This is a genomic window from Vibrio sp. A1-1, from assembly GCF_021728175.1.
Taxonomy (GTDB): domain Bacteria; phylum Pseudomonadota; class Gammaproteobacteria; order Enterobacterales; family Vibrionaceae; genus Vibrio; species Vibrio diabolicus.
Window position 1 is genome coordinate 172,094 of sequence record NZ_JAKKCL010000007.1, and the last position, 53,400, is coordinate 225,493.

44 protein-coding genes and 2 pseudogenes (1 of these 46 running past the window's edge) are annotated in these 53,400 nt (G+C 45.6%); 22 read left to right on the plus strand and 24 right to left on the minus strand.

Going from position 1 to position 53,400, the window contains the following annotated elements; genetic code table 11:
* The 10 genes from L3V30_RS12555 to L3V30_RS12600 all read left to right on the plus strand — a co-directional run.
* Positions 1-608: the end of an O-antigen ligase family protein gene (locus L3V30_RS12555; protein WP_237309034.1), read on the plus strand. Its footprint begins 646 nt before the window's first position; 608 of the gene's 1,254 nt are visible here — the last part of the coding sequence; its start codon lies beyond the left edge, outside the window; its stop codon occupies positions 606-608.
* A gap of 15 nt (positions 609-623) precedes the next feature.
* Positions 624-1,457 (plus strand): putative capsular polysaccharide synthesis family protein, encoded by an 834-nt coding sequence (locus L3V30_RS12560; protein WP_225461266.1) that lies wholly within the window; start codon positions 624-626, stop codon positions 1,455-1,457.
* On the plus strand, positions 1,454-2,485 hold the full coding sequence (locus L3V30_RS12565) for a glycosyltransferase family 4 protein (RefSeq protein WP_225461267.1): 1,032 nt from the start codon (positions 1,454-1,456) through the stop codon (positions 2,483-2,485). Before L3V30_RS12560 ends, L3V30_RS12565 begins: the two co-directional genes overlap by 4 nt.
* An 8-nt stretch (positions 2,486-2,493) precedes the next feature.
* Complete coding sequence (locus tag L3V30_RS12570; protein ID WP_225461268.1) at positions 2,494-3,801, plus strand: oligosaccharide flippase family protein; 1,308 nt, start codon at positions 2,494-2,496, stop codon at positions 3,799-3,801.
* A 2-nt stretch (positions 3,802-3,803) separates the two neighbouring features.
* A complete protein-coding gene (locus L3V30_RS12575; RefSeq protein WP_225461269.1) occupies positions 3,804-4,202 on the plus strand; it encodes a VanZ family protein in 399 nt (132 codons plus the stop codon).
* A 64-nt stretch (positions 4,203-4,266) separates the two neighbouring features.
* Positions 4,267-4,587 carry a N(4)-acetylcytidine aminohydrolase gene (gene yqfB / locus L3V30_RS12580; protein ID WP_047008452.1) on the plus strand — a complete coding sequence of 107 codons (321 nt, stop codon included), beginning with the start codon at positions 4,267-4,269 and terminating at the stop codon, positions 4,585-4,587.
* Between the two features lie 50 nt (positions 4,588-4,637).
* Positions 4,638-5,237 (plus strand): TetR/AcrR family transcriptional regulator, encoded by a 600-nt coding sequence (locus L3V30_RS12585; RefSeq protein WP_193447367.1) that lies wholly within the window; start codon positions 4,638-4,640, stop codon positions 5,235-5,237.
* Between the two features lie 149 nt (positions 5,238-5,386).
* Positions 5,387-6,421 carry an NADP-dependent oxidoreductase gene (locus tag L3V30_RS12590; RefSeq protein ID WP_065645713.1) on the plus strand — a complete coding sequence of 345 codons (1,035 nt, stop codon included), beginning with the start codon at positions 5,387-5,389 and terminating at the stop codon, positions 6,419-6,421.
* A 15-nt stretch (positions 6,422-6,436) separates the two neighbouring features.
* Entirely contained in the window at positions 6,437-7,054 is a 618-nt protein-coding gene (locus L3V30_RS12595; RefSeq protein ID WP_237309035.1) for a glutathione S-transferase, read from the plus strand.
* 289 nt (positions 7,055-7,343) lie between these two features.
* Positions 7,344-8,783, plus strand: coding sequence for a catalase (locus L3V30_RS12600; protein WP_237309036.1), 1,440 nt, complete (start codon positions 7,344-7,346; stop codon positions 8,781-8,783).
* A 166-nt stretch (positions 8,784-8,949) separates the two neighbouring features.
* Here L3V30_RS12600 and L3V30_RS12605 read toward each other — a convergent pair whose 3' ends face one another.
* Together L3V30_RS12605 and L3V30_RS12610 are read right to left on the minus strand one after the other, a co-directional pair.
* A complete protein-coding gene (locus L3V30_RS12605; RefSeq protein WP_237309037.1) occupies positions 8,950-9,828 on the minus strand; it encodes an NAD(P)-dependent oxidoreductase in 879 nt (292 codons plus the stop codon).
* Positions 9,829-10,008: 180 nt separating this feature from the next.
* On the minus strand, positions 10,009-11,880 hold the full coding sequence (locus L3V30_RS12610) for a fructose-specific PTS transporter subunit EIIC (RefSeq protein ID WP_237309038.1): 1,872 nt from the start codon (positions 11,878-11,880) through the stop codon (positions 10,009-10,011).
* Between the two features lie 267 nt (positions 11,881-12,147).
* Here L3V30_RS12610 and L3V30_RS12615 point away from each other — a divergent pair, with 267 nt between their 5' ends.
* Both L3V30_RS12615 and L3V30_RS12620 read left to right on the plus strand, forming a co-directional pair.
* A complete protein-coding gene (locus L3V30_RS12615; RefSeq protein WP_005463048.1) occupies positions 12,148-12,450 on the plus strand; it encodes a PTS fructose transporter subunit IIB in 303 nt (100 codons plus the stop codon).
* An 8-nt stretch (positions 12,451-12,458) separates the two neighbouring features.
* The gene (locus tag L3V30_RS12620) at positions 12,459-13,235 is read left to right on the plus strand and encodes a PTS sugar transporter subunit IIA (protein ID WP_170892002.1); all 777 of its coding nucleotides are present in this window, start codon (positions 12,459-12,461) and stop codon (positions 13,233-13,235) included.
* Between the two features lie 34 nt (positions 13,236-13,269).
* On the opposite strand, the gene L3V30_RS12625 is transcribed toward L3V30_RS12620, so the two are convergent.
* A complete protein-coding gene (locus L3V30_RS12625) occupies positions 13,270-14,112 on the minus strand; it encodes an AraC family transcriptional regulator (RefSeq protein WP_170892003.1) in 843 nt (280 codons plus the stop codon).
* A 385-nt stretch (positions 14,113-14,497) separates the two neighbouring features.
* Between L3V30_RS12625 and L3V30_RS12630 the strand changes: the two genes are divergently transcribed.
* Both L3V30_RS12630 and manA read left to right on the plus strand, forming a co-directional pair.
* Entirely contained in the window at positions 14,498-16,405 is a 1,908-nt protein-coding gene (locus L3V30_RS12630) for a fructose-specific PTS transporter subunit EIIC (protein ID WP_237309039.1), read from the plus strand.
* A gap of 78 nt (positions 16,406-16,483) precedes the next feature.
* Entirely contained in the window at positions 16,484-17,716 is a 1,233-nt protein-coding gene (gene manA / locus L3V30_RS12635) for a mannose-6-phosphate isomerase, class I (protein WP_237309040.1), read from the plus strand.
* A gap of 129 nt (positions 17,717-17,845) precedes the next feature.
* Here manA and L3V30_RS12640 read toward each other — a convergent pair whose 3' ends face one another.
* Genes L3V30_RS12640 through norV form a run of 3 tightly spaced genes read right to left on the minus strand, consistent with a single transcriptional unit; the run spans position 17,846 to position 20,889 of the window.
* Positions 17,846-18,184, minus strand: a complete 339-nt coding sequence (locus L3V30_RS12640; protein ID WP_005392460.1) for a DUF1971 domain-containing protein — start codon at positions 18,182-18,184, stop codon at positions 17,846-17,848.
* 44 nt (positions 18,185-18,228) lie between these two features.
* Positions 18,229-19,377 (minus strand): NADH:flavorubredoxin reductase NorW, encoded by a 1,149-nt coding sequence (gene norW, locus L3V30_RS12645; protein WP_237309041.1) that lies wholly within the window; start codon positions 19,375-19,377, stop codon positions 18,229-18,231.
* Between the two features lie 9 nt (positions 19,378-19,386).
* Complete coding sequence (gene norV / locus L3V30_RS12650; protein WP_237309042.1) at positions 19,387-20,889, minus strand: anaerobic nitric oxide reductase flavorubredoxin; 1,503 nt, start codon at positions 20,887-20,889, stop codon at positions 19,387-19,389.
* A gap of 190 nt (positions 20,890-21,079) precedes the next feature.
* On the opposite strand from norV, the gene norR reads away from it, so the two are divergent.
* The 3 genes from norR to azu all read left to right on the plus strand — a co-directional run bounded on the left by norR (position 21,080) and on the right by azu (position 24,166).
* Positions 21,080-22,612, plus strand: coding sequence for a nitric oxide reductase transcriptional regulator NorR (gene norR / locus L3V30_RS12655; protein ID WP_237309043.1), 1,533 nt, complete (start codon positions 21,080-21,082; stop codon positions 22,610-22,612).
* Positions 22,613-22,700: 88 nt separating this feature from the next.
* A complete protein-coding gene (locus tag L3V30_RS12660) occupies positions 22,701-23,351 on the plus strand; it encodes an HAD family phosphatase (RefSeq protein WP_005392456.1) in 651 nt (216 codons plus the stop codon).
* 362 nt (positions 23,352-23,713) lie between these two features.
* A complete protein-coding gene (gene azu / locus L3V30_RS12665; RefSeq protein WP_005392455.1) occupies positions 23,714-24,166 on the plus strand; it encodes an azurin in 453 nt (150 codons plus the stop codon).
* Positions 24,167-24,233: 67 nt separating this feature from the next.
* Here the strand turns inward: azu and L3V30_RS12670 are convergent, their stop codons facing one another.
* The 7 genes and pseudogenes from L3V30_RS12670 to L3V30_RS12700 all read right to left on the minus strand — a co-directional run bounded on the left by L3V30_RS12670 (position 24,234) and on the right by L3V30_RS12700 (position 32,559).
* The gene (locus L3V30_RS12670; RefSeq protein ID WP_047008465.1) at positions 24,234-26,279 is read right to left on the minus strand and encodes an EAL domain-containing protein; all 2,046 of its coding nucleotides are present in this window, start codon (positions 26,277-26,279) and stop codon (positions 24,234-24,236) included.
* Positions 26,280-26,681: 402 nt separating this feature from the next.
* Positions 26,682-27,032, minus strand: coding sequence for an ethanolamine utilization protein (locus L3V30_RS12675; protein WP_005392453.1), 351 nt, complete (start codon positions 27,030-27,032; stop codon positions 26,682-26,684).
* Positions 27,029-28,345, minus strand: coding sequence for an FAD-binding oxidoreductase (locus L3V30_RS12680; RefSeq protein WP_237309044.1), 1,317 nt, complete (start codon positions 28,343-28,345; stop codon positions 27,029-27,031). The genes L3V30_RS12675 and L3V30_RS12680 overlap by 4 nt, the downstream gene beginning before the upstream one ends.
* A gap of 12 nt (positions 28,346-28,357) precedes the next feature.
* Positions 28,358-29,641 (minus strand): FAD-dependent oxidoreductase, encoded by a 1,284-nt coding sequence (locus tag L3V30_RS12685; RefSeq protein ID WP_237309053.1) that lies wholly within the window; start codon positions 29,639-29,641, stop codon positions 28,358-28,360.
* Positions 29,630-29,791 (minus strand): annotated as a pseudogene (locus tag L3V30_RS12690) (rubredoxin); the annotation flags it as partial. The pseudogene L3V30_RS12690 and the gene L3V30_RS12685, both read right to left, overlap by 12 nt.
* Positions 29,792-29,933: 142 nt before the next feature.
* Positions 29,934-31,370: an aldehyde dehydrogenase family protein gene (locus tag L3V30_RS12695; protein WP_237309045.1), complete on the minus strand. Its 1,437-nt coding sequence runs from the start codon at positions 31,368-31,370 to the stop codon at positions 29,934-29,936.
* A gap of 1 nt (position 31,371) precedes the next feature.
* Entirely contained in the window at positions 31,372-32,559 is a 1,188-nt protein-coding gene (locus L3V30_RS12700) for an aromatic ring-hydroxylating dioxygenase subunit alpha (protein WP_005392447.1), read from the minus strand.
* Positions 32,560-32,878: 319 nt separating this feature from the next.
* On the opposite strand from L3V30_RS12700, the gene L3V30_RS12705 reads away from it, so the two are divergent.
* Positions 32,879-34,615, plus strand: coding sequence for a BCCT family transporter (locus L3V30_RS12705; protein ID WP_048625350.1), 1,737 nt, complete (start codon positions 32,879-32,881; stop codon positions 34,613-34,615).
* 95 nt (positions 34,616-34,710) lie between these two features.
* Here the strand turns inward: L3V30_RS12705 and L3V30_RS12710 are convergent, their stop codons facing one another.
* From L3V30_RS12710 to L3V30_RS12735, 6 genes are all read right to left on the minus strand, one after another.
* Positions 34,711-35,637 (minus strand): LysR substrate-binding domain-containing protein, encoded by a 927-nt coding sequence (locus tag L3V30_RS12710; RefSeq protein ID WP_005392445.1) that lies wholly within the window; start codon positions 35,635-35,637, stop codon positions 34,711-34,713.
* A 247-nt stretch (positions 35,638-35,884) separates the two neighbouring features.
* Positions 35,885-37,249, minus strand: a complete 1,365-nt coding sequence (locus L3V30_RS12715; protein ID WP_237309046.1) for a TrkH family potassium uptake protein — start codon at positions 37,247-37,249, stop codon at positions 35,885-35,887.
* Between the two features lies 1 nt (position 37,250).
* On the minus strand, positions 37,251-37,904 hold the full coding sequence (locus tag L3V30_RS12720) for a TrkA family potassium uptake protein (RefSeq protein ID WP_005375180.1): 654 nt from the start codon (positions 37,902-37,904) through the stop codon (positions 37,251-37,253).
* A 151-nt stretch (positions 37,905-38,055) separates the two neighbouring features.
* Positions 38,056-38,754 (minus strand): response regulator transcription factor, encoded by a 699-nt coding sequence (locus tag L3V30_RS12725; RefSeq protein WP_065645694.1) that lies wholly within the window; start codon positions 38,752-38,754, stop codon positions 38,056-38,058.
* On the minus strand, positions 38,751-39,794 hold the full coding sequence (locus tag L3V30_RS12730) for an ATP-binding protein (protein WP_237309054.1): 1,044 nt from the start codon (positions 39,792-39,794) through the stop codon (positions 38,751-38,753). Before L3V30_RS12730 ends, L3V30_RS12725 begins: the two co-directional genes overlap by 4 nt.
* Positions 39,795-40,021: 227 nt before the next feature.
* Entirely contained in the window at positions 40,022-41,875 is a 1,854-nt protein-coding gene (locus L3V30_RS12735) for an ABC transporter ATP-binding protein (protein WP_237309047.1), read from the minus strand.
* 145 nt (positions 41,876-42,020) lie between these two features.
* On the opposite strand from L3V30_RS12735, the gene L3V30_RS12740 reads away from it, so the two are divergent.
* The 4 genes from L3V30_RS12740 to fhuB are packed head-to-tail and all read left to right on the plus strand — an operon-like array spanning position 42,021 to position 47,848.
* Entirely contained in the window at positions 42,021-44,126 is a 2,106-nt protein-coding gene (locus tag L3V30_RS12740; protein WP_237309048.1) for a TonB-dependent siderophore receptor, read from the plus strand.
* A gap of 52 nt (positions 44,127-44,178) precedes the next feature.
* The gene (locus L3V30_RS12745) at positions 44,179-44,964 is read left to right on the plus strand and encodes an ABC transporter ATP-binding protein (RefSeq protein WP_237309049.1); all 786 of its coding nucleotides are present in this window, start codon (positions 44,179-44,181) and stop codon (positions 44,962-44,964) included.
* Positions 44,955-45,884: an iron-siderophore ABC transporter substrate-binding protein gene (locus L3V30_RS12750; RefSeq protein ID WP_114322809.1), complete on the plus strand. Its 930-nt coding sequence runs from the start codon at positions 44,955-44,957 to the stop codon at positions 45,882-45,884. Before L3V30_RS12745 ends, L3V30_RS12750 begins: the two co-directional genes overlap by 10 nt.
* The gene (fhuB, locus tag L3V30_RS12755; protein ID WP_237309050.1) at positions 45,881-47,848 is read left to right on the plus strand and encodes a Fe(3+)-hydroxamate ABC transporter permease FhuB; all 1,968 of its coding nucleotides are present in this window, start codon (positions 45,881-45,883) and stop codon (positions 47,846-47,848) included. The genes L3V30_RS12750 and fhuB overlap by 4 nt, the downstream gene beginning before the upstream one ends.
* 99 nt (positions 47,849-47,947) lie before the next feature.
* On the opposite strand, the gene L3V30_RS12760 is transcribed toward fhuB, so the two are convergent.
* From L3V30_RS12760 to L3V30_RS12780, 5 genes and pseudogenes are all read right to left on the minus strand, one after another.
* Positions 47,948-48,796 carry a mechanosensitive ion channel family protein gene (locus L3V30_RS12760; protein ID WP_005392418.1) on the minus strand — a complete coding sequence of 283 codons (849 nt, stop codon included), beginning with the start codon at positions 48,794-48,796 and terminating at the stop codon, positions 47,948-47,950.
* Between the two features lie 96 nt (positions 48,797-48,892).
* Complete coding sequence (locus L3V30_RS12765) at positions 48,893-50,233, minus strand: HlyD family type I secretion periplasmic adaptor subunit (protein ID WP_005392416.1); 1,341 nt, start codon at positions 50,231-50,233, stop codon at positions 48,893-48,895.
* Positions 50,208-51,926, minus strand: coding sequence for a type I secretion system permease/ATPase (locus L3V30_RS12770; RefSeq protein WP_237309051.1), 1,719 nt, complete (start codon positions 51,924-51,926; stop codon positions 50,208-50,210). The genes L3V30_RS12765 and L3V30_RS12770 overlap by 26 nt, the downstream gene beginning before the upstream one ends.
* Positions 51,927-52,078: 152 nt before the next feature.
* Complete coding sequence (locus L3V30_RS12775) at positions 52,079-52,669, minus strand: calcium-binding protein (RefSeq protein WP_005392412.1); 591 nt, start codon at positions 52,667-52,669, stop codon at positions 52,079-52,081.
* Positions 52,670-52,876: 207 nt separating this feature from the next.
* Positions 52,877-53,272 (minus strand): annotated as a pseudogene (locus tag L3V30_RS12780) (LuxR C-terminal-related transcriptional regulator); the annotation flags it as partial.
* Positions 53,273-53,400 lie beyond the last annotated feature (128 nt).

The window sequence follows — 53,400 nt, forward strand, 5'->3', positions numbered from 1 at the left end:
TAAAAAACCTGATGAGAAAATCACTTAATGAAACGTATACGTGGACCATTTTATTGGCCTTAAGCTTTATGGTGTTCACTGCCGTCGCAACTACACTCTATGTTGGGTTTGAAACGTTAGCAGACACATTGGAAATAACCCAAGAAGACGTCTTATTTGCCAACCAAAGTGAAGCTCGCTGGGTGTCGAACCTTCATAGAAAACTCTTACTTGCCAATGGGCTAGATATTTTACTTCAACACCCGGTGTTAGGTGTCGGCGCGAAAATGTTACCCAACTTTATGATCAGTTACTTTAACTATGATGAGCTGGCGATCTACACCCACAACTTTGTGTTAGATACCGCAATTGAATACGGGTTGCTCGGTATCGCCCTATTATTTGGTGGTTATTTTCTTTTTATTCGCTTTTGCTTCCGTAGTCTCAATGACAACAGGAAAAGCCTCTTACTCGCGATATACGCCCTCATCATGGTGTTCTTCGTTGCGGTAAATACCACCATCATTTTAATACTCTTATTACCCGTCATGATAAGCATGAGCCGCGAGTCAAAGGTCAACACCATTGCTCATACTTTTCCGGTAAACCATCACCACGAATTTGAATAATCAAGGATAGGATAGATGAAGTATTCAATCTCTCGACAATTTGAAAAGAACCGAGAACTCCAAGCTGACAATTTTGTTTTAGTTTACCAAATGGGCAAAGTTGGCTCATCGTCAATTGAGCACACGCTGGGAGAAAGAAATATCCCAAGCTATCACATCCACACCTTTGATGATCACGAAGAATTTCACATGTATCACAATAAAAAAGACGTGAGTAAATTTTTCGATTTCAAAAACCGTGCGCTCTATCGCTTAGTGCTCAAGCAACGAAAACGTATCTTACAAAAACGCGAACAGATCAAAATCGTCACACTGGTCCGTGATCCAATCGCAACTGTCTTTTCTCGTTTCTTTCAAGACCTCCATTTGCAATTTATCGAAGGCAAAAAGAATGATGCAATTCACCGAGATATGGCAGTCACGTATCAGCACCTCGAACATTGTTTCGATAACTATATCAATCTCAACTATTTTGCGAACTGGTTCGACAACGAGTTAAAACGTAACTTCAATATCGATGTGATGCGTCAAGAACTGGACAACACTCAACCTTTCTTCACATTCAAGAACGAGCAAGCCAACGTCATGCTAATCAAATGCGAAAAGCTCAGCTCTCTCGATAAAGAAATTGGTGAGTTTCTCGGGCTGCAAGACTTCGTGCTGAAAAACAGCAACGAAGCGAAAAACAAGTGGTACTCCAATATCCACCAGCACTTTAAGCATCACTACGACTTTTCAAAGCTGTTCTATATGTACGATCTTCCCTTATATCGCCACGTTTATTCAGAACAAGAACGTGATGCTTTCAAGCATAAATGGATGCAGACATTAGGAACAAAATCATCATGAAAAAAGTGCTCCATATTACAGAAGCCTTCGGAGGTGGCGTTCAAACCGCCCTCTATAGTTATGCTCACTCCTCTCGAGACGAACCCTATCAACATTTCTTGCTAGCCAGAGCTCGAGAAAACGACTTAACCAATGAGAACAACCATCATATTTTCACACAGACCAAATGGGTGGAAGGCGGCTTACTTCAATTTGTTCGCGATGCAAACCACATGATTGCATCACTTGCGCCTGACGTTGTGCATTTGCACTCGAGTAAAGCGGGATTTCTCGGGCGATTTCTAAAACTTGGCAAGGCACGCTTGGTTTACACTCCGCACTGTTATGCTTTCGAACGTGAAGATATCTCAGAGCTTGCACGCCAGATCTATAGAGCGCTAGAGAAAGTAAAACTGAGCAAAATTGATGTGGTGGCAGGCTGTAGCCAACGAGAATGTGACCTAGCGATTAGCATTGGTGCGAAACGTGCCGAGCTGCTCAACAACTACGTCTCTTATCAAAGTGAAGAGCGTTTATTACGAAACAGACAAGAAGCGCTGCGACTTGTTGTGCTTGGTCGTGTCGCGCCCCAAAAGGATCCGCAATTTCTCATCGACACATTGCAACACCTTAATCGACATGCGCTTAACCGCCCATTAGATATCACATGGATAGGTGGCGGTGACCACACACTTGAACAAAAATTGCGTACAGAAAATGTGGATGTGACTGGCATGTTACCTCGTGATGAGGTGGTTAAAAAGCTCAAGGGTTCAGACCTTTACTTACATACTGCAGCATGGGAAGGGATGCCGTTAACTATTCTAGAAGCAGCCAAATTACATCTTCCTATGGTGATTCGAACTATCGGCGCGACCAAAGATCTCAACTACCCATTTTTAGCGCTAACACCTGAAGAAATGGCCAAGCAGATAGCACACTGTGTCAATTATTATGATGAAATTGATTTTTGCCAATATACAACAGCGTTAAACGACGCCTTCAGTGAAGAAAAACAGCGCCTCGCACTCAATAATATTTACGGTTAAATGCCTCTATGTTTCACACTATTCAACAAAAATTACTGTTGATGCCCAGCGGTAAAAAAAGCTTGCTATCTACTGGATTGAAAACCGCAATCACGCGTGTGTTGAGTGCGCTATTTGCTTTTTTACTGACACTGATTGTATCAAAGACCAGTGACGCTTCGACTTCCGGTCAATTTTTCTTTTTATTCAACCTAGTCTCACTACTCGCGATCGTTTCTCAGCTAGGTTTTGATGTCTCATTAGTTCGCTACAATGCGATCGCCTTTAACAACAAAGAGACACTTCAACAAAGCCACAACTATAAAACGGCACTTTATCGAAGTATGGCGTTTTGCTTGCTAGCCATGGCCGTTTTGTTGGTAGGATTTAATCTGTTTCCTGAACAGCTAAACCAGACCCAATCGCCAATGCATGCGATTACTTTAGGCTTGTTCTGCATACCGTTTTTGGTGCTTGCACAGACCAACAGTCGTGTGCTTCAAGCATGTAGAAAGGTCGTGTCATCACTGTTTGCTTTACAGCTTGGCGTGAGTATGTTGATGGTCTTTTTTGTCTTTGGCTTGGACTATATCGGTCAGCAAAATATCAACAATCTGATGACCGCACTGCTTCTGGCGAGTGTGGGCGTCGCGGTAATATCCAGTGTTAATTGGCTAGGTTCAGGTCAGTATCAGACATCAGCTTTCGTACCAAACAAAAAAATGGTCGCTTCTGCCAAGCAAGTCTGGATTGGCAGTATCTTCACGAACGTCCTTCAATGGGGAAGCCTTGTCATTGCGGGCTTTTTTATCTCAACAGCGGAACTCGGTTTATTAGCCGCAGCTCAACGTACATCACTGCTGATTGGCTTTGTGCTGATTACCATTAACTTTGTGGTCGCTCCTATGTTTGCCTCTCTCTACAAAGAACGTCAAATGATCAAACTGCAAAGCCTTAGCCGTTTAGCTTGCCGAGCCAACGTTGGTTTGGCCATTGTGCCCGTGATTATTTGCACTCTATTCCCAGAGTTTGTGATGCAGTTTTTTGGTGAAGAGTTTCTTGCTGCTGCGCCACTGTTAGTCGTCCTGTCTTTAGGGCAGTTAGTCAATGTTGCGACTGGCTCTGTAGGATTTTTATTACTCATGAGCGGTCACGAAAGAACCATGAAATACATTACAATTTCCTCCGGCACAATTTCTATCTGCTTGCTCATTGCGCTTTGCCAAACGTTCGGTGTTATTGGTGCAGCATGGGCGATGGCAATTGGCATGGCAATTCAGAATCTAGCAGCGTTGTACTTTGTAAAACGTTACTTAGGCTTCTTTCCAATAGGTTAATTATGGTTTCAATACTGACACGGATAAGTTTTGTTTTCGTTCTGACGCTTACGGCTTCACTCTCTTTGTGGAAAAGCTCTGACTTACACCATGCCACTTACCTGAAAATGGAAACCTACTTAGGTGGATCGAGTACGCTTCACTTTACTTTCAGTTTATTGATCGGCTTTTTATCGGTCTTCACCTTCCCCTCTTTGGTAAGCTCAAGTAAAGCCGACGTCTTTGGCATCCGCCTTTTGCTACTGCTGTTGGCTATCGTTTCAATGGAAGAAATAAGTCAACTTTTTATTCCAAGTCGCTCGTTTAGTTTTGATGATCTCAGCACCAACTGGATAGGCATTATCTCGGGTTACTTTAGTGCCAAGTTGATTCGCGTCCTACGCACTCGCTCGTTCTCTTGAAATAAGCACCTCAAGGTTATTTGGGTATATAATTACGCCAAACAATCAGACTAACGAGTACATCATGTCATCCCACCCAACCAAGATTACCTTTTTTGAATTCTTAACCCCGTTGATCACATCAGGCAAAAAAACGATTACGATTCGAGATGAATCAGAAAGCCACTACGTTCCAAATACAGAAGTCGAAGTTTTTACCTTAGAAACGGATCGTAAAGTCTGCGATATCAAAATACGCTCTGTAGAACCACTCAACTTTGAAGATATCAATGAGTTCCACGCCGAACAAGAAGCGATCGAACTGCCAAAACTCAAGCAGTTAATTCGAGAAATCTACCCAAACACCGACACGCTATTTGTGATTGAGTACGAGCTAATCAAATAACCCACAACAAAAACTAGACGACTGGTCTAATTCATTCTATAGTACGCTTCATGAACGCAAAGACGAACGACACACGCCAACATATTCTCGACGTCGGATACGAGTTAATCGTAAACCGAGGGTTTACGATTGTTGGCCTTTCAGAGCTTTTAAAAAAGGCCGCGGTGCCGAAAGGCTCGTTTTATCATTACTTCAAATCCAAAGAACAATTTGGTGAAGCGATGATTCAAGACTACTTTACTAAGTATTTTGAGCGTTTAAACGCACGCTTTACCAACACCGATCTGAATGGCTACCAACGCCTAATGAGCTACTTTGAAGAAATGGTCAAAGTAGAAGACGACGTATGTAATGCGAACAAATGTTTGTTGGTCAAGTTAAGTGCAGAAGTCTCCGATCTCTCAGAGTCCATGCGCCTAGCGTTACGCCAAGGTGCTGACAAAACCATTCAAGCAATGGCGGATTGCATTGACGTAGGCATTCAAGATGGCTCTATCCCAAATGGTGACAGTGCTTTATTGGCAAGGCAGATATACTACCTTTGGAACGGCGCAAGCTTGCTGAACAAACTGTATCAAGATCAGGCAGCATTAACGCAAAGTCTGACCTATACTCAACATCTACTGCAAAACACGCGAACTTGCCCATAGTAGGTAGCGTAAAAGTAAGATGAACACCCTACATGTGTTTCACAGTTGGTAATAACTCCTGTGATAGCACAATACACCTTCCCGCTCTATGAGCGGGATATTTTGAAATCAAAACTAGACGACCGGTCTAATCAATAAGTGAGATAAATATGACTAACGCAACAAATCGCAGAATCGTACTCGCGTCACGTCCCCACGGTGCACCAACAAAAGAAAACTTTCGTCTAGAAGAAGTGGCGAAACCGACTCCTCAAGATGGTGAGATGCTACTGAGAACCGTTTATTTATCTCTCGACCCATACATGCGCGGTCGCATGAGCGATGCCGAGTCATACGCCGATCCCGTTGCGGTTGATGACGTAATGATCGCTGGCACAGTTTGTCAGGTAGAAGCATCGAACCACCCAGATTATGAAGCGGGTGAATGGGTTCTTGCATACACTGTTGGCTGGCAAGACTACGCGCTCTCAACTGGTGAGATGGTGATTAAACTTGGCAAAGAACCACAAAACCCATCATACGCTCTAGGTGTTGCTGGCATGCCAGGTTTTACCGCGTATATGGGCTTGCTCGATATCGGTCAGCCAAAACCAGGTGAAACCATTGTGGTAGCGGCCGCGACGGGCCCTGTGGGCGCGACTGTTGGTCAAATTGGCAAAATCAAAGGTTGCCGAGTTGTTGGTATTGCAGGCGGAGAAGAAAAGTGTCGTTACGCCAAAGAAGTCCTTGGCTTCGATGAATGTATTGATCACAAAGCTGACGACTTTGCAGAACAGTTGAAAAACGCCTGTGATCAAGGTATCGATGTTTACTTCGAAAACGTAGGTGGCAAAGTATTCGAAGCTGTAATGCCACTTCTGAATACCAGCGCACGTATCCCACTTTGTGGTTTGATTTCTCAGTACAACGCAACAGAACTGCCTGAAGGTACCGACCATCTTCCATTATTAATGGGTAAGCTGCTGACTAAACGAATCAAGGTGCAAGGCTTCATCATTTTTGATGACTACGGACATCGTTACGGTGAATTTGCGCAAGATATTAATCAATGGTTGGCAGAAGGAAAGATCCAATACCGTGAACATCTAGTACAAGGACTGGAGAATGCACCAGAAGCATTTATCGGTCTGTTGGAAGGTAAGAACTTCGGCAAGCTTGTAGTACAGATTAACGACCCATTATAAGGAAGGGATAAATAAATGATTAAACTTCACCATCTCAATCAGTCTCGCTCAAAGCGCATCATTTGGTTACTTGAAGAGCTAAATGTGGATTACGAAATCGTGCCTTATGTTCGTGACAAAGTGACTTTCATGGCACCGCCTGAGCTAAAGAGCGTTCACCCTCTCGGTAAATCTCCCCTGCTTGAAGATGATGGCGAGTTCATCATTGAATCTGGCGCGATGACCGAATATTTGATTGAGAAGTATAGTGATGGTGCGTTTGCTCCTGAGCGTGGGACGAAGGCGCACACTGAGTACCTACAATGGATGCATTTTGCTGAAAGTTCAGCAATCTTACCAATGTTGTTAAAAATCTTTATTAGCAAAGAGCCAAACGAAACTCAATTTCTATCAGGCTATGCTGACAACGAAGCGATGAACGTTCTGGGTTACTTCGAGCAATCGCTAGAAGGCAAAACTTACCTAGTAGAAGAACGTTTAACTGGCGCAGACATCATGATGTCATTTATTGTCGAGCTCGTGCATAAGTTCGGTTTGGCTGGTCACTTCCCGAATATTGAACGTTATGGAAAACAACTTGCAACGCATCCAGCGTTTGAAAAAGCTGAGCAAATTGAAGTGAAGTACTCCTAATCACTCCGCCCCTTTGATGATCAATAAAGCGATATCAAAGGGGCGATTTCCGACATTAACCTTGTCAACAAAGCGCAATTTATGCAAATACCAACGTGCTCTTTTTACCCTTTTCGCCAATACGTTAATAAACCAATCATAAAAATCAGCTAAGAATCTGATTCTAAGTTACTTTTCATCATCGTTCCCACCTATTGAATTGATAAGCAGTATCAGTTTTTGCTTCCAGCTTTTCCGTAATAATCTTCTCTTCAGTTGCTAAGGTATTGATCCCTGGAGGAGAAGAAAAATGACAAATAAGAAATTAACCACCGCCGCAGGCTGTCCTGTCGCCCATAATCAAAATGTGATGACTGCAGGTCCTCGTGGTCCCCAACTACTGCAAGACGTTTGGTTCCTTGAAAAACTGGCACACTTTGATCGTGAAGTGATTCCTGAGCGTCGTATGCACGCCAAAGGCTCAGGCGCTTACGGCACTTTTACTGTGACTCACGACATCACCAAATACACGCGCGCGAAGATCTTCTCGGAGATTGGTAAAGAGACCGAGCTATTTGCTCGCTTTACCACCGTTGCGGGTGAGCGCGGTGCCGCCGATGCAGAGCGCGACATCCGTGGTTTTGCGCTAAAGTTTTACACCGAAGAAGGCAACTGGGACTTGGTTGGTAACAACACGCCAGTGTTCTTCCTCCGTGACCCACTAAAATTCCCAGACCTAAACCACGCAGTAAAACGCGATCCACGCACAAACATGCGCAGCTCGACAAACAACTGGGATTTTTGGACATCACTACCAGAAGCATTCCACCAAGTTACGATCGTTATGAGTGATCGCGGTATTCCTGCGTCTTACCGTCATATGCACGGCTTCGGTAGCCACACATTCAGCTTTATCAACGCAGAAAACGAGCGTTACTGGGTGAAATTCCACTTTAAAACTCAGCAAGGCATCAAAAACCTGACTGACCAAGAAGCAGAAGCGATCGTAGGTAAAGACCGCGAAAGCCATCACCGTGACCTTTACGAAGCGATTGAGCGTCAAGACTTCCCTAAATGGAAGATGTACGTACAGATCATGCCTGAGCTAGAAGCGGATGAAGTGAACTTTAACCCGTTCGATCTAACAAAAGTATGGTCACAAAAAGATTATCCATTGATCGCAGTAGGCGAGTTTGAACTGAACCGTAACCCAGAAAACTTCTATGCGGAAGTTGAGCAATCCGCGTTTAACCCGGCAGCTATCGTTCCTGGAATTGGCTTCTCGCCAGACAAAATGCTGCAAGGCCGTCTGTTTGCATACGGAGACGCGCAGCGTTACCGCCTAGGTGTAAACCATCACCAAATTCCAGTTAACGCGCCTAGTTGTCCGGTACACAGCTACCACCGCGATGGCGCAATGCGCGTTGATGGCAACTTTGGTTCAACACTAGGTTACGAGCCAAACTACAAACAAGAATGGGCAGAGCAACCAGATTACTCTGAGCCACCTCTACGCATCAACGGCAATGCTGATCATTACGATCACCGTGTAGACGAAGACTACTTCAGCCAAGCGGGTGACCTATTCCGTCTGATGAGCGAAGAACAGCGTCAAACTCTATTCGACAACACCGCTCGTGCAATGGATGGTGTACCAGACTTCATCAAAGAACGTCACGTTAACCACGCCTACCAAGCGGACGAAGCTTACGGCAAAGGCCTTGAGATTGCGCTAGGCTTAAACAAGTAAACGGACACTGCACCAGCAAATGCTGTGATAAGAAGACATAAAAAAGGAGGTGCCCCAAAGCACCTCCTCATTCAAGTTCGTTAGTCACACACTAATGTTCAAGGGGAACGATCATGATCAACTTAAATTTCTTCAAGCTCTTTGATACCAAAGAACTGTTTATCTACTACTGATTCTTAGCGACGGCTTTAATCAGAACAGACGTATCCATGCGGCCTAAACCATCACGCTGAAGGTCAGCGTATTGCTCATCCACTTTTTTAGTTAGTGGTAGGTTGAGCCCAACCCGCTCTGCTTCTTGCAAACAAAAGCCTAAGTCTTTGCGCATCCAATCAATCGCGAAGCCAAAATCAAACTTATCTTCCGCCATCGTCTTGGCGCGGTTTTCCATTTGCCATGACCCTGCTGCACCGTGCTTGAGTGTTTCAACTACTTGTTCAATATCCAAACCTGATTTCTGCGCGAGTAACAACGCTTCGCTCAAGCCTTGAAGCACACCACCAATACAGATTTGGTTTACCATTTTACAACGTTGACCTTGGCCATTTTCACCCAGAAGCGTCATTTGCTTCGCATATACGTCCATCACTGGAGCAACACGATCAAAAATGTCCTGCCCGCCACCACACATGATGGTTAGTACGCCATTTTCTGCGCCGGCTTGACCACCAGATACCGGAGCATCAATAAAGTGGTTACCATATTTGGTACAAGCGTCGGCCAACTCAACGGCTAAATCAGCGGAAGTCGTGGTGTGATCAACCAGTACCGCGCCTGCTTTTAGACCGACTAGAATGCCTTCTTCACCGTATACAACGCTGCGCACGTCATCGTCATTACCGACACAAGTAAATACGATATCGCAACCTTCTGCCGCTTCTCGCGGTGTCTCACACGCAATGCCGTTGTATTCTTCAGCCCATTTATCAGCTTTGGCTTTAGTGCGGTTGTATACTTTGGTTTCATACCCCGCTTTGCTCAAATAGCCCGCCATTGGGTAACCCATAACACCCAAACCAATAAATGCTACTCGTTGTTTTTCCATTGCACGCTTCCCTTAGTTCACCTGACTGAAATGTTTTGTAACATGCTACTAAAGAATTGAAAACATTACTCGTAATTTATCCTTCACTCGCGGCACAAATAAAAGTGAACCGCGATGTTGGAGTAAATACCAAAAGCATTCATCAGGGTCATCGAGGAGACATTTCTCAGAAGTTAAATGTTAAGACACTCTACGAGCTTGCAACAAAGCCGTGGCGTTCAACATGGCATCCTTGGTACTGACATCCAAGACTTGGATTTTTCGAAAGCGTTCCGGTTCTTTAATCGCCACATCGTGAGCAAAAATCACAAACTTGGCTTTCTCGATGTCTTTCTCGGTAATTCGATTGATGACGCCATTCGCGCCTTGGGTTTCGACTTTAATCTTAATGCCGAGTGCACACGCTGCTTTTTCCAATGACTTCGCCGCTAAGAACGTATGTGCCACACCTGATGGACAAGATGTGACCGCCAAAACATCCGCCTCACCTTCGCCTTGAACGGAGCCATATACTTGAGAATGACCAGTGTAGCTTTCATCTTCGGTGACGGTTTTCTTTAGTGCAATCACGATCAACGCCGTGGTAACAGAGCCCGCAATCGTGCCGATGATGTAACCAATTTTTCCATCCACAACAGGGAGAACAATCCAACCGCCCCACGGTGCATGGTTCATTACGTGGAACATAAAGCCAATCACGTTACCAACGATGCCACCCGCCACAATAGCTGGTAACACTCGCGCAGGGTCGCCAGCGGCAAAAGGAATCGCACCTTCGCTAATACCGATCATCCCCATAATACCTGCGGCTTTCCCCGCTTCGCGTTCATCTCGCTTGAATTTACTCGGCGCCAAAAACGTGGCTAGTGCCATACCCAATGGCGGCGTACAAATCGCAATACCGACCCCGCCCATCAACCATGGTTGCGTGTTCACTTGGGTTTGAGCAAACAACGTCGCCACTTTGTTAATTGGGCCACCCATATCAAACGCGGTCATTGCCCCAAGCACGGTACCGAGCATCACTTTGCCTGAGCCCGCCATGCCCGTCAGCACCTCGTTCATGGTGGTCATTGCGCTGGCTATCGGAGCACCTATCACCCACATCACCGCGCCGCAAGTAACAAACGTACCGACTAGCGGATAAATAAAAATCGAGCCAAGCGAACTCATGCTGTCTGGTAGCTGAATTTTCTTTAATAGCCAAACGACAAAGCCAGCAAAAAAGCCGACCACAATCGCACCTAAAAAACCCGTATTGTAATGACTGACAGCAATCCAAGATCCAATCATACCCGGCGCAAGGCCCGGCTTGTCGGCAATAGAATAAGCAATGTAACCACCAAGAACGGCAGTAAACAATGTCAGGCCAGCAATCCCCATTTGAGCAATATCGGCCAAAATGCCCTCTTGTGGTACACCACCGTGACCAGAGATCATCACCGACAACGACAACAACACACCGCCCGCAACGATAAACGGGATCATGTGGGATGTGCCAAACAGCAGGTGCTCTTTAATGCGACCAAGTTTTTGCGCCCAAGGGCTCAGGGGTTCTGATGTAAATTCTAAAGAAGTTGGGAGAAATTCATTGGATTGGGTTTGAATATCAGTCAGCATCTCAAGCGCTTCTTCTCGCGATTGAGCCTGTTTGAGCTTTTCAACAAAGCCGTCTTCGATAATTTTGGTGGAAATTTGTGCCAATACTTCAATGTGATGGTGATCATCACCATCTGGAGACGCCAGCATGAAAAACACATCGGACAGCTCGCCATCTTCGGCGCCATAATCAATCCCATTACGGCTGATCCCGACCGCGACAGCCGGTTTCGCTACAGCATCACTTTTGGCATGAGGGATCGCAATACCATCATCAAATCCTGTGTTACCGATCTCTTCTCGTTTCCAGATATCTGCCAAGAACTGGCTTTGACTATTGAGCTTGCCGGCGGCCTCTAGCATCTCGACCAGCTCTTTGAGCGCTTCATCTTTGGTTTGAGCTTTTAGATCTAAACATATCGTTTCCAGCTCAATTAGGTTTGTGATGTCCATTGTTTTACCTTCCAATATTCACGCTCGAATATATACCCAAGTGAGTTTGAGATACAGGATCCCCTGGCTCGTATGCGTTCCTACTCATTTTATTTGGGCATAGATTAACCAGTGCCTACCCTTTGATATATAGGACTAAAAGTGCATTAACTGGATTAATGTAACATGAGATTCAAACTGTGATAGAGCTCTTGCGTTAATCCAGCTCAAATCAATTCAATCTGCGGTGGCTGTGCTAATATCCACAAAAAATAAAATGGATAGAACATGAAAATCGTAGCGGTGACAGCATGCCCTACAGGCATCGCTCATACTTATATGGCGGCAGATGCACTAATGAAAGCTGCGCCAAAACATAACGTGCAAATTAAAGTAGAAACGCAAGGTGCGATGGGGATAGAAAATCAGCTCACTCCTCACGATATCGCTCAAGCGGATCGGGTTTTGATCGTGTCGGATATTGAGATAGAACAACCAGGCCGATTCGAAGGGACGCGCAAAATTCAAATCCCCATTGAAGAGGTTTTGCTGAACGTCGACAAAGTATTCCTCGTCCACTGCCGCGACTAAATTTGCAGATGAACGAATACCAAATCACCTTTTTCGTCGATAATGCAAATGCCAGTGCGCACCTTGCTCAGCCACTCAATCGAGTGGCAAAGAAGTTCAAAAGTACCTTACATATCATTAATGTAACGCAAAATCGTGTTGCGGAACTCACCAAGTCCGTGGCGATTTTGCAAGCAGGTCTACAACAAGGTGATTTGTGTCAAATCACAGCGATTGGCATTGACGCAGAGTTGGCCTGCTTCGTCATCAAAGACATGATTGCTGAACACTTTACGGTGGTGGGATCTCATATCAACTATGAGTTTTCTAGTCAACTGGCCGAGCGTTTACCGCAAATTTGCCCACCTTGTGAAATCAAATGGCACTACGCCAAAGCGCATACCGCGCTCACCAAGTTTGAATGCCTTAAAGGATTAGCTCAGCTCATCCACCCCATTCATCCCGACGAACTGATTCTTGCTTTTATTAAACGTGAAGAACGTTCATCAACTTGCGTGACTCCGGGGATCGCTCTCCCACATGTGATGTTTTCAGGTGTTGACCATATTTCCATTGCCGTTATTGCGAATGAAAAGTCGATGGATTGGGCTTCGAAGATGGGTGATGTTCATCTGGCTATAGCACTGGTGATTCCAGAAAAGCCGACCCGAGAACAGATCATTGCGGCCACTAACCTCACACGAAATCTGCTTACCGATCAAATGGCGGAACGCCTACTACTAACAAAAAGCAGCGTCGACTTACAAGCGCTGCTGATGTACGCCATGTCGAGGCTGCTTGCCTAAACTTCTCTATGATTTACGCTCTCTGACTGAAGGCTTAAATCGAACCACGATATTCCGTCGGCGTTCTGCCTGTACGGTTCTTAAATACTCGGCAGAAATAGTTCACGTCTTTAAATCCACAGCGCACTGACACGTCATTGAGTTTGAAGTTGTATTTCTTGAGCATAAACTTCGCGCGATCCACGCGTACCCAAGTAATGTAGTCTGCCAAGGTCATGTGCCCCTGCTGACGGAACAAGCGCGACAAATGGTTCGAGGAAATACTGAATCTCGACGCAATGCTGTCACGCGTGATTGGGCGATGGAAGTTCTCTTGAATGTAGATGCAGATCCCTTGATAGAGATCTTGCACACGGCTATGTGACTGCTGCTCGACTGGCGCATCCAACATCGTCTTCGCGTATTGCAGCAATGCTTGCAGTAAAAGCTCATCCATTGGTTTTTTAGTGTTCTCACGAGCCAGTGAGCTCAACGCTTCTAAGATGTTATCTATCGCAAATCCTGAGCGTGTTTGGATGCTATGCTTTTGAATATCGTAAAAGTTTGCCTCACCTTTGCGTTTGCTCACCAAACTTAACCCAAGTTGTCGACGCCCAAACAAAATACTTAACACTGAGCAATTGGTATCCCAGTCTGGTTTATTCCAACAGTTAGGTGCAATAAATATCGCGTCGCCTTTTTTAGCAACGATGTGCGTTACTTTTCGATCATGACTTTCCATTTCATTAATATATTCCCCATCCAGAACTAACTCTAGGCGAGGGAAATTAACTTGATAGCTAAATTCAGGCGGCGTATGAAAATCTCCTGCAAACCAAATATTATGAAATGGCTCTCTTTCATTTAATACCGCTGAAATTAAATCATGAAAAATCATTGTCTCACACTCTATATATGCATCAATGATGCTATTTACTATAGATATACACCGGACTGAACTTTTGTGCTATTGAGCAAAATCACACTTCCATTTTAATGTTACAAAAATCCAGTTAACGCATCAAATTTCCAGTGATAAAAACTCTATCAACAACACTCAATCCCTTTTAATATGGGAGCAAAGCCACATTTCACTTATCGTTTAACTTCTTATCCATCATGTCACAGATATGCAGCTAGATTTGTCCAGTGAACGATCTAAATCACACTATAGTGAGTCGGTTACAATCCTCCAGTAAATGCATTTTTTCTTCACTACAGTCTTTTTTTCAGTAATTTAAAAATACCCCTGAAATAAAAATTATATTTATAGGGGTTCGACAATGATCACCAAACTAATAAATGAAGACTTAATTAAGCTTGATCTTAAAGCGTCTTCAAAAGAAGACGTATTTAAAGAACTGGTTGCCGTTCTTCATGCCCAAGGTCGTATTTCTGACCAAACACAATTTCTTGCAGATATAAAAGCACGTGAAGAGTTAGGAAATACCGGATTTGAAGATGGCGTGGCAATTCCACACGCGAAAAGCGCCGCTGTGATTGAACCGGCGGTTGTGATCGGCGTAAGCAAATCAGGTATCGAGTACGGCGCGGAAGACGGTTTACCTTCAAAGCTGTTCTTCATGATCGCTTCTCCAGACGGTGGCGATAACCACCATATCGAAGTACTTGCAGAACTATCTTCAAAATTGATTGAAGATGGTTTCATCGATGCGTTCTTAGGCGCAACAAACAGCCACGACGCACTGGCACTCCTTCTTGCTAAAGAAGAACCGCAACCAGTGACAGATGCTCCAGCGAACCAAGGTTTCATCGTTGGTGTTACCGGTTGTCCTGCGGGCGTTGCGCACACCTACTTAGCAGCAGAAGCGCTAGAGAAAGGCGCCGCGGCAATGGGTTACGAAATCAAGGTTGAAACGAACGGTTCAATCGGTGTGAAAAACAGCCCAACCGCAGAAGAAATCGAGCGTGCAGATGCCATCATCGTCGCCTGTGACAAACAAGTCGACATGAACCGCTTCGCGGGCAAACGCGTGGTTAAAACCAACGTAAAAGCCCCAATCCGCGATGCTCAAGGACTGATTAATGAAGCGTTAAACGCACCGACGTACCAAGCTGAGTCCAATGGCAATACGCAAGCGTCAGTTGCAAACAAAGCTTCTCAAGCCCGTTCTGACTTATATCGCTACTTGATGAACGGCGTATCACACATGATCCCCTTCGTCGTAACGGGGGGTCTGTTGATTGCACTTGCTCTTGCAATCGGCGGTCAGCCAAGTGAAGCCGGCATGGCCATCCCTGAAGGCAGCATGTGGAACCAAATCCTCAACGTCGGTGTGGTTGCCTTTACGCTGATGATCCCAATTCTAGCGGGTTACATTGCTTACGCGATTGCTGACCGCCCTGCTCTAACTCCTGGCTTGATCGGTGGTTGGATTGCAAACAACGGTTCTTTCTACGGCGCAGACGCAGGTACAGGCTTTATCGGTGCCATCATCGCAGGCCTGCTTGTGGGTTACTTCGTGAAGTGGATTACGTCGATTAACTACCACAAGTTTATTCAACCTTTGGTGCCAATCATGATTGCGCCAATCACAGGTTCGTTGTTCATCGCAGGTCTTTTCATCTTCGTTATCGGCGCGCCAATCGCAAGCCTAATGGACGGTCTGACTGCGCTACTAACGAGCATGAGTACAGGTAACGTCGTTCTACTGGGTATCGTACTTGGAGGTATGGCTGGCTTCGATATGGGTGGTCCATTCAACAAGGTCGCATTCCTATTCTCTGTGGGCATGATTGCGAGCGGTCAAACTCAATTTATGGGTGCGATGGCGTGTGCAATCCCTGTTGCACCTTTAGGCATGGCACTGGCAACGGCGCTTGGTCGTAAGTTCGACCTGTTCGAAGAATCAGAAACCGAAGCGGGTAAAGCCGCAGGCGCAATGGGTCTGGTGGGTATCTCTGAAGGTGCGATTCCGTTCGCAGCGCAAGATCCAATGTCAGTGATTCCTGCAAACGTACTTGGATCAATGGTGGCGGCAGTAATGGCGTTCTCATTCGGCATCACCAACAGCGTTGCTCACGGCGGTCCAGTTGTCGCTCTACTTGGCGCGATGAACCACCCAGTCCTTGCTCTGATTAGTATGGCAGCTGGCGCAACGGTTACCGCAGTAACGTGTGTAACGTTGAAGAAAGTGCGTAAAGCAAAAATGATGCAAGCAGCCGCTTAATCATCCCCTTCCCCCAAATGGCTCCTATGGCTTGGGCAATGTCGCCTAAGCCATGATTTTCTCGCATGGTGACACTCTATGTCTGATTTAACGATGTCCGATACACAAACGATTCAAACTCAAGCTAAGCATCCGATGTTTTTCCTGATGAACAACGTGATTCAAAACTACGCTTGGGGCAGTACTACTTCTGTTAACCAACTGTTTGGCATTGAAAACCCAACGGGCGAACCACAAGCCGAAGTATGGATGGGCGCGCATCCAAACGGTTGCTCAGTGGTGATGGTAAACGGCGAGGAGACCAAACTCTCTTCACTGATTGCTCAAGACATGAATGCTTTTCTGAGTGAAGAAGTCGCAAACCGTTTTGGTGAACTTCCATACCTGTTTAAAGTGCTTGCTGCTGAGAAAGCGCTGTCGATTCAAGTGCACCCAAACAAGCAACAAGCAGAACTGGGTTTTGCACTGGAAGAAAAACAAGGCATTCCCCTAACCGCTGCAAACCGTAACTACAAAGATCCAAACCACAAACCAGAATTGGTTTACGCGCTAACCGAATACCAAGCGATGAATGGCTTCCGCCCAACAAGTGAAATCATCAGCTTCTTCTCTGAGCTGGCGATTCCTGAGCTGCAAAGCTTGGTGGATGACCTTATCGACAATCAAACTTCCAAAGGCTTGGCGAGCTTCTTCTCCGGTCTATTGTCATTGGAAGGCGAACAGAAAGAGATGGCGTTGACGGTGCTATTGGCACAAGCTCGCATCACCGACTTACCACTATTCAACCTGATCTTGGAGTTAGAAGCGCAATACCCGGGCGACATTGGTTTGTTTGCGCCCTTGCTACTCAACGTCATCACGCTGAAACCAGGCGAAGCGATGTTCTTGGATGCAGAAACGCCACACGCGTACTTGAAAGGGACGGGGCTTGAGATCATGGCGAACTCAGACAACGTGCTACGTGCCGGTTTAACGCCGAAGTATATGGATGTAAAAGAACTCGTTGCATGCACACGCTTCGAAGAAAAGCCATTCGACAACCTACTGCTTGCGCCAATCGAAAACGACGACATGTTGGAATACCCAGTTCCCGTCGACGATTTCAAATTCGCGATTGTAAAGCAGGCCAACCAACGAACACTTTATGTAAGAACCGCAGAAATGCTTTTGCCGCTAGATTCCCCGCTCGTGATTACACACGCAAATGGTGAAACATGTGTAGTAGATAAAGGCCAATCTGTTTTCATTCCGGCTTACGCAAAACAATACACCTTGAATTGCGAAGGTCGCGTTGCACGGGCTTACAGTTAATATCGCTGATTAAGTTTGCATGTCGTTACTGCCAATAAGCAAAAAAGAGCAGAGAAACGTCTCTGCTCTTTTACTTAATATGCGCTTTTCCCAATAAATTCACGCAATAATCAAATTGTCTAGAAAGGTTTACTGCTTAGCGTGGAACATCGCTTGTCCACTTTTATCTTTATTCGACCAAAAGTTAATATTGAACTGTGCATCATCGCTCATTTCAATACGATGCCAATACTGTGGCGGGCTTGTCGCGAACTGACCTGCGTTGATCACGACGACCATTTCAGGCTCTGTCTCGAATTCATCTGCAAAACCATAATAGGTGACTTGCCCCTCCATTACGCATAACTGCCCAAACACGCCTTCGGCTGTGTTGTGATGAGTTAGAAGAGCTGGAGGCACACTGCCTTTGGTAAAAAATGGCGTCGAACGTTGAACCTTCCAGTCTTTCGGAATACGAAGATGTGACATGGTTATCCCCTCTTTGAATATAAAATTGTGCCGCTTGAAGCGAGTTACGATTGCGCGACTTGAGACAGTTCACGCAGTAACGGAAAAGCCTGAGCCACTTGCTCGCCCGTCACAACAAACCCTGTCAATATGCTTTGTTCATTTTCAGCTTTTGCCACGATGCCAGATTGAGAAATCTGCACATTCCAATTCGCGACAGCACTGAAGTCCCCGGCAAGCTGAATTGGGTAACTCGGCGTTTTGACTTTTACCATCATTGGCGGCAACTTCAATTGCGCTTCCTGCCCAAGCAACTGCTTACCTAAAACATTAGCGCTCAACACGATTGGCTGAAGGTATGGAAGCATACGCCCTTGTATCTCGGCGCAATCGCCCAGAGCGAATACATTGTTCGCAGAAGTCTGCAGCTTAGCGTCGACAGCAATGCCTTTCCCAACCTCTAATCCACAAGCATTCGCTAATTGAGTGTTTGAACGTAAGCCAGCGGCAGAAATCACTACATCAGTCTCGATCACTTCACCGCTGTTCAAAGTCGCTACCAACGAATCGGCTGTACGATTCACCTCAACAACCCCATTTCCCAACGCCAGTTGAATGCCTTGCTGCTTAAGTTGGCTTTCCAGAGGCAACGCCACAAACTCAGGAATAAGATTGGCAAGCAAGCGTTGGTTTGATTCAACCACCGTAACGGCTTTACCGCTGCTCGCAATATCCATTGCAATCTCAACGCCAATCAAACCACCGCCGATAACCATTACGCGCTTTGCTTGACTGATTCTCTCTTCTGCGAGCTGATACTCTTGTAACGAATTGAGCGTTAGGATATCGCCAGAAGCATCACCTCGCATTGGAGGAACAAAAGCTTTCGCACCCGTTGCAAAAACCAGTTTGGAGTACGCATAAACTTGTCCATCTGCTACCACTTGTTGGGCTTGCGTATCCACACTCTCAATTTTAGTGTGGGTTAATAACTCGATATGGTGCTCTTGGGCAAACGCTTCTCCCGTTGTTACTACCAGATCCCTCGCGGTCTGTTTTCTACTGAACACATGGCTCAAATCGGGCTTGTTATACTCCGCACCGTCATCAGCGGTGAATACTTGAATTGACACCTGTGCATCCATTCGACGCACAGTTTTAACCAGTTGATAGGCAGCAAAGCCACTGCCTATGATTACAATTGGTGCTTGCATCACAGCTCCTTACCCCTTGAGCTCAACAAATACATCTTTACCCAAGTGACACTCCGGGCAAAGGAAGTAATCCGGAACGTCTGACCACGTGGTACCCGGTTCAATTCCTTGGTTAGGCTCACCCTGAGCAGGGTCATACACCCAGTTACAAACGGTGCAAATCATGCACTGGCAATCTGATGGATGTGCTTCTGAGCTTGGATTAATAAGCTCCCTTTCGACCACTGCTGGCGTTTCTACTTGTACAACGGGCTGTGATCGAACTTGCGGTGCAGACGCAGCCATCATCGGAGCCGTAACAGGACTTGTTAGTGGATGTTTCGCCCACAGTTTCGCGATGCTCTTGCCATGTTCACGACACTCACGCATCGCTTTACCATCTGGTCGCCATTTGGTTTTCAGGCTGACTGCCGTTTCAAAACCCGCATCGGTCAACCGTGCGTGGATACGGTCTACCGCACCACCATTCCAACCGTAGCTACCAAAGGCAGCGGCTTTCTTGGCTTTAAAGCGCAGACCGGTAATTTCTTCTAGCATGCCTGCGATCTTCGGCATCATGACGTTATTCATGGTAGATGAACCAACCAATATGCCTTTTGAGCGGAACACATTGGCGAGGATTTCATTTTTGTCATGTTTAGAGACATTGAAGACTTTGACCGCCACGCTAGGGTCAACATCGTGAATGCCCTGCGCAATGGCATCTGCCATCATTCGGGTATTGTTCGACATAGAATCGTAGAAGATGGTAATACGATCTTCTTGGTAGTTATCCGCCCATTCCAAATATTGCTCGATGATTTGAACTGGGTTATCACGCCATACAATACCGTGTGAAGTTGCAATCATGTCGACAGGCAAATTGAAGCTCAACACTTCTTTGATTTTAGCGGTTACCAAGCTGCTGAATGGCGTTAGGATGTTTGAGTAGTAACGCAGACACTGTTCCATCAACTCATTTTGGTCCACCTCATCGTTGAACAAACGCTCATCGCAGTAGTGCTGACCAAATGCGTCATTACTGAATAGCACCGCATCGCCCGTTAGGTATGTCATCATACTGTCTGGCCAGTGCAACATCGGCGCTTCTACAAATACCAATTGTTTACCGTTACCAATATCGATGCTGTCACCCGTTTTTACCGTTTTAAAGTTCCATTCGGGATGATGGTGATGACCCACAATCGAATCAATCGCCGCTTCTGTACAGTAAATTGGCGTGTTCGGAATCTTCTCCATCAATGCAGACAATGCGCCTGAGTGATCTTCTTCTGCATGGTTCACGACGATAAAATCGATCGTCTTAAGATCGATTTCCATTTCTAGGTTCTGGATAAATTGCTGGCTGAATCGATGATCGACCGTATCGATCAGCACCGTTTTTTCTTCACGAATTAGATAACTGTTGTAGCTGGTACCTTTTGTCATTTTGTATTCTGTACCATGGAAATCTTGAACTTCCCAATCGCGTTGACCTACCCAGTGGATGTTGTTTTTTACGTGAATTGTCATGATTACTACCTTGAATGACGAAATAAACAAAAATAATTTCTTTCAGTATTGCACTGAGCGTGCCAACTTTAACTTTCAATATAATTCAATAACTTAAAAACGAAACGACTCAATACAATGTCATTTTGACACAGTTGAAAAATGTCAATTAGACACTAAAATAGTCATATTGACACAATTGGTATTGGCTATGACTTCTTTAATCGCGCAATGGCTACACATCACGCAAGACCTTAACTCGGCGCTCACTCAACAGGCTCGCTTCGATACCTTATTAACCACGATTCGAGAGGTATTAAAATGTGATGCTTCTGCTCTTCTTTTGTATGAAGATCAGCACTTTAAGCCGCTGGCTATCAATGGCTTAGCAAAGGAAGTATTGGGACGCCGTTTTTCTATAAACCAACACCCGAGGTTGGAAGCCATTGCACGCGCTGGCGATATCGTACGGTTTCCATCGAATAGCGACTTACCCGATCCCTATGACGGGTTAATTCCGAACCTCGACGACAAGCTGCACGTCCATTCATGTATTGGTCTCCCTTTGTTGATCGACGATCAATTGATTGGCGCGATCACTATTGATGCCTTCGACCCGAATCAGTTCGATGGTTTACTCAATCAAGAACTACGCTTTGTAAGTGCGTTAGCCGCGGGGGGCTTGCACACAGCTCTACTACTGGAGCAGTTAGAAACACAAGCAAGCTTGCCACGTGGGTCTTACACTGAGAAACGTACGCTAAGCAACGAAATCATTGGCAAATCTGCTGGGATGAAAGCACTTCAAGAGCAAATCGATGCGGTGGCAGATACCGAGCTATCAGTGTTGATAATGGGTGAAACAGGGGTTGGTAAAGAGCTCGTCGCAAACGCAATTCATCATCGCTCTCACCGAGCCAATAATACCTTGGTGTACTTAAACTGTGCCGCGTTACCTGAATCTGTCGCAGAGAGTGAACTTTTTGGTCATATCAAAGGTGCTTTTACTGGTGCTATCAGTAATCGGAAAGGTAAGTTCGAGCAAGCCGACGGCGGCACACTATTCTTGGATGAAGTTGGCGAACTTTCTCTGGAGTTGCAAGCCAAGCTACTTCGCGCATTGCAATATGGCGATATCCAGCGTGTTGGGGATGACCGACATATTCGAGTCAACACACGCATTGTGGCGGCAACGAACCGTGTTCTGCATGAAGAAGTAAAAGCTGGCCGTTTCAGAGCAGATTTGTACCACCGTTTGAGTGTATTCCCTCTTCATGTTCCCCCACTTCGTGAACGTGAAGACGATGTCGTGCTACTGGCTGGTTTCTTTGCAGAGCAACTACGCAGCAAGTTGGGGCTGAACAGTGTTCGACTCTCTCCCACTCTAGTTCAAGCACTTAAAGATTACTCTTGGCCGGGCAACGTGCGTGAACTGGAACACGTCATCAAACGAGCGGGCGTGCTTGCCAAAGCTAGAACTCAATCGCTGGATATCGAATTGGTGGAACAAGATTTCGATATCAAAGCGTCGAACAATCAGCCCACCACTGAAGAGTCAGGTATACCTAGCTCTTCATTTGAACTGTCAGACGCTGGTTTAAAGCAAGCCACTGACACCTTCCAAAAAGCCATGATTGTAAAAGCACTAGAGCAGAATCAAGGAAACTGGGCTGCAACAGCACGTCAGTTAGAACTCGATAATGGTAATTTACATCGCTTAGCCAAACGGCTAGGTATAAAGTAAAAAAGGATACGGACGGTTTGAATTCCGCAAGAAAATCTATCTCGCTTATGTCAAAATGCACCATCACAATCGAAAAGTCTGTAATGTAATGAACTACCAAGCTGCTATTTTTGATATGGATGGTTTGCTCCTTGATACTGAGCGCGTCTGTATGCGTATTTTCCAAGAAGCATGTGAAGTCCAAAACCTTCCGTTTTATGAAGATGTTTACCTGTCGATCATTGGTCGTAATGCGGCAGGTATTGAAGCAATTTTCCGCAAAGCCTACGGTGAGAACCTAGACCGCCTGCATCATGAATGGCGTACTCGTTACAATGCTGTCGTCAAACACCAAGCCATCCCAGTGAAAAATGGTGTTGTTGAGCTGCTAGAATGGCTGAAAGCACAAGGCTTACCAATCGCAGTAGCGACTTCTACGGCAAAAGAGGTGGCGAAAATCAAACTGGAATTAGCGGGTTTGAGTAAGTACTTCGACAACCTCACCACAGGCTGCGAGGTAAACCACGGTAAACCCGATCCAGAAATCTATTTGTTGGCAGCGAATCGTCTGGATGTAGAACCAAGCCAATGTTTGGCCTTTGAAGATTCCAATAACGGTGTTCGCGCAGCGGTGGCAGCGAATATGGTTACTTATCAGATTCCGGATTTAGTTGAACCTTGCGAAGAGGTAAAACAATTTGGTCATTCCATCGTGCCGTCATTACATGAAGCGTTAGATGCGTTGAAGCAAAATCGCTAAACGTCAACTGCCGCTCTAACTGTTAAAGCTCAGCAATTTGGCTGAGCTTTTTTATACTTGAGCCTCTCCTCTCACCTTCTCTAATCTACTTCTAATAAATGCCAAGATACTGCTCCAAAGGCTTAATAAGATAGACCTTATCTCTGTACGGGGCGTGTTCCTTTCTTTTTTGATTTACCTCACGCCATCGCATGAAATAGGGCCTATGAGTGATCAAATAGTGGAACTAACCAGTACAACTTTGCAACAAAACGTCAATATACCGCTTGAAGCACGTTTTTCGAGTGAAAATTGGCTGATAATGAGAACTATTGGATGAGATTAATCCAAGTCAGCCCAAAATATAAAATGGAGAGTGTTATATGTCTTTACGTTTATTAGCAGCAACCTTCGCATTAGTAGGAATGAGCTTTGGTGCCCAAGCCAGTGCCGAGTGTGAAGTGTCCCTAGATGCTAACGATATGATGCAGTTTTCTACTAAAACACTGAGCGTTCCAGCCACTTGTAAAGAAGTAAAACTGACGCTAAACCACACAGGTAAAATGCCTGCACAATCAATGGGTCACAACGTCGTTATCGCAGATACCGCTAATCTACAAGCAGTAGGTACGGACGGCATGGCAGCAGGTGCAGAAAACAATTACGTGAAGCCAAATGACGACCGTGTATACGCTCACACAAAAGTGATTGGCGGCGGTGAAAGCACCAGCATTACTTTCAGCACTGAAAAAATGAAAGCTGGCGGCGACTACTCATTCTTCTGCTCGTTCCCTGGTCACTGGGCGATCATGCAGGGTAAATTTGAGTTCAAATAAGAGCTAACTAAGTCAAAACAAGACTCACTATAGGGAAGCCATCGCTTCCCTTTTTATTGCACGTTAGTTAAGCACGTCGATGGATAATCTCATCCAAAGGTACAGGCCTTGCTAAGTAAAATCCTTGAACTTTATCAACCCCACTTGACCGCACAAAGTCATAGTCAGACTGCGTTTCCACCCCTTCCGCTACGACCTCGCAATTTGCAATATGTCCTAACTTAGCAACCAATCGATACAGTTGACGTCCACGATGATCGTTAGCGTCCAATAGCAGCGATCTGTCTAGCTTAATCTTGTTAAATGGATACTTGAACAAATGAGGAAACGATGCGTAGCCCGTACCAAAATCATCCATTGTGATACGAACTCCCATACTCTGTAGAGCTTTCATGGTGTTAGTTAAAGAAACTTCATTGTCTAATACGGCTTCTTCAGTAATTTCAATTTCAAGCCATTCAGCCGGGATTCCAAAATAGACCAACCTGCCTTGTAAATGCTGAACAAAATCCACTTGTTGAATGGTAGCAACAGAAACATTAATGGCCACTCTTCGCTGATCAGATAATCCCATTTCCTTCATATCCGACAACACCTTTTCGAGAACTAGTTTATCGAGCAGTGGCATAGCATCTAACCGGTGAAAATCTTCAATAAACGTTGGTGAAAGTAAGTTTCCATCTTCATCTTTATATCGAATAAGCGCTTCGTAAGAATACTGTTCCGCATCCTTTGTTGAATGCTGCTTTTGATAAAACATCACCAACTCGCCTTCACGAAGAATGGAAGTTAAACGCTTCTGCGCGGATGACTTGCTGATACTCGATGTGTTCGCATCTTTCACACTACTGAGTAGTGATTTAAATAGGGATTGTTCTAAACCATTGTAAGTATTACTTACACCAAGCTGCCCCACATATTTGCCTGCATAGGCTAGATAAAAAGGTCGATAAATTAGTACACCAATCGCAATCACCACCAGTTGAAGTATCGCCCCCTGGACCTGATGCCCCATTGCAACATAACCACTCAACAGAGGCGGTGTCATCCAGTTCACAATATTTTCAACAGGCGCAATTAAGCCGGAAGCAATTGCGCAGTAGGTGATGATAAAACTTACCAGCGGCACTAATACAAATGGGACGACCAGAATAGGATTAAAGATGATAGGCAACCCAAATAGCAGCACTTCATTGATGTTGAACATCACCAATGGTGCTGCCGCTAACGCCAGTAAAATATGATTGCGCTCTTTAGCGAACAATAACAGACACAGGAGTAAACTAATGCTATTCCCTGACCCGCCCATGGATAAAAATGCGTCGTAAAAACCTTGGCTAATGACGTTAAGCGACGCTTCGCCTGTTTGCCAAGCAGCCATGTTGGCTTCGGTCGCAGCGTATATTTGCTGCTTGATAGCAAACAACATGTTGTGACCATTAATGCCCGCCGCTCCTAATAAGCTCAAGATGGATTGATAAAATAATCCTCCTGTGAACGTCAGCGGATCAAAGTTAAGTCCAGCCACTGTTGTAGTAAAAGCATCCATCACCGCCGCGGTGACATGAGATAAGCTAACCGCAAATAAAACGAATACGAAAAAATGTAAGACATCTTTAAAAAGACGAGAAGAGAAGTCCATTGCTTGAGGATCAAGCAGCTCAATTCGGAAACTTTTACAATAAACGTATGACACCGTTGCACTAAAGAGTGCTAATAACGGGTTATTCGGCAACATGTAATTACTAGAAAGGCTGTCATTCTCTATTGAAATTAAATAGAACATGACCAACGAATAAATGATGATAATCGCGCTCGACACGTTCACTTTATGCGATAAATAGTAACCAGCCACAATGCAAAACGCTGTGGGATATAAGTTGATTAAAATATCAGAAAGATGGAACAATAACTGAGAAACCTCTGACACCCCTAGGATTCTAGAAGCGTGACCAAGAAAGATGGCAAGTGCGTTAGATAGCGTCAGCGGTAACAGCAATAAGGCAATAGATGCGAGATCAGTAAGATAAGATTTAGATCCAAGTCGCCATTTATCTGTAAATACCGTTAGACGATGAAAGGGGTCAAATACGCGTTCACGACGAGTGTGCATGGTGAGTTCTTATATTAAGTAATAATCATCGGCTGCGAAATAGGCAGCCGTAAATGCAACGGCCAGACTCAGTAACGTATTATTTGGTGGATAATTTTTAGTGTTTCTATTGGCTAAAACAATAGTTTGAATTGCCAGTCACAGCGCAAAGATGTCGCAAGTGCAATTTAACGATTATATACCCCTTGATCCAATGAGATTATTATCCTTAACGATAAAAGCCATACCAAGCATCTCGATATGGCTATCGTTAAAACTGATGTATATACCCAAATGACTTCAAGAAGGAGGCTTCGGTGACACGCCCTTGACGGGCGAGTTGATTTGGCTCACATACACTGTGAACGATTTTTGATTTAGCACGAGTAGAACTTCAAGTCGTTGTCTCGTCTGTAAAACAAATCATTCAATCCCGTGTAGCTCTTTCCAGTTTCCTGGATGAACCACGTAGCCGAATAGAGCATGCCCACCATAAACCAATTCGGTTCCTTCCGGGATCCACAGCATTTGACCTGGGTGAACAAGATGTGTTTCACCGTTTGCGGTCAGCTCGAAACAGCCTTCAATCACAAAAATAACCTCATCATAAAGCACCGTCCAAGCCACTTGAGCGCCTTCCCATTTAGCAAAGCCTACGCCAATGTTTGGTGAAATTTCAGGGCTTAACGCTCGGGCTACGTACGCCATTCCCGGCGTATCACCACGAACATTGAAATCTAGGTTTTTACTATCAACGAGTTTGACTTGCTTCATAATTCACTCCGGCTTTGCCATTTTGCTAATTGGATACGCGTTTTTACTCCCATGCCTAAAAAAGGCTCTGGCGGATTCAAACAAGGCATTCCTGTCACTTGCTGTATGTCATCCAATGATTTAGATGTCGCACCTACGACATAGTCAGCTAACAGCGTTCCAGAAATGGTTCCCCACGCAGCACCAACACCATTGTCACAAGCGCTGGCATAAACACCTTCATCTAATTGACCAAAAAAGTTAGTAAAGTTACGAGAGATGGCATATACCCCACCCCATGTGTGAGTAAATGGTATGTCGGCCAGCTCGGGGTAACGCGCCAAAAAGACTTGACGATGATCGTCTCGGATTTGCTCTCTGACTTTATCGTTCATGCTTGAGCCATATTTCGGCACGTGTTTGTAAGTATTTCGGATCAAAATACGTCGATCGGCGGTCATACGTAACGTCGTTCCCGCATGATCTGCTGGAGTTAAACCCCAATTCAGCTCACCTCCGTATCGTTGCATTTCTGCGTCGGTCAATGGACGCGTCCAGCTTGCAAACGTCATCACTGGCAGTAATCTGTTTTTAAGGTAACCAAACTCACGAGTAAAAATGCTGGTGCCAAGTAACAGTTCAGTGGTTTCAACAGAACCACTATCTCCATGTAATACCCAGTAACCGTTTTCTTTACTGAGTTTGCGGATTGGCGAGTTTTCTAACACCTCGACATTCTCTGGAAGGCTTTCCCCTAGCCCACGCACCAGAGCAGCAGGTTGCATTAAATAACCACCTGGCGTGTAAATTGCGCGGCTGTAGTAATTTGTCCCTAAGACTTTCGCCAGCTCACTGCCATTAACATGCAAGTATGGTTCGCCAAGGTCTTTCATTAGGTGCTCAAAGTGATCGAGATACGCTTCACCGCGCGCCCCTACGGCTCCTTGATATTTGCCCTTTGCTAACCATTGACAAGAAATACTGTGCTTCGACACTAAAGTGTCTAGCTGAGCAATCGCAGAACGGTTGAGCGATAATAACTTTTGTTTGTGCTCAGGATCGGGATGCTCAAGTGAAAACTTATGGGGCAAATCGATCACAAAGCCCGAATTTCTCCCTGACGCCCCTTGGCCGATACGTTGTGCATCAATCAGTATAATTCGTGCGTTAGGCTGAAGCTCAGCTAAACGTCTTGCCATAGCTAGTCCAGCGAAACCGGCACCTAGCACGGCATAGTCAGCAGTTTGTTTACCTTTTAACGCTGGTTTTTCTGCAATACTTGGCAACGCATGGTACCAACCACATGTTGCATCATCATTGGGTAAATGAATCATCTTCTTTCTCCGTTACGCTGCTGACAGTTTCAATGACAATTGATCTAGCCAAGGACCACGTAATGACTGTACTTTTCTTCCTAGCAACGCAAAGCCAAGCATCGTTCCCTCAGGAGAATAAAACGCAGCGGTCAATTCATCTGCCTGACTCTCGATGTACCATTGTCCCAGTTCGTTCGGGGCAACCGGGAAAATAGTGAGTGGAAGAATCGGCGTTTTTACAATCACAGGAGTTGGCGTTAACGAGATTGACGCGACATCGCCTAGCAAGCTTTTCGCTACGGAAGGAATCATTTGATTAATCGGCGCAATATACGGCTGCCAACCTTGCTCCGTTTCAACACAGTCGCCTAGCGAGTAAATATTCTCATCACTCGTCTGGCCAAATTGATTTACTTTAATGCCGCGGCCTACTTCTAGCCCTGCTTGCTCAGCCAGCGATACATTTGGCTTGAGTCCAACCGCGCTTAGCACTAGGTCTGCTTCAATCTGCTTGCCACTGTTCAGATGTAAAACCGCACTGGATTCGGACCTTGGCTCGATTCTGGCGATACTGTCTTGTAGAGCCCATTGCACGCCTCGATCTGCAAGTGCGCTTTGTAATGATTCACCCAACTGTTGCGGGATCAAACGCTCCATTGGCCATTGACCTAACCCGATAACTGTCACTTCATAGCCGCCTTCGATCAGGTCATTCGCGAACTCACAGCCAATTAAGCCATCGCCGAGGATTGCGATGCGCTTTTTGTTCTGTAGCTGGGTTCTGAAACGGCGGTAATCAACTAAGTCGTTCACACTCATAACACAAGAGCGATCGCCCTCAATTGGGATTTCAATCGGTGATGCACCTGTTGCCAGTACCAAACGGCTGTAGGCGTATTTACCGATAGAGGTGTGTAGCGTTGAATTGGCACGCTCGATCTTTTCAACGCGGGTATGCGGGTAAACGCGGACATTGAGACGGCTTTCCCACTCCAACGCGCTCTCACTTTGTAGCGCGTCGCCATCTTTCTTCATGGCCAGTGCATTAGACAAGGCAGGCTTGCTGTACAGTGCGCCATCATCAGCGGTAAAGACAGTGATCGGAACCGTTTCAGATTGCGCTCTAAGTGCCGCTGCCAACTGGTAACCACTGTGGCCACTACCGATGATAACGATAGGGTCAGCTGAAAATATAGGTTGAGTGACTTCAGATGGAAGTGGCTGAGCCGAATTTGGCTGAACAGACGATCCTACCGATACCGAAGACACTGCCGCGACCTCTTCTACTGGCTCATCGTCGGTGATTTCGATCATTTCAAAATCGGCCTTACCCACTAAACAGTCGGGGCATAACCAATCATCCGGCACATCTTCCCATGCTGTTCCTGGTGCAATGCCATCGGATGGCCAACCTTGTGCTTCATCATAGATTAAGCCGCAAATAATACAGAGCCACTTTCTCATCACTTTTACTCCAACTACCTTGTTCAGAATTTCCGTGTTTACAAACCACTGTCAGATTTGTAGCGATTCCATCAACCTCGCCCTAGCTTGTGGTCTGAAATCCAAGCCGGTGCGAGGTGATGAAAATCAAGTTACACGGTAGCTATACGTTGCTGTCTTGCTGCAAACGAATGGCAATATTGCGTGTCTGGACATAGCTATAAATCGCTTCTTGTCCTTTTTCTCGCCCAAAACCGGACAAGCCCACGCCACCAAATGGTGTTTCGATGCCACCAGCAAACCATTCATTGATGAACACTTGTCCACCACGCAGTTGCTGTGCCACACGCAATGTTTGGTTTAGGCTTTCACCAAAAACACCAGCGACCAGGCCAAAATCGGTGCCATTCGCGATCTCGATTGCTTCTTGCTCAGTTTCAAACGGTGTAATCACCAACACAGGACCAAACACTTCTTCTTGTGCAATGCGCATATCTGGCGTGGCTTCAATCACTGTTGGTGCCACAAAGTAACCCGATAGATCAGGTGCGTAGCCACCCGTCAGGATGTTTGCGCCGTCGGCTTTTGCTTGCTCTATCATTTCAAGCACGCGTGCTTGTTGATCAGCCGATACCAACGGTGTGATGTCTGGCTGGCTTTCGCCTTGGCCAATGATTAGGCTTTTTGCCATTTCCACAACCGCCGCTTTTACTTCTTCATAACGCTCTTTTTGAATCAGCAAACGAGACATCGCTGAACACACTTGACCAGCATTAAAGAAAATACCGACCTGAACGCTTTTCAAAAGTGTTTCGAGGTTCGCATCTTTCAGCGCGATAGCGGCAGATTTACCACCCAGCTCCATCACTGATGGTGTGGCGCGTTGTGCAGAATCTTTCAGGATGCGTTGACCTGTCGGTACCGAACCCGTAAAGACGATTTGATCGACTTCTTGGTGCTGAACCAAGTGACTGCCAACCACGGAACCTTTGCCACATAGCAGGTTAATCGTGCCTTTCGGGAAGCCCGCTTTTTCAATCGCTTTAATCAACAACGTCATGGCGAGTGGTGAGATCTCTGGCGACTTAATAACCACTGTGTTACCTGCAGCTAATGCAGGTGCCAATGAGCGTGCACAAATAGAGACAGGGAAATTCCACGGCACAATCTGCACTGACACGCCAAACGGCACATATTGAGTGAAGTCGACATAGTCTTTACCCAACGGAATTGACGTGCCTTCCAGCTTGTCGGCCATGCCAGCGTAGTATTCGAAGTAACGTGCCGACTCTAAAAACTCATCTTTGGCATCTTGCAAAGATTTCCCATTTTCACGACAGGCAACTAACCCACCTTCATCAACCATTTCACGAATAGCTGCGGCGGCTTTTAACATCCACTCGGTTCTGACGGCGGGACGAACGTCCGAAAGAAGGCCTTGATTGACCACTCGGCGTGCCGCTGCCATTGCGCGATCGGCATCGGTGATAGTGGCTTCTGCAATCGTCGCATACGCTTCGGCTGTGCCAGGATTCATGACGGTCAGCGCTTGCTCTGAATCGCACCACTCACCATCAATATAATTAAGGTAATGCATCATCTTACTGCTCCAGTGCCGCTTTCACTTGCTTTGCCAACCAGGTTTGGAAGAAATGCGTCGGAACATCCATTTCTGGTGAGAACACGCCACCACTAAAGCCAGGTGAGTAACGACCTTCCTGCATACCTTCGACCGCTCCAATATCTTCGCCGAACACGACTCGCCACGACTCAACGGTAGCGGTACGACACGCAGCAAACTCATCTTTCGTTGCTTCATCACCCACATAGAAAACACGTAGGTGCTCAACACTCTTATTCGCAGTGATTGGTTCAATCATCATTGCAAAGGCATGATCGGCTTGAATACCAAGCAACACGTTTGGAAAGAGTGCAACGTATTCTGCATGACGCAGTTTATCTTCTGGCCAGCTTGGAAATTTAGGTAAGTGTGTTCCTGCTGTATCAGAAAGGTTGTACGCGAGACTACCTTGACCAGCAAAGCGCTCTGCAAACATGATGTTGTAGTGATCCTCTAGGCGAGAATAACTGTTCAAACTCGGATGCACCCAAGGTAAGTGGTAAGCCTCGCAGTAGTTTTCTACGGCAAGCTTCCAGTTACTTTTCACTTCGATCTCTAAGTTGCCACCCATGTTCACGCGGCGAAGAAGCCCTAACCCATCTTCACCTAAGAATTGCTGCCAACGTTGCTCTAGCGGCGCGATATGATCTTCAAAGCTTTCAGCATTGCCCGATAAGTTGACAAATACCATGTCCATCCAAACGGCTGAACGGAGTGGCTTAAGGCCGTGTTTTTCACACTTAAATCGATCATCTTTGTGTTTTGCGATACCACCGATGTGTGGTGTGCCTTTTAGATTACCGTCAAGATCGTACGTCCATGAATGGTAAGGACAGCGAATCATGCCTTGAACTTCGCCTGCCTCATGCACCAGCTTCATACCTCGGTGGCTACACACGTTGTGGAAGACTTGGACTTCACCTTGACGATTTCTCATCATGAGTAGTGGAAGATTCATGAAATCAAGTGGCATCACATAGCCATTTTTAAGCAGGTCTGATGCAAAACCAATGCATACCCAAGTGTTACCAAACACCTGATCACGCTCAAAAGTAAAATACTCTTCGCTGGTGTAGGCCTGATTCGGCATTCCTGTTGCTTCACTGATTGGGTTCAGTACATTATCAACAAGTTCAACAGGAATAATGGTTTGGTTGACATTGCTCATATTCTTATCTCCGAGAGTCGAGTTGCATCCAGTGCGTACAACATCGTGTTGTGTTAGTGGAGATGATTTTGATTAACAACCCAGCAACAAACAAACGACTTTTTCGCCGGGTTTGGATGAGTTTTTATCATTCGTGCATTGATCTCAAACAACAAAATAACCTTTTAATTAACAAGGTTCTTCTTGTCATGATTAATACTCATTAACCGATGAGTATTAATCAGTTGAAACACAAAAGCCCTCTCTCTACTCTCTTTCAAAAATTAACAATAACGCAACAAACAATAACGCTAAAACAAAAGCACTGTGAGGGATGCCTATGAGAGCAACATCTGGGATATTGAAAGGACTCAATCCGACTGTGACTATCGCATCAAAGATCGTCGTTATCGGTTTTGTACTTTTCTGCGCCATTCTCGCCAACCAAGCGGGCCAATACTTCGAAACGATTTCCGGCATTTTGCTGCAGAATATGAAGTGGTTTTACATCGGACTTGTTTCACTCGTTGTCGGTTTTCTTCTTTACCTTATGGTTAGTCGATATGGACATATTCGTTTGAGTAAAGATGACGAAAAACCAGAGTTTAGTTATTTGTCTTGGGTATCCATGCTTTTTTCCGGAGGCATGGGGATAGGCTTAATTTTCTGGTCGGTCGCCGAACCGATGTGGCATTACGCTGACAACCCATTTACTCAAGGCCTGACCAATGAAGCCGCAACAACATCAATGAAACTGACATTCTTTCACTGGGGTCTACATCCTTGGTCTGTCTTTATTATTGTTGCACTCGCATTAGCCTACTTTTCCTACCGTAAAGATCTGCCTTTTACCCTACGCTCTATCTTGTACCCTTTGATTGGCGATCGTATTTATGGGCCTATCGGGCACACGGTTGATATCCTAACAGTCGCGGTGACTGCTTTCGGTATCTCTCAAACCTTGGGGATGGGAGTTATCCAAATAAACTCTGGTTTGAATCAAGCCTTTGGTCTAGACATTAGTTTGGGGATTCAACTCTTTATTATCGTTTCCCTTTGTACTTGTGCGGTTGCGTCGGTGCTATCTGGTGTAGGAAAAGGTATTCGCCGTTTATCAGAATGGAATATGCTGCTTTCACTCGCACTCGTGCTAGTTGTACTTTACATTGGCCCAACTCGCTATATCTTAAATACGCTACTTGAAAGCACGGGGCTTTATGCACAAAACATTGTCGGTATGAGCTTATGGAGCGATGCACAGAATGACTCTGGCTGGCAAAACTGGTGGACGGCTTATTACTGGCCTTGGTGGATGACTTGGGCACCTTTCGTTGGCATGTTTGTGGCTCGTATCTCTAAAGGGCGCACAATACGTGAGCTTATCGGCGGTGCTCTCATAGTTCCTACGCTGATCACGTTTTTATGGATTTCAGTATTTGGTGGCGCAGCGTTAAAGGTAGAGCAAGACGCTCGTATTGCTCATCAAGAGCAAGTCACTGCGGCACAAGAAGCCAAACAAACACCACCTGCAGATTTTTCTGGCGGCCCGATTCTTGAAGCGACCAAAGCTGATACGACACGCGCTTTGTTTACGCTATTCGACAACCTAGATACAGGTATGTTTGGTAAACTACTTAGCGTACTTGCGTGTTTATTACTCGGTACTTATTTCATTACCTCCGCGGACTCGGGTACCCTAGTTCTATGTACCCTCGATGCCGCTGGACACAGTGAACCTCCCACGTCTATACGGGTACTATGGGGGATCATGATCGCCGCCATTGCGGGAGTGCTTCTATATGCAGGAGGGTTAAAAGCAATGCAAACGGCCTCCATTATTGCCGGTTTCCCTATCGCGATTTTTATCGCGGTGATGAGCTTAACGCTGTTCCATAGTATTCGACGCGAACCTAAGCCATGGGCAATGCTTCCTGAGCATGTTCACCCAGAGCAAGAGAAACTTGATGGTCCTGTTGAACCGCTTGTTGAAAGCAAAACGGTAGCTTCTGAACCTATTACTTCAACATCCTCGCTGAAAGATGATTCGACACTCAATCAAGGACCAGCACTCACTTAGTGCGTCATTTCATCCAATCAATTCAAACAAAGCGGGAACTGATATTCCCGCTTTTTTAACATGACCAAACTCTGTTCTTTTCTCTGCTTATTGATTTAGGCTAGGCCTCGGTCACCCACTTCATCTGGCAACTGATGCAAAAGCCATTCTCTAAAACGTTTGACGCTTGCTGGGATTAAACCTCTATTTTTAGGTTCAAGCATAGAAAAATTAGAGGGAGTTGAAAGAACGTGTTCGACTGGCCTAACCAAAGCGCCGCTTTGTAAATAGTCGTCCACTAATGAGCCCCAGGCTAACGCGATGCCCTGACCATTAATAGCCGCTTGTAACAGCATTGGATAGTTATTGATGTTCATGCGATTACGAGGCGAAATATTTGGCAACCCTACACTCGCAAACCACTGCTCCCAATTCACCCAGTCTCTTTGAGACTCTTCCAGATAGAGTAACGTTTTATTGAAGATTTCTTCTGGCTCACTAGGCTGGCCGATTTTCTCTAAATAAAGCGGGCTACACACAGGGAATACTTCTTCTGAAAATAGCGTTGTGACGTCCATTTCCGCAGGTGGAGTGCGACAATAAAACAAGGCGATATCGCAATCTAATCGGCGTAAGTCCAACACATTATCTGAGGCCAATATCCTTATATCGATGTCATCATGTTCATTTTGAAATTGAGCAACCTTAGGCAACAACCACAAGGCTGCCATTGCATTTGTCGTCGCAACCGTGATCTTTTGTTCGCCCTGCCACTTCTTCACTTCACCCGTGATTTGAGCAATATCGAGCAAAGATTGGCTAACAGCTTGATAATATTGAAGACCTGTAGGCGTTAAATTAATACTTCGATTGGCTCGCGTGAACATAGCCTTGCCTAAGTATTCTTCTAATTGTCTAATTTGGCGACTGATAGCACCTTGGGTCACGTTTAGCTCGTCAGCGGCTAACGTAAAACTCAAGTGCCGCGCCGACGCTTCAAACGCAACGAGGCTATTTAAAGGTGGGAGGGGTTTGATTTTCATGTATCTTCCAGTAAGGCAGTATTGTAATTATTTTTATTCCCGGCAATCTTATGTTGCACGTGGATAATGCCATTCTGGACAACACCTCAAAAACGACAATTTATAAATGATAAAAAATAGAGATGAATCATAAATTGTTGTGAGAGAGGCAACCGTATACAGTTTCGTGGCTACAACGAGCACAAAAAGAGGAGCAGTTACTCCTCTTTTGCCTAGCCTTTTGCTCACTTTCTTCGAGTTAGCCTATTTACCCTATTGCCAGTTTAGTACTCGCGTAACGCGCTTTTTTCTTTCTTGGACTGGCTAAGAAGTACGCCAAAGTAAGAGGCCCTAATCGCCCCATAAACATCATGAAGATGATCACTAGCTCACCTGGTTCGGACAAACTGCCCGTTAAGCCTCGCGATAACCCAACCGTACCCAGCGCCGAGACCGCTTCGAACATAATGTCTAACATAGACGCTTTCTCGGTCAGTAACAGCGTGAATATGGCAAACCAAGTCACCCCCACCGAGATCAGAGTCAGCGCCAATGCCTTGCTGATGGTCTCTTTGGGAATCTCGCGTTGAAAGGCATAGGTTGCTTCATCGCGACGCAAATAGCTGTAAGTTGCCAAGACTAACACCATAAATGTCACAACTTTAATGCCACTTGCAGTGCTCAATGAGCCACCGCCAATAAACATCAACACTAGAATGATCGCCGTTGTGGCATCTTCCAACTGATCGATAGCTAAAGTATTGAACCCCGCCGTTCTTGGCGTCACCGCTTGAAACCACGATGCCCACCATTTCCCTGCTTCGCTCAAAGGGGCAAGCGTGTTGAGGTTATCATATTCAATCAGGTAAATGGCGATAAGTGCCACCACGTTAATGATCACCGTGCCTAAGATCATCATTCGACTGTAAACGGTGAGTCGGTGCCAACGGCGATTGCGTTTTAAGTCAATCCAAACCGAGAAGCCTAAACCACCAATAATGAACAAACTGGTAATGGTGAAGTTAACGACCGGGTCGTCCACGTAAGGCATTAAGCTATCGGCACTCAACGCAAAACCTGCATTGTTAAACGCACTGATGGTGTAGAAGAAACCATGGAACAAACTGGTTTTCCAGCCCAGCTCTTCACTCCAATAAACGCTCAAAATAGTAAAACCAATAAGTTCAACGAGCAGAGCGAACATCAATACAGATTTAGCGGTGGCAATGAGTGTCGACGAGTCAGTTTGGTTAAATGCCTCTCTCGCGACGGCTCGCTCCAAAAAGCCAATTTTTCCACCCAGAGCCAGCAAGGTCACGATGGCAAACGTCATTAAACCTAGGCCACCACATTGAATCAGGAAGGCAATAACCACTTGCCCAAAAGGCGTAAACGCCGTGCCCGTGTCTACCACAACTAATCCCGTCACCGTAATGGCTGATGTCGCAGTAAACAGGCTTTGAATCCAAGTGATGGGCTCTGTGGTGGCAATCGGCAGTTTGAGTAAGACCGTGCCGAGTATGATCAAGCACGCAAAACTGAGGCTAAGTATCAATGGAGGTGCGCCCAACAATTTTTTACCCGCTTTGGGTTTTCGCTCGATTGGGATAATAGAGGGATGCCACAAAACCATGTTACACCAACCTTGGAGCGACGTATTTCAGCTCAGCGCGACTACCACAAAGCAACAGCGTGTCGAACTCATTAAGCACAAACTCATCATTGATATTGGTGTAGACGGCTTCTTCGCGCTTCACCAAGATAGGCTGAATGTTGTAACTGCCTCGGCTGATCAACTTAGAAAGCGGCGTATCGTGCAGATTGGATTTAACGTGGATTTCCACCACATACAAGCCATGCCCCATTTCTAAATAGTTGTTCACCATCGGATAGTTGAGTGCCTGCGCGACTCTTACGCCCATCTCCTCTTCCGGATGAATAATGCGTTGCACACCAAGCTTAGACACGATGGTGTGGTGTGCTTTGGTGCTCGCTTTGACCCAAATGGATTTCACACCCAGATTTTTCAGCGCCAGCGTACACAACAAACTGGCCTGCATGTCTTCGCCAATCGCCACCAACACCACATCACTATTCGCTAGCGCTAACTCTCTGAGTGCACCTTCGTCTGTTGCGTCACATATGACCGCTTGCGTTAACTCTTCGACGTATTTTTCGACGATTTTCGGGTCGCTATCCACCCCCGTTACGGTGTGTCCAAGATGAATAAGTTCTAAGCTGGCGGCAACGCCAAATCGCCCTAAACCAATTACTGTAAAGTGAGCCATATCAATCCCTAACTGTGTTTTATGTATAGAAAATGCTAATGCGCTAAGGGCTAGACTGACTTTCCGTCACGGAAAATAGGCAACACGAATCCTGTTCGAGTGCCGATAACCAGCACTAAACCTTGGCATTAACGTTGATTAAATTTGGAATTTAGTGGTGCTTGGACGTCTCAAGCACTAAACGATAACCCAGCCCCGGCTCGGTTTTTAATAGCCGCTGTTCGTCAGCACTATCGTTCAGTTTTTTGCGTAGTTGACTCACTAACACGCGTAAGTAGTGAGTATCTTCGATATGACTTTTTCCCCAAATTACCGATAGCAAATGAGTTTGCTCAATGAGTTTTCCCGGCTTGAGAATCAACTGTTCAATGAAAGAAAACTCTTTCTTGGTGAGTGGAATTTCCCTCTGATCCAACCAAAATTGGTGAGTACTTTTGATGATTTTGACTCGGCCAGCCACCAGCTCATCAGCGACGGCTTGCTCATCCACCAAATCTCGAACCAGCACTTTGATGCGCGCGATGAGCTCTTTTACGCCAAAAGGCTTGCTCAAGTAATCATTCGCGCCCGCTTCTAAAAGGCGGATTTTTTCCTCTTCTTGATCACGAGCTGTCAGCACTAACACTGGCGTTTTATACGTCTGACGAAGCGTAGTGAGGAACTCCGTCCCATCGCCGTCGGGCAAGCCTAAATCTAGCAGAATGACGTGCGGCGAATGCGCTTCGAAACACGCTTTGGCTTCTGCAATGGTACTCGCGCCAATGTAATCAAACCCTTCAGCAGACAGCGAAATTCGAATAAAGGTATGAATGCGAGGCTCATCGTCCACGACTAAAACTTTGTAACTCACGCCTGCTCTGCTCCTTGATTGAGTGGAAGTCGAATGCGGATCAGCGTCCCTTCTGATACTGGCATAGATTGAATCTCTCCTTGGTGTGCGGTGATGATGCCTTTGGCAACCGCGAGTCCCATTCCGGTGCCTGAATCGGCCGATTTGTTGTTCACGCCGGAATAGAAAAGGTTGAATATTTTTTCCGCATCTTCAGCTTTGATGCCAATCCCCATGTCCCGAACATCAATCACGCACGACGAACCCTGCTTAGAAAGTGAAACCTCAACAGGTTCATTCTCTGGTGAAAATCGCATGGCATTATCCAACACATTAAAAATCGCTTGTTCGATGAGCGAACGACTTACTGATAAATAACCAACGGAATCATCCATATTCATGGACACTTTCTCGGTGTAATTCGGCAAACGAGAAACCGCATCCCGCACAATATCCGCAATAGGCTCATCTTTTTGGGTTATTTTTAATGTGCCGTGCTGGAGCTTAGTCGCCTGTAAGAGGTTCTCTATATATTGATGCAAGCGGTGGCTTTCTGAAGTCGCACTGTCGAGCAATTCTTTGCGCTCTAAGTCATTGAGTTTGGGCATGTACTCGTTGAGTGTGGTCAATGTTCCAATAATGGTTGCCAGCGGCGTGCGTAGGTCATGGGACACCGATAGCAGGATGCTGTTTTGCAGCTTGGTTTGTTTTAACTCGCCCTGCTGGCGACGATAAAGATCCGCAAAGGTGCTAGTGATAAATGCCACCACCATAAACACGACTAGATTAAAAATGTCTTCCGGACGAAACATCTGCAAAGAGTAACGAGGCGTCGTGAAAAAGAAGTTGAAGCTCAACGCTTCGATCACCGCCGCCGCATAAGCGAATCGCGAGTTGCATTGAAACGCCACCACCACGACGGCTAACTGCAAAATCAGCAGGACCGCAACTGTAGAGCCAAACAATTGGTCCAACAGCCATGAGGCCACAACCGCGCCAACAATCACGATGGCAGAAAAGAGAAATGTGTTATCTAGCCAATGAGCAAACATAAAGTACATCAACCAAAATTCGATGCAGAAACTTTAGCAAAAGCCCATTCGGAGTTCGCGTAAAAAAAGCGTAAAAAATGCAAGAACGACAGTCAGTTATAAACATAACCATCATTAAGTTGGCCTAACTTAATGAATAATCACAAGTAAACGTCACCCATTGATGCCTACTCACTCGGTATAAACCGCAGACACAAAAAAGAGGAGCATTTGCTCCTCTTTCGTGTCGCGTCATATTAGATGACTTGCAATTGAGCATCACCTTGCTCAGACAAAAAGCCGCCGGTTTGATGCTTCCACAACTGAGCGTAAACACCACCCAATTGCAGCAGCTCGTGGTGTGAGCCTTGCTCAATGATTTTGCCGTCATCCATCACAATCAAACGATCCATCGCGGCAATCGTTGATAAACGGTGAGCAATTGCAATCACTGTTTTTCCTTCCATCAGAACTTCAAGGTTTTCTTGAATTGCCGACTCCACTTCTGAATCAAGTGCAGACGTTGCTTCGTCCATGATCAAAATTGGTGCGTTTTTCAGCAGCACGCGAGCAATCGCCACACGTTGACGCTGACCACCAGACAACTTCACGCCGCGTTCACCCACTTCAACGTCATAGCCAACGTTACCTTGCTCGTCTCTTAGAGATTGAATGAAATCATGAGCGTGTGCTTTTTCAGCAGCTGCGATAACGGCATCCATTGAAGCATCTGGATCACCGTAAAGAATGTTCTCTTTAATTGAACGATGCAGCAAAGAGGTGTCTTGCGTGATCATACCGATGTGTTGGCGCAGCGACTCTTGTTCGACTTGAGAAATGTCCTGTCCATCAATACAAACTTTCCCCGTATTTACGTCGTAAAAACGCAGCAACAGGTTAACCAACGTGGATTTGCCTGCCCCAGAACGACCGACAATACCGACTTTTTCGCCTGGTTTGATGGTCAGGTTCAAGTTCTCAAATACCGCCTTCTCGTCACTGTAGTTAAAACCTACGTTGTCGAAACAGATCTCACCTTGCGAGATTTGCAAAGGCTTGGCATTTGGCACGTCTTTCACTTCAACGTCGTTTGAAATCGTATTGATGCCGTCCACTACCGTACCGATGTTTTCAAACAGTGCGCTAACTTCCCACATGATCCACTTCGACATTCCTTGTACGCGCAACGCAATACTAATGGCAATCGCAATAGCACCAATTGTTACAGCGTGATCTAGCCATAAATAAACCGAAATGGCACTGATAGACATCAGCAGTAAATAGTTGATGGCATCCACACTAAACAGTAAACAAGTCACCATGCGCATTTGGCGGTAAACCGTCACCAAAAACTGCTTCATGCTGCTTTCTGCGTATTCCAACTCTTGCTGTGAATGAGCGAATAGTTTTACGGTAGAAATGTTGGTGTAAGAATCGACAATGCGCCCAGTCATTACAGAGCGAGCATCCGCTTGCTCTGTCGCTACTTGTTTCATTTTAGGGATAAAGTAGAACTGGATAACCGCGTACATTCCTATCCAAATCACAATAGGCAACATTAGCAAACCATCGGCTTCGCCCATCATCCAAAGCATCGAAAGAAAATAAACGCTGATATAAACCAGTACATCCACCAGCTTCATGACCGTTTCTCGTACCGCTAACGCACTTTGCATCACTTTGGTCGCAACTCGGCCTGCAAAGTCACGCTGGAAAAATCCAACCGCTTGTTTTAGCAAGTAACGGTGAATCAACCAACGGATAGACATCGGGTAGTTACCCAATAACGTTTGGTGCATCACCATTGAATGGACAAAACCGAGAGCTGGCATCACAACCGCCACTAAGAACAGCATCATTAGCATGCGATCACCCTGGTCTTGCCAGAATGTTGCGCGATCTTGATTAGAGAGAATATCGACGAGCTCGCCCATATAACGCAACAGCGTCACCTCAGTAATGGCAATAAGCGCACTGAACACAGCCATGACAAGTAAAGGGGCTTCAAAGCCAAGAGTGTAAAAGCGACAGAAGCCAAAAAGTGTCTTCGGTGGCTTTTTGGTTTCCATCTGGGGAAAGGGTTGGGTCAGTTTTTCAAACCAATTGAACATAACAACGACTTTAAGTACCGCGAATGAATTTGCGAACGTTTTACTATCTTTTGATACAAAAGTCAGTAAAATACCGAAACAAAAGTTCAAATGATAATAATTACAATTAAGCTTAGCGTTAATCATAATTGTCGGGAATATATTTATGACAAAGAATAACTTACTGACCATCGCGATCCGTAACGCGTTGGTCTGTGCTTTGGCACCAACAGCAGCAGTGGTTGCATTCACAGCACAAGCTCAAGAAGACGTTGTACAAGATGACATTATTGCAATGGAGACCATTACGGTCACCGCGCAAGCACTTAAAGTAGAAACCCCTGCGGCAGAAACACCGCGCAGCGTATCTATCATTTCTGAAGATGAACTTCGTGTTCGTGCACCGCAAAAATTGGACGAAGCATTACGCTACACATCTGGCGTAACCGCTCAGCCTTATGGTGCCGACAACGACACCGATTGGTTCAAAGTTCGTGGATTTGATGCAGCGACTTACCTAAACGGCAACCGCCTCTTCCGCGATGGTTACTACACATGGTTGGTCGAACCTTACGGCCTAGAAAGTGTGGAAGTGGTTAAAGGCCCATCAGCTATTCTGTTTGGTGAATCGGCACCAGGCGGTATCGTGAATGCGGTGCAGAAAAAACCAACGTTTACGCCTCAAGGCGAAGTAAAAGTCGAAGTGGGCAACAACCAACACCAGTCTGTGGGTTTTGACATTGCTGATGAAGCAAACGACGATGGCACAATCCGCTACCGTTTGGTTGGCCTGATGACAAGCCAAGATGGCGAACTGGACGGCACCAATAACGAGCGTTTTTATCTAGCGCCAAGCGTCGAGTTCGACATTTCTGACCGCACAATGCTGACCGTTTTGGCCACTTACCTTCGTGATGACGGTGTGCCAACCAACCCATTTTTCCCAGCGGCAGGCACTCTGATTGGTTCTAACTTTGGCAAAATCGATCCTTCGACTAACCTTGGTCAGCCAAACTACGATAAATACGAACGCACGCAGTTCTCTCTAGGTTATTTGCTAGAGCACGACATCAATAACACGTGGTCATTCTCTCAAAACCTCAACTACGGCTCCAATGAGTTGTACTTGCGCAGCTCTTACGCATTCTCAAACAACGATCCTGCGAAAGAAGAATTAGCGCAAGGCATCGTATTCCGTGACGGCAAAAACCAGAGCATCACATTCGACAATAACGCTGTCGGCAACTGGATGACTGACAACGCAGAGCACACGGTGCTTGTCGGTATGGATCTGCAATTCCACAAAACCGATGGCGACGAGCAGGACAACTACGCGTTTGGCACCATCAACCCGTGGAACCCAGTTTACGGCAACTTCACCCCTCTTGATCCTGCCAACAACGTGAAACGTGAGATTGAGAAATCTCAAGCAAGTGTCTACTCACAATACCAATTGAAACTGCATGAACAGTGGATTGGTAACATCGGTGCTCGTTACGACTGGGTGAAAACAGAAAACTCTGGCAAAGGCGCTACCGTTGACCAAAGTGAATCTCGTGATGATGGTCAGCTCTCTCTAAGCGCGGGTGTGATGTACCTTGCAAGTAATGGATTGTCACCTTACGCAAACTACTCTCAGTCGTTTGAAGTGATCAGCACCATTGATGCGGCAACCAATGAGCTTTACAAACCGCTGGAAGGCGAGCAAGTCGAAGTGGGTGTGAAGTATGAGCCAAGCTTTATGGATGGCTTTATCAACCTAGCATGGTTCGACATTACGCAAAAGAACGCGTTGGTGACCAACCCATCAACATGGATCGCGACACAAACGGGTGAAGTGACTTCTCAAGGTATTGAGCTTGAAAGCACAACACAGCTAACCGACGATCTAAAACTGATGGCAAGCTACACCTATACCAAAGCGAAAACAGATGAGAGCTTTGGCCAAGGTAAAAAACAAGCCGCACTTATTCCTGAGCACCAAGCTTCTGCATGGGTAGACTACAGCGCCTACAGCCTGATTCCAGGCCTCAATATCGGTACTGGTGTGCGCTACGTAGGTAAGTCAAAAGATAACCCTAAGAGCTCGAACCTAACTGTTCCTTCAGTCACTCTTTGGGATGCGTCAGTCACTTACGACATCACTTCACAGTGGCAAGCACAGCTAAACGTGAACAACATTCTGGATAAAGAGTTTGTTTCAGGTTGCGATTACTGGTGTTACTACGGCCAGTCTCGCTCTGTCATGCTAAACGCAAACTACCGCTGGTAATTGAACTTCCTACTCCCCTCTCTTGAGGGGAGTTTTCTCCTGAGAGCCATCCATGTTTCAACTGTCTAATATTGAGATCGTTCGAGGTGGACGTCAGATCCTCGGCATCGACCAACTAAACATCCCAACGAATGAACTAACTGTCGTTTTGGGCCATAACGGTTCAGGCAAATCGACACTGGTGAACCTGCTTTCTGGTCAAATGTCACCAGATAAAGGCACGGTAACACTAAACGATACTTCCCTTTCATCACTCAAAACCAAAGAGTTGGCAAAGCAGATCGCCTATTTGCCACAAAAGCTGCCCTCTTCGGCTGGTTTAACAGTAGAAGAGCTAGTGCGCTTAGGCCGCTTTCCGTGGCGTGGGGCACTTGGTCGTTGGAAAGCTGAAGACAAACAGATCATCACGCAGGCTATGGAACGAACAGGAGTTACACCTTTTGCTCAAGCTTTGGCGGATGACTTATCGGGCGGCGAGCGTCAACGCGCTTGGGTGTCTATGCTGTTGGCTCAACAATCACCGATTTTGATCCTAGACGAACCGACCTCCGCGCTCGATGTTCACCATCAATTTCAACTGATGGCGCTACTGGCAGAGCTGAATCGAACCGAGAACGTAGGCATTATCGTGATCCTTCACGACTTGAACTTAGCACTGCGCTATGCAACCCACATTGTTGCGCTCAAGAAAGGTCAAATTGCGTTCGAAGGCAACGCCGACATGTTGCTAGATGAGGAGCGCCTTTCTGAGTTGTATGAGTCACCGATTAAGCTCATTGATCATCCAACTCCAGCCAACACATTGGCGAGCCAAAAGGTGGCTGTTGTATGCGCATAATAGCTCGTTTACTTACTGTGGTTACACAATCTGCTTTTCTGTTGGCATTTTTTATGACTAATGCAAATGCAGTCATCACCGTTACCGATGAATATGGTGAGCATAGTTTTGAGCAAGCGCCACAACGCGTTGTTGCCTTAAACTGGGACATCTTAGAACAAGTTTTGGCGCTAAACGTAGAACCAATCGCAGCCCCAAATTTACCAGGCTACCGCCAATGGGTCGTCAATCCAACTGCACCAGAGTCAATTGAAGATATTGGAACCCGAGCAGAGCCCAACTTAGAAAAAATCGCCAGCTTGAAGCCAGATGTCATCCTTGCTGCGTCTCCACAGCAAGACTTGATTCCGTTACTCAAACAAATTGCTCCGGTTATATATTTACCTAATTTTTCTGAAAATGAGGCTGCGGCCGAGACTGCTATTCGTCACTTTCGTACGCTCGGCAAGCTATTCAATAAAGAGGCTCTTGCTGAACAGAAACTGGCAGAATTAGATGCTTCATTTGCGCAGATGCGCCAGCGAATTCGCCACTATTACTCTGAACCACTCAGTGTTCTTGTGATGCGATTTTCAACCCCGAATACTGTATTACTTGCAACCGAAAACTCCACCACTGACTACGTGGTCAGAAAACTGGGATTACAGGCTCCAATTAAAGAGGCCCCACGTGCGTGGGGGGTAAAGCAAGATCGGATTAATCGACTTCAAAACCTTCACAACAGCTATGTTCTCTACGTACAACCTTTCCCAGAAGAACGCAAACTGAAAGATTCGCCACTTTGGCAAGCGATGCCGTTTGTAAAGAAGCAGCGGGTAAATTCAGTCAGAGCAGTGTGGGCGTATGGCGGTGCTATGTCTTTGCAATACACCGCTGAAGCGATTACCGACAGTCTAATAGAGTTGGCACCAAAGCAATGAGAACGAAACATTATATTGGTTATCTGGCGCTGATTACGTTACTTAGCGTCTTTAGTCTACAAATTGACACTAATTTATCACTCTTCGAACAATGGCAATTATTAACAAAACCAGAGGTAGCGAGCGAATTTCGTGACGTATTTTTTACGCAAGCTCAGCTTCCTAGGTTAAGTATGACCCTGCTTGTTGGTGCCATGCTTGGTCTCACCGGCAGCTTAATGCAGCAATTAACGCAGAATAACCTCACCTCTCCTTTGACTCTTGGCACCTCTTCTGGAGCTTGGCTTGCATTAGTCGTGGTAAACATTTGGTTCGTCGATTGGGTAGCCGATTACTCTGCATTAGCCGCAATGGTAGGCGCCTTAGTGGCGTTTGGCCTGATCGTATCTATTGCCGGTGTGCGTAATATGACAGGTTTGCCGCTGGTCGTTTCGGGGATGGTGATCAATATCTTGCTCGGTTCTATCGCCACAGCCATTATTATTTTAAACGCCCAGTTCGCACAGAATATTTTTATGTGGGGAGCGGGCGACCTTTCTCAATACAGCTGGGATTGGTTTGAGTGGTTATTGCCTCGCTGCACTATCGCAATCGTAATTTTGATCGTCGCACCACGTATTCTGACCTTAATGAAACTGGGACAAGAAGGCGCAGCAGCCCGAGGCTTAGCGGTATTACCCGCGTTTGGTGCATTAATGGTGATGGGTATTTGGCTGGTATCTGCCTCAATCACCGCAGTTGGCATTATCAGCTTCATCGGATTACTAACATCCAATATTGCCAGAGCGATGGGGGCAAGAACACCGCGCGACGAATTGATCAGCAGCATGCTTTTGGGCGCAATGCTGTTAATCATCACAGACTCTGCCGCCATCTCATTAAGCTTATGGTTAGAGGAAACCATTCCTAGCGGCGTAGCGGCTGCAGCTATTGGCGCTCCCGCTTTAATTTGGTTTACTCGTAAAAAGCTGACGGCAACCGATCAACTTAACCTTTCAATGAGCCAAGGAAAAACGGCGCTTTCTAAGCGCGCAGTTTGTAGCATAGTGATAATGAGCATCGTCGGGGTTCTGGTTTACTCATTCGTTACCCATGGTATAAACGGGATCCAATGGTCCGTGCCAGGGGAGTTCCAATGGCAATTACGCTGGCCGCGAATGCTAACCGCACTTTCTGTCGGTATTGCGCTATCCGTTGCCGGAATCATTTTGCAACGCATTGTTTACAACCCTCTGGCCAGCCCAGATATTCTCGGTGTGTCTTCCGGAGCCACGTTTGCCATTATTACGACAGGAGTCATCGCTGGGTCACTTCTCTCCGCATTTAACTGGGGTATCGCTTTTTTCGGAAGTATGTCCGTATTGATGTTATTACTGATTATCGGTAAACGAAGCCATTTTAATCCATCTAACTTCGTGTTGTCCGGCATAGCACTAACGGCACTATTAGAAGCCCTTGTTCAATTTTCGCTAGCTCAAGGTTCTGGTGACAGTTACAAAATTTTATTGTGGCTAACTGGTTCAATTTATCGAGTCACAGCCGACACCGCACTGATGCTATGTTTGGCAATAATGGTTCTGCTTACCGCTGTATTCGCGATTTCTCGCTGGCTAACATTAATTTCCATCGGACGACAATTCTCAAATGCACGAGGACTTAACCCCACCGTAGCCAATACGCTAATGCTCACCATCGTTGCTTTATTATGCGCCTTTTCTACCGCTACAGTTGGTCCGATATCTTTTGTTGGCTTGGTCGCTCCCCATATGGCGATGATGTTAGGAGCAAGAAAAGTGAAAGAGCAACTAAGTGTCGGAGCCTTAATTGGTGCAACCCTAATGTTGTGGGCAGATTGGCTGGGACAAATCGCTATTTATCCAAGTCAGGTCGCAGCTGGCACATTGGTCGCTATTTTAGGCAGTACTTACTTTCTGTTTTTAATGCTGAAAAGTAAATTCAGCTAAGTATTCAGGGAATATAGTTAGAGCTGGAAATACCGTTAGAAAAACAAACCCCGCTATGTTTGATAGCGGGGTTTGTTTTAACTGGCGTACGACACTTCTCTATTTTTCACTCACCACAGGAAAGCGCTGCTCATAAAGTTCCATAAAGTCTTTACGAATCAAATGCTCCAAGTGGTTAGCTTTATCGGTCGGGCAGAAAATCATAACATGCAAAATCTGCTCACCATTGATATTACTAGAAATATGCATATGTGGCTCTGCACCGGGAAGATCGACCCCCGCGTGTTTTTCAATCATCGCATTGTAGCGATGCGCAACATCACTGAAGTAGCTACAATGCTCTTCAATCTTGTCGGTCAAGATTGGTAACAGAGGATACAAATTAACGAAGTCTTTCACCACGATAGAAAAATTGTGGTAGACGTAGCGCTTCATAAAATTGAGGTTCTTTACTGGGTAAGTAAAAAACATACTATTGGGTAAGGTCGCGGTTTTTCCGGTGTAGTGATATTGCCCATGGTGCAGGTCGATCTCTTGAATCACCGTCGCCATCATATTGTGCTCAATCACTTCGCCGCACAGTTTACCGACCTCAATCCAGTCACCGACACGAAAAGAACGTGAGCTTGCTCTTTGAATCGAGCCTGTAAAACACAAAATTATCTCTTTGGATGCCACAACAATGGCAACCGCTATCGCCGTGACACTTAGAGCAAACTCGTTTATTTCTGATTGCCATAAAATAAATAAAATCAGTAATGTAACGGCAAAGGTGCCGTTCTTAGTTCTGGACATCCAGCTGCGCTGATCTTCAGAAAGAAAGGCATGGTCACCACGAATCATCGATAAAATGGTACGACGAATTAACCACATAATCACAAAGATCAGTGCGGTAAAAATCAGTTTATGAGTGAGAAGAAAATCGACGACTAACTGCACTTTCTCCATTCCACGGCTCCCTTAGAATTAAAATACGGCCTAGTAACGGGTAACCATAACAAATTATTTTGTCAGTTGTCCGTGTTCACTCAAGTACTTTTGAGATTACTCCTCTCTAAAGGCGCGATTCATGCTTTCAGTGATTGGCTTGATTAAATAACTTAAAGGCGTTCGCGGTTCAGATAAAATAAGCACTTCCGCGTTCATTCCTGAAGTTAAGCGGTGTTTGGCTACATCTTCTTGCGAAATTGCAATTCTAGCGAGGTAAAAATCCTCTTGGTTTTCTTGTGAAAGCTTATCCGCAGAAATCGTTAACACCGTGCCGTCTAATGGTGCCAACGTTCTAGCATTCAGAGCGGTCAGACGAACATGCGCCTGCTGACCTGGGTTAACTAAATCGATATCCTGAGGATTCACGCGAGCCTCGACTAACAACTTATCGTCTTGAGGAACCAACTCTAATAGCGTTTCACCCGAACCAATCACACCTTTTTCGGTAAACACCTGCATGTTGACCACACGGCCTGCAATAGGTGCATTGATGGTTGTTCTCGCTACAATATCTTGGGCTGAGCGATACTCTTCACGGATGGCGACGATTTCCTTTTTGGTGTTTCGTAGCTCCTCGACAATCTCATTCAGTCTTTCAAGCTTCAACTCTTCAATTTGCGCTTGGTTTTCATCCAACCTTTTGCTTACTGTGAGTGATTGTCTGTCTAACTGACTTAAGGTACTCCGCACTTCCGCCGCAAGACGTTTGAGTTGAAGTAAGGTGGATTTACCCGAAAAGCCTTTTTGAACTAGAGCTTGGTTACTGTCTATTTCTTCGGCGATAAAATTGAGTCTTTCTCTCTCAATTACTTTGGTTTGCTGGAGGTTTTCCAGCTCCAAATTTGCCCCAGAAATACTCTGCTCAATGATGCTCAGCTTACTATCAAAGAATCGCTTTCTCGCTTCAAAGATCTTGTTTTGAACCAGTTGAGCTTCTTGGACGATATCGACGCGAGGAATACTTTCAAGATCATCAGACCATACGATCGTTGGCAATTCATCTAGCTCAGCACTTAGACGGTTTTCCTTCGCTAGAGTATGAATAAACTGACCACTTAATGAATCCAACTTCGCCATAGCTTGTCGCTTAGAGAGTTGAATTAATAATTGACCTTTTTCAACCAAGTCTCCCTCCTGCACGTACAGCTTTTCAATAATGCCGCCTTCTAGATGTTGAATTTCTTGTCGCTTAGTGAGAACAGACAAATCGCCATAAGCAATTGCAGCACTCTCTAATTTCGCTGTCGCAGCCCAGTAGCCTAGGCCACCAAGAAAAATACTTAGCGTCACCACACCAAGTAAAATTGGCTTTCGAAAGCTTAGTTTCGCTTGCGGACTAAAACGATAAACGGTTTCAGACGGATGCTGATTAACGGCTGGCAGTTGATTGCTCATTTCTTACCCTTGGAATATCTGTTCTTTCTTCGCCCATCAAGCGTTTTAATACTTCATCTTTAGCACCGTATAATTTGACTCGACCTTCAGCCAAATACAGCAATCTATCCATTTGTCGTAATGTACTCGGATTATGGGCAATGACGATAATCGTTGAGCCTTGCGCTTTTAAATGAGCCATCAAACGTTGATATGCAGCCTCTCCTTCACCATCAAGGTTGGCATTAGCTTCATCGAAAATCACAATAGGCGGATCGCCATAAACGGCTCTTGCAAGTGCGATTCTCTGCCTTTCTCCTCCAGATAAACCACGGCCATTTTCACCAATAACGAAATCATAGCCTTTGTTTTTCTTGAGTATTAATTCATGACATCCTGCTAGTTGCGCCGCCTTGATGACTTTAGCGGGGTCTTCTTCTTTGAAGCGCGCGATGTTCTCCCGAATTGTGCCAGGAAACAACTCTACTTCTTGAGCGAGATAACCAAAATGGGCGCCGCGATCTTCCGATGCCCAAGTAGACACTTCCATACCATCAAGCGTAACCTTACCCGCTAGTGGCTTGATCGTACCTAATAACAACCGAGCAAACGTCGATTTACCAGTACCAGAAGGGCCAATAACTCCGACAGCGACTCCGGGAGGAATAGATAAGCTGATCGATGAGAGTACAGGCTCTGTTGTGCCAGGATGGCGATAAGCAAGTCCAGTTAGTTCATAGTGTCCTTTTGGCTTTGGCAGTGGCATATTCGATTCATCTTGGCGCACGATTGCGTCGATTTCTTTTAGCCGTTTATACGCGCCTTTAGCAGACATAGCACTTCGCCATGTACCAATCGCCTGCTCCATCGGCGAGAGTGCCCGACTCATTAAAATGGAACTCGCGATCATCGCTCCCGCAGTAATCTCATGTTGAATCACTAACCATGCTCCGCCTCCCAACAAGAAGATCTGTAGTGAACCACGTACAAACTTAGAAAAGTTAGCCATGTAAATGGACTTACCTGCCACTCGCTCTTCGAGCATATTGACTTCATTCACGCGCGACTGCCATTTCTCTAAAAACGCGTTCATCATCCCCATCGCAAGAATTGAATTGGCATTTTGCGTGGCTAGCTCGGCGTTGTTGATATGAGAGATCGCCCTAACTTCACTCTCTTGCATGGTTTTACGCGTCATTAGCTCATTGAGTAGCCCGAGACTAAACAATACGATAGACCCGAGTAACGCGATGTGACCCAATACTGGGTGCAATAAATATACGAACAAAATAAACAGCGGTGTCCAAGGCGCATCCAATAGTGGATAGGGTGCTTGGCTGCTCAAAAAGCTTTTGATGTTCTGAATGTCTCGCAGCGTTTGCGAGGTGTAACTCTTCCCTGTGTGCGATTGATATTGAATGCTGCGCTTAAGCATAAAAGTGGACAGTTTGGTGTCCATCCAATAACCAAATGATTTACTCATTTGCGCGCGAGCGATATCAATAATCGACATGGTTAGTAACGCGACAATCACGATAATAGTGAGCAAAAGTAGAGTATCGGTTGAATAGGAGGAAATCACTCGGTTGTACACTTGAAGCATGTACAAGGGAATCGAGAGGACTAGTATGTTGATAAAAAGGCTAAAAGCGATTAGCAAGCCCGCAAGCGTGCATAGTTTTTGTCTCACTTCTTTGAAAACCGTTTTTTGCACGACTATTTCCGTTTAAATTGAAAATGTAGGCGCCAGCAAAAGCTAGCACCTAACTTAAGACAGCCTCAAATACACTCTAGAGTGACTGAGTTAGTTCACCTCAGCGTGACAGAGCCACACAAACTAATCCCATTTAGAGTGATTTAAGTCATTTAGATTGCAAATAAATCCGCACCGTAAGTATTGATGTCAGTTTCGGTAACGCCAATGAGTTTCACTGTTAGATCAGCACCATCGGTAAACACGGCATTACCTACAGCATCATAGCTAAAGCTTAAATCACCGAAGTCTGTGACCGAGTCGCTAATAATGTGCAAAGAATCTTCACCAATGGTGAAATCCACAACTTTTGCTTCGCCATGGCCACCAAACTTATCCGTGAACACAAACTTATCGCCATTGCTGCCGCCAACTAGAACATTATCACCAGAACCAGCTACAAGAATATCTTCACCGACGCCGCCATTTAGTTTGTTGTCACCCAACAAACCCAAAAGCAAATCATTACCTGTACCACCGCCGAGGTAATCGTTTCCTGTACCAGCCCTTAGGATGTCATCACCAGCACCACCAGTTAGGCGATCATCACCGTCGCCGCCGATCACATAATCGTTACCGCCACCGCCAACAAACGAATCATTACCACCAAAACCAATAAACAAGTCATCGCCGCCATCGAAATCAGCAAACTGGTTATTTACACCTGCATCGCCTAGATACGTGTCATTGTCACTTGTGCTCATTTTTATTCCCTCTTGTCTTAATAATTGAATAGACCTTTTATTCTATGTCTGAGTAGATTTGTAACAGACATGAGAAGTCTAATAGTCAACCGAATAGGAATAAGTTTGAATATGGGATGATATTTCAGACTGACATTTTAATAATAAATATAAAACTTAGTACTTTATAGAGTATTTTCTTTTTATTACAGTAAGTTAATACTAGTACTACAGATTTCGCCTAGCCCAACTTGTTGCTTGCGTACGGTTCTTTACTTCTAACTTTCTAAAAATATTGTATAGATGTGATTTAATAGTATGCTCACTGATAAATAAAGAATCAGCAATTTCCATATTTGAGCCTCCTTCTTTCAACATTTTTAAAACTTGAATTTCACGCCGAGTAAGCTCTACCTCGATAGCAGGCTCAATAATGCTATTCGCTTCTTTTCCTCGATAATAATTAACCAGCTGATCCAGTAATCTTCGAGACAGCCAATTATCTCCTTTTATTATTGCTTTTAACCCCTGACACACCTTGTCCATGGAGTCTCCCGGACCGAATATACCCTTTACATGCGGCCATGAGGCGAGTTCTTCTGTGTCTAAGTCATAACCTAAATTAGTAATCGTTCACCAAGGTAACTTGACTTGATATTAACGGAGGGCGAGAGCCGCCTATAGATCAAAGACGTTGGGGTACGCTCTCTTCGCCACAACAGCCGTGATGATTTCACTCAACACTGACATTG

Bases quoted from the DNA above. Each gene is read 5' to 3' on its own strand.
- L3V30_RS12560 (WP_225461266.1), top strand. From the start codon at position 624: ATGAAGTATTCAATCTCTCGACAATTTGAAAAGAACCGAGAACTCCAA.
- L3V30_RS12565 (WP_225461267.1), top strand. From the start codon at position 1,454: ATGAAAAAAGTGCTCCATATTACAGAAGCCTTCGGAGGTGGCGTTCAA.
- L3V30_RS12570 (WP_225461268.1), top strand. From the start codon at position 2,494: ATGTTTCACACTATTCAACAAAAATTACTGTTGATGCCCAGCGGTAAA.
- L3V30_RS12575 (WP_225461269.1), top strand. From the start codon at position 3,804: ATGGTTTCAATACTGACACGGATAAGTTTTGTTTTCGTTCTGACGCTT.
- yqfB (WP_047008452.1), top strand. From the start codon at position 4,267: ATGTCATCCCACCCAACCAAGATTACCTTTTTTGAATTCTTAACCCCG.
- L3V30_RS12585 (WP_193447367.1), top strand. From the start codon at position 4,638: ATGAACGCAAAGACGAACGACACACGCCAACATATTCTCGACGTCGGA.
- L3V30_RS12590 (WP_065645713.1), top strand. From the start codon at position 5,387: ATGACTAACGCAACAAATCGCAGAATCGTACTCGCGTCACGTCCCCAC.
- L3V30_RS12595 (WP_237309035.1), top strand. From the start codon at position 6,437: ATGATTAAACTTCACCATCTCAATCAGTCTCGCTCAAAGCGCATCATT.
- L3V30_RS12600 (WP_237309036.1), top strand. From the start codon at position 7,344: ATGACAAATAAGAAATTAACCACCGCCGCAGGCTGTCCTGTCGCCCAT.
- L3V30_RS12605 (WP_237309037.1), bottom strand. From the start codon at position 9,828: ATGGAAAAACAACGAGTAGCATTTATTGGTTTGGGTGTTATGGGTTAC.
- L3V30_RS12610 (WP_237309038.1), bottom strand. From the start codon at position 11,880: ATGGACATCACAAACCTAATTGAGCTGGAAACGATATGTTTAGATCTA.
- L3V30_RS12615 (WP_005463048.1), top strand. From the start codon at position 12,148: ATGAAAATCGTAGCGGTGACAGCATGCCCTACAGGCATCGCTCATACT.
- L3V30_RS12620 (WP_170892002.1), top strand. From the start codon at position 12,459: ATGAACGAATACCAAATCACCTTTTTCGTCGATAATGCAAATGCCAGT.
- L3V30_RS12625 (WP_170892003.1), bottom strand. From the start codon at position 14,112: ATGATTTTTCATGATTTAATTTCAGCGGTATTAAATGAAAGAGAGCCA.
- L3V30_RS12630 (WP_237309039.1), top strand. From the start codon at position 14,498: ATGATCACCAAACTAATAAATGAAGACTTAATTAAGCTTGATCTTAAA.
- manA (WP_237309040.1), top strand. From the start codon at position 16,484: ATGTCTGATTTAACGATGTCCGATACACAAACGATTCAAACTCAAGCT.
- L3V30_RS12640 (WP_005392460.1), bottom strand. From the start codon at position 18,184: ATGTCACATCTTCGTATTCCGAAAGACTGGAAGGTTCAACGTTCGACG.
- norW (WP_237309041.1), bottom strand. From the start codon at position 19,377: ATGCAAGCACCAATTGTAATCATAGGCAGTGGCTTTGCTGCCTATCAA.
- norV (WP_237309042.1), bottom strand. From the start codon at position 20,889: ATGACAATTCACGTAAAAAACAACATCCACTGGGTAGGTCAACGCGAT.
- norR (WP_237309043.1), top strand. From the start codon at position 21,080: ATGACTTCTTTAATCGCGCAATGGCTACACATCACGCAAGACCTTAAC.
- L3V30_RS12660 (WP_005392456.1), top strand. From the start codon at position 22,701: ATGAACTACCAAGCTGCTATTTTTGATATGGATGGTTTGCTCCTTGAT.
- azu (WP_005392455.1), top strand. From the start codon at position 23,714: ATGTCTTTACGTTTATTAGCAGCAACCTTCGCATTAGTAGGAATGAGC.
- L3V30_RS12670 (WP_047008465.1), bottom strand. From the start codon at position 26,279: ATGCACACTCGTCGTGAACGCGTATTTGACCCCTTTCATCGTCTAACG.
- L3V30_RS12675 (WP_005392453.1), bottom strand. From the start codon at position 27,032: ATGAAGCAAGTCAAACTCGTTGATAGTAAAAACCTAGATTTCAATGTT.
- L3V30_RS12680 (WP_237309044.1), bottom strand. From the start codon at position 28,345: ATGATTCATTTACCCAATGATGATGCAACATGTGGTTGGTACCATGCG.
- L3V30_RS12685 (WP_237309053.1), bottom strand. From the start codon at position 29,641: ATGATCGAAATCACCGACGATGAGCCAGTAGAAGAGGTCGCGGCAGTG.
- L3V30_RS12695 (WP_237309045.1), bottom strand. From the start codon at position 31,370: ATGATGCATTACCTTAATTATATTGATGGTGAGTGGTGCGATTCAGAG.
- L3V30_RS12700 (WP_005392447.1), bottom strand. From the start codon at position 32,559: ATGAGCAATGTCAACCAAACCATTATTCCTGTTGAACTTGTTGATAAT.
- L3V30_RS12705 (WP_048625350.1), top strand. From the start codon at position 32,879: ATGAGAGCAACATCTGGGATATTGAAAGGACTCAATCCGACTGTGACT.
- L3V30_RS12710 (WP_005392445.1), bottom strand. From the start codon at position 35,637: ATGAAAATCAAACCCCTCCCACCTTTAAATAGCCTCGTTGCGTTTGAA.
- L3V30_RS12715 (WP_237309046.1), bottom strand. From the start codon at position 37,249: ATGGTTTTGTGGCATCCCTCTATTATCCCAATCGAGCGAAAACCCAAA.
- L3V30_RS12720 (WP_005375180.1), bottom strand. From the start codon at position 37,904: ATGGCTCACTTTACAGTAATTGGTTTAGGGCGATTTGGCGTTGCCGCC.
- L3V30_RS12730 (WP_237309054.1), bottom strand. From the start codon at position 39,794: ATGTACTTTATGTTTGCTCATTGGCTAGATAACACATTTCTCTTTTCT.
- L3V30_RS12735 (WP_237309047.1), bottom strand. From the start codon at position 41,875: ATGTTCAATTGGTTTGAAAAACTGACCCAACCCTTTCCCCAGATGGAA.
- L3V30_RS12740 (WP_237309048.1), top strand. From the start codon at position 42,021: ATGACAAAGAATAACTTACTGACCATCGCGATCCGTAACGCGTTGGTC.
- L3V30_RS12745 (WP_237309049.1), top strand. From the start codon at position 44,179: ATGTTTCAACTGTCTAATATTGAGATCGTTCGAGGTGGACGTCAGATC.
- L3V30_RS12750 (WP_114322809.1), top strand. From the start codon at position 44,955: ATGCGCATAATAGCTCGTTTACTTACTGTGGTTACACAATCTGCTTTT.
- fhuB (WP_237309050.1), top strand. From the start codon at position 45,881: ATGAGAACGAAACATTATATTGGTTATCTGGCGCTGATTACGTTACTT.
- L3V30_RS12760 (WP_005392418.1), bottom strand. From the start codon at position 48,796: ATGGAGAAAGTGCAGTTAGTCGTCGATTTTCTTCTCACTCATAAACTG.
- L3V30_RS12765 (WP_005392416.1), bottom strand. From the start codon at position 50,233: ATGAGCAATCAACTGCCAGCCGTTAATCAGCATCCGTCTGAAACCGTT.
- L3V30_RS12775 (WP_005392412.1), bottom strand. From the start codon at position 52,669: ATGAGCACAAGTGACAATGACACGTATCTAGGCGATGCAGGTGTAAAT.